The organism is Sorangium sp. So ce204 (assembly GCF_051526795.1).
GTDB lineage: Bacteria > Myxococcota_A > Polyangia > Polyangiales > Polyangiaceae > Sorangium > Sorangium cellulosum_B.
In genome coordinates this window covers 13,047,550-13,104,460 of the sequence record NZ_CP150317.1, presented here as the reverse complement: position 1 = coordinate 13,104,460, position 56,911 = coordinate 13,047,550, and the positions used below count along the sequence as shown (strand labels likewise).

The 56,911-nt window shown below is 72.6% G+C and carries 47 protein-coding genes (1 of these 47 cut by a window edge); 19 read left to right on the top strand and 28 right to left on the bottom strand.

All coding sequences use genetic code 11. From position 1 onward, the window contains the following. The first annotated feature begins 2 nt into the window (after positions 1–2). The 3 genes from WMF22_RS49675 (at position 3) to WMF22_RS49665 (ending at position 2,749) form a co-directional block, all read left to right on the top strand. Positions 3–548: a TlpA family protein disulfide reductase gene (locus WMF22_RS49675; RefSeq protein ID WP_438034296.1), complete on the top strand. Its 546-nt coding sequence runs from the start codon at positions 3–5 to the stop codon at positions 546–548. A gap of 119 nt (positions 549–667) precedes the next feature. Next, the gene (locus WMF22_RS49670; protein WP_438034295.1) at positions 668–1,822 is read left to right on the top strand and encodes an SUMF1/EgtB/PvdO family nonheme iron enzyme; all 1,155 of its coding nucleotides are present in this window, start codon (positions 668–670) and stop codon (positions 1,820–1,822) included. Positions 1,823–1,882: 60 nt separating this feature from the next. Then, the gene (locus WMF22_RS49665; RefSeq protein ID WP_438034294.1) at positions 1,883–2,749 is read left to right on the top strand and encodes a helix-turn-helix domain-containing protein; all 867 of its coding nucleotides are present in this window, start codon (positions 1,883–1,885) and stop codon (positions 2,747–2,749) included. Between the two features lie 208 nt (positions 2,750–2,957). Here the strand turns inward: WMF22_RS49665 and WMF22_RS49660 are convergent, their stop codons facing one another. Beyond that, entirely contained in the window at positions 2,958–3,425 is a 468-nt protein-coding gene (locus WMF22_RS49660) for a hypothetical protein (RefSeq protein WP_438034293.1), read from the bottom strand. 145 nt (positions 3,426–3,570) lie between these two features. After that, on the bottom strand, positions 3,571–5,238 hold the full coding sequence (locus WMF22_RS49655) for a hypothetical protein (protein ID WP_438034292.1): 1,668 nt from the start codon (positions 5,236–5,238) through the stop codon (positions 3,571–3,573). Between the two features lie 682 nt (positions 5,239–5,920). Between WMF22_RS49655 and WMF22_RS49650 the strand changes: the two genes are divergently transcribed. The 6 genes from WMF22_RS49650 (at position 5,921) to WMF22_RS49625 (ending at position 10,410) form a co-directional block, all read left to right on the top strand. Beyond that, positions 5,921–6,436: a hypothetical protein gene (locus WMF22_RS49650; protein WP_438034291.1), complete on the top strand. Its 516-nt coding sequence runs from the start codon at positions 5,921–5,923 to the stop codon at positions 6,434–6,436. A 395-nt stretch (positions 6,437–6,831) separates the two neighbouring features. Further along, a complete protein-coding gene (locus WMF22_RS49645) occupies positions 6,832–7,347 on the top strand; it encodes a hypothetical protein (protein ID WP_437296832.1) in 516 nt (171 codons plus the stop codon). 217 nt (positions 7,348–7,564) lie between these two features. Next, positions 7,565–8,623, top strand: a complete 1,059-nt coding sequence (locus WMF22_RS49640; RefSeq protein WP_438034290.1) for a methyltransferase — start codon at positions 7,565–7,567, stop codon at positions 8,621–8,623. Between the two features lie 272 nt (positions 8,624–8,895). Beyond that, positions 8,896–9,363, top strand: a complete 468-nt coding sequence (locus WMF22_RS49635) for a hypothetical protein (protein ID WP_438034289.1) — start codon at positions 8,896–8,898, stop codon at positions 9,361–9,363. 236 nt (positions 9,364–9,599) lie between these two features. After that, positions 9,600–9,932 carry an ArsR/SmtB family transcription factor gene (locus WMF22_RS49630; protein ID WP_437296829.1) on the top strand — a complete coding sequence of 111 codons (333 nt, stop codon included), beginning with the start codon at positions 9,600–9,602 and terminating at the stop codon, positions 9,930–9,932. Beyond that, entirely contained in the window at positions 9,916–10,410 is a 495-nt protein-coding gene (locus WMF22_RS49625; protein ID WP_437296828.1) for an SRPBCC family protein, read from the top strand. Before WMF22_RS49630 ends, WMF22_RS49625 begins: the two co-directional genes overlap by 17 nt. 48 nt (positions 10,411–10,458) lie before the next feature. On the opposite strand, the gene WMF22_RS49620 is transcribed toward WMF22_RS49625, so the two are convergent. From WMF22_RS49620 to WMF22_RS49570, 11 genes are all read right to left on the bottom strand, one after another. Then, a complete protein-coding gene (locus tag WMF22_RS49620; protein WP_438034288.1) occupies positions 10,459–11,808 on the bottom strand; it encodes an ABC transporter permease in 1,350 nt (449 codons plus the stop codon). Further along, the gene (locus WMF22_RS49615; RefSeq protein WP_438034287.1) at positions 11,805–12,767 is read right to left on the bottom strand and encodes an ABC transporter ATP-binding protein; all 963 of its coding nucleotides are present in this window, start codon (positions 12,765–12,767) and stop codon (positions 11,805–11,807) included. The genes WMF22_RS49620 and WMF22_RS49615 overlap by 4 nt, the downstream gene beginning before the upstream one ends. After that, the gene (locus WMF22_RS49610; RefSeq protein WP_437296825.1) at positions 12,764–14,170 is read right to left on the bottom strand and encodes a TfuA-like protein; all 1,407 of its coding nucleotides are present in this window, start codon (positions 14,168–14,170) and stop codon (positions 12,764–12,766) included. The genes WMF22_RS49615 and WMF22_RS49610 overlap by 4 nt, the downstream gene beginning before the upstream one ends. Further along, positions 14,167–15,456: a YcaO-like family protein gene (locus WMF22_RS49605; RefSeq protein ID WP_438034286.1), complete on the bottom strand. Its 1,290-nt coding sequence runs from the start codon at positions 15,454–15,456 to the stop codon at positions 14,167–14,169. The genes WMF22_RS49610 and WMF22_RS49605 overlap by 4 nt, the downstream gene beginning before the upstream one ends. Positions 15,457–15,511: 55 nt before the next feature. Beyond that, positions 15,512–18,121: a thiopeptide-type bacteriocin biosynthesis protein gene (locus WMF22_RS49600; RefSeq protein WP_438034285.1), complete on the bottom strand. Its 2,610-nt coding sequence runs from the start codon at positions 18,119–18,121 to the stop codon at positions 15,512–15,514. Further along, entirely contained in the window at positions 18,118–20,688 is a 2,571-nt protein-coding gene (locus WMF22_RS49595; protein WP_438034284.1) for a lantibiotic dehydratase, read from the bottom strand. The genes WMF22_RS49600 and WMF22_RS49595 overlap by 4 nt, the downstream gene beginning before the upstream one ends. Continuing rightward, a complete protein-coding gene (locus WMF22_RS49590; protein WP_437296821.1) occupies positions 20,685–21,464 on the bottom strand; it encodes a nitroreductase family protein in 780 nt (259 codons plus the stop codon). The genes WMF22_RS49595 and WMF22_RS49590 overlap by 4 nt, the downstream gene beginning before the upstream one ends. Further along, positions 21,451–23,271, bottom strand: coding sequence for a SagB family peptide dehydrogenase (locus WMF22_RS49585; RefSeq protein ID WP_438034283.1), 1,821 nt, complete (start codon positions 23,269–23,271; stop codon positions 21,451–21,453). Before WMF22_RS49585 ends, WMF22_RS49590 begins: the two co-directional genes overlap by 14 nt. Then, entirely contained in the window at positions 23,268–24,008 is a 741-nt protein-coding gene (locus tag WMF22_RS49580; protein ID WP_438034282.1) for a hypothetical protein, read from the bottom strand. The genes WMF22_RS49585 and WMF22_RS49580 overlap by 4 nt, the downstream gene beginning before the upstream one ends. Beyond that, positions 23,986–25,302, bottom strand: a complete 1,317-nt coding sequence (locus WMF22_RS49575; RefSeq protein WP_438034281.1) for a YcaO-like family protein — start codon at positions 25,300–25,302, stop codon at positions 23,986–23,988. The genes WMF22_RS49580 and WMF22_RS49575 overlap by 23 nt, the downstream gene beginning before the upstream one ends. An 88-nt stretch (positions 25,303–25,390) precedes the next feature. Continuing rightward, positions 25,391–25,747: a hypothetical protein gene (locus WMF22_RS49570; RefSeq protein WP_437296817.1), complete on the bottom strand. Its 357-nt coding sequence runs from the start codon at positions 25,745–25,747 to the stop codon at positions 25,391–25,393. 420 nt (positions 25,748–26,167) lie between these two features. Between WMF22_RS49570 and WMF22_RS49565 the strand changes: the two genes are divergently transcribed. The 3 genes from WMF22_RS49565 to WMF22_RS49555 all read left to right on the top strand — a co-directional run bounded on the left by WMF22_RS49565 (position 26,168) and on the right by WMF22_RS49555 (position 29,900). Further along, positions 26,168–28,234 carry a hypothetical protein gene (locus WMF22_RS49565; RefSeq protein WP_438034280.1) on the top strand — a complete coding sequence of 689 codons (2,067 nt, stop codon included), beginning with the start codon at positions 26,168–26,170 and terminating at the stop codon, positions 28,232–28,234. Between the two features lie 241 nt (positions 28,235–28,475). Next, entirely contained in the window at positions 28,476–28,985 is a 510-nt protein-coding gene (locus WMF22_RS49560; RefSeq protein WP_437296815.1) for a hypothetical protein, read from the top strand. Positions 28,986–29,288: 303 nt separating this feature from the next. After that, complete coding sequence (locus WMF22_RS49555; protein WP_437296814.1) at positions 29,289–29,900, top strand: hypothetical protein; 612 nt, start codon at positions 29,289–29,291, stop codon at positions 29,898–29,900. A gap of 18 nt (positions 29,901–29,918) precedes the next feature. Here WMF22_RS49555 and WMF22_RS49550 read toward each other — a convergent pair whose 3' ends face one another. Genes WMF22_RS49550 through WMF22_RS49535 form a run of 4 tightly spaced genes read right to left on the bottom strand, consistent with a single transcriptional unit; the run spans position 29,919 to position 32,721 of the window. Next, positions 29,919–31,085 carry an NADH-quinone oxidoreductase subunit D gene (locus WMF22_RS49550; protein WP_437296813.1) on the bottom strand — a complete coding sequence of 389 codons (1,167 nt, stop codon included), beginning with the start codon at positions 31,083–31,085 and terminating at the stop codon, positions 29,919–29,921. Next, complete coding sequence (locus WMF22_RS49545; RefSeq protein ID WP_437296812.1) at positions 31,082–31,630, bottom strand: NADH-quinone oxidoreductase subunit C; 549 nt, start codon at positions 31,628–31,630, stop codon at positions 31,082–31,084. Before WMF22_RS49545 ends, WMF22_RS49550 begins: the two co-directional genes overlap by 4 nt. A 33-nt stretch (positions 31,631–31,663) precedes the next feature. Continuing rightward, on the bottom strand, positions 31,664–32,212 hold the full coding sequence (gene nuoB, locus WMF22_RS49540; RefSeq protein WP_012241670.1) for an NADH-quinone oxidoreductase subunit NuoB: 549 nt from the start codon (positions 32,210–32,212) through the stop codon (positions 31,664–31,666). Continuing rightward, on the bottom strand, positions 32,209–32,721 hold the full coding sequence (locus tag WMF22_RS49535) for an NADH-quinone oxidoreductase subunit A (RefSeq protein WP_012241669.1): 513 nt from the start codon (positions 32,719–32,721) through the stop codon (positions 32,209–32,211). Before WMF22_RS49535 ends, nuoB begins: the two co-directional genes overlap by 4 nt. Positions 32,722–32,890: 169 nt before the next feature. On the opposite strand from WMF22_RS49535, the gene WMF22_RS49530 reads away from it, so the two are divergent. Continuing rightward, positions 32,891–33,715 carry an undecaprenyl-diphosphate phosphatase gene (locus WMF22_RS49530; RefSeq protein ID WP_438034279.1) on the top strand — a complete coding sequence of 275 codons (825 nt, stop codon included), beginning with the start codon at positions 32,891–32,893 and terminating at the stop codon, positions 33,713–33,715. A 117-nt stretch (positions 33,716–33,832) separates the two neighbouring features. Continuing rightward, entirely contained in the window at positions 33,833–34,975 is a 1,143-nt protein-coding gene (locus tag WMF22_RS49525; RefSeq protein ID WP_438034278.1) for a mannose-1-phosphate guanylyltransferase, read from the top strand. Positions 34,976–34,980: 5 nt separating this feature from the next. On the opposite strand, the gene rsmI is transcribed toward WMF22_RS49525, so the two are convergent. Continuing rightward, positions 34,981–35,859 carry a 16S rRNA (cytidine(1402)-2'-O)-methyltransferase gene (gene rsmI, locus WMF22_RS49520; protein ID WP_438034277.1) on the bottom strand — a complete coding sequence of 293 codons (879 nt, stop codon included), beginning with the start codon at positions 35,857–35,859 and terminating at the stop codon, positions 34,981–34,983. A 3-nt stretch (positions 35,860–35,862) separates the two neighbouring features. After that, positions 35,863–37,158, bottom strand: coding sequence for an RNA polymerase factor sigma-32 (locus WMF22_RS49515; protein WP_437296807.1), 1,296 nt, complete (start codon positions 37,156–37,158; stop codon positions 35,863–35,865). A gap of 145 nt (positions 37,159–37,303) precedes the next feature. On the opposite strand from WMF22_RS49515, the gene WMF22_RS49510 reads away from it, so the two are divergent. The 3 genes from WMF22_RS49510 to miaA all read left to right on the top strand — a co-directional run bounded on the left by WMF22_RS49510 (position 37,304) and on the right by miaA (position 40,955). Continuing rightward, positions 37,304–37,975: a hypothetical protein gene (locus WMF22_RS49510; RefSeq protein WP_437296806.1), complete on the top strand. Its 672-nt coding sequence runs from the start codon at positions 37,304–37,306 to the stop codon at positions 37,973–37,975. Further along, on the top strand, positions 37,972–40,014 hold the full coding sequence (gene mutL, locus WMF22_RS49505) for a DNA mismatch repair endonuclease MutL (RefSeq protein WP_438034276.1): 2,043 nt from the start codon (positions 37,972–37,974) through the stop codon (positions 40,012–40,014). Before WMF22_RS49510 ends, mutL begins: the two co-directional genes overlap by 4 nt. A 62-nt stretch (positions 40,015–40,076) precedes the next feature. Then, positions 40,077–40,955 (top strand): tRNA (adenosine(37)-N6)-dimethylallyltransferase MiaA, encoded by an 879-nt coding sequence (miaA, locus tag WMF22_RS49500; RefSeq protein ID WP_438037347.1) that lies wholly within the window; start codon positions 40,077–40,079, stop codon positions 40,953–40,955. A gap of 60 nt (positions 40,956–41,015) precedes the next feature. Here the strand turns inward: miaA and WMF22_RS49495 are convergent, their stop codons facing one another. After that, on the bottom strand, positions 41,016–41,747 hold the full coding sequence (locus tag WMF22_RS49495) for a hypothetical protein (protein ID WP_438034275.1): 732 nt from the start codon (positions 41,745–41,747) through the stop codon (positions 41,016–41,018). Positions 41,748–42,372: 625 nt separating this feature from the next. On the opposite strand from WMF22_RS49495, the gene WMF22_RS49490 reads away from it, so the two are divergent. Further along, a complete protein-coding gene (locus WMF22_RS49490) occupies positions 42,373–42,825 on the top strand; it encodes a nuclear transport factor 2 family protein (protein ID WP_438034274.1) in 453 nt (150 codons plus the stop codon). A gap of 12 nt (positions 42,826–42,837) precedes the next feature. Here the strand turns inward: WMF22_RS49490 and WMF22_RS49485 are convergent, their stop codons facing one another. The 5 genes from WMF22_RS49485 to WMF22_RS49465 all read right to left on the bottom strand — a co-directional run bounded on the left by WMF22_RS49485 (position 42,838) and on the right by WMF22_RS49465 (position 51,073). Then, positions 42,838–45,204, bottom strand: coding sequence for a methyltransferase domain-containing protein (locus tag WMF22_RS49485; protein WP_437296802.1), 2,367 nt, complete (start codon positions 45,202–45,204; stop codon positions 42,838–42,840). 137 nt (positions 45,205–45,341) lie between these two features. Further along, on the bottom strand, positions 45,342–46,631 hold the full coding sequence (locus WMF22_RS49480; protein ID WP_437296801.1) for a DUF1552 domain-containing protein: 1,290 nt from the start codon (positions 46,629–46,631) through the stop codon (positions 45,342–45,344). Between the two features lie 100 nt (positions 46,632–46,731). Further along, positions 46,732–48,054 (bottom strand): DUF1552 domain-containing protein, encoded by a 1,323-nt coding sequence (locus WMF22_RS49475; protein ID WP_437296800.1) that lies wholly within the window; start codon positions 48,052–48,054, stop codon positions 46,732–46,734. A gap of 51 nt (positions 48,055–48,105) precedes the next feature. Further along, a complete protein-coding gene (locus tag WMF22_RS49470) occupies positions 48,106–49,848 on the bottom strand; it encodes a DUF1592 domain-containing protein (RefSeq protein WP_438034273.1) in 1,743 nt (580 codons plus the stop codon). A gap of 682 nt (positions 49,849–50,530) precedes the next feature. Further along, on the bottom strand, positions 50,531–51,073 hold the full coding sequence (locus WMF22_RS49465) for an inorganic diphosphatase (RefSeq protein ID WP_012241655.1): 543 nt from the start codon (positions 51,071–51,073) through the stop codon (positions 50,531–50,533). Positions 51,074–51,352: 279 nt separating this feature from the next. Here WMF22_RS49465 and WMF22_RS49460 point away from each other — a divergent pair, with 279 nt between their 5' ends. Continuing rightward, complete coding sequence (locus tag WMF22_RS49460) at positions 51,353–52,849, top strand: hypothetical protein (protein ID WP_437296797.1); 1,497 nt, start codon at positions 51,353–51,355, stop codon at positions 52,847–52,849. 82 nt (positions 52,850–52,931) lie between these two features. On the opposite strand, the gene WMF22_RS49455 is transcribed toward WMF22_RS49460, so the two are convergent. The 3 genes from WMF22_RS49455 to WMF22_RS49445 all read right to left on the bottom strand — a co-directional run. Then, positions 52,932–54,263: a phosphoribosyltransferase family protein gene (locus WMF22_RS49455; protein WP_437296796.1), complete on the bottom strand. Its 1,332-nt coding sequence runs from the start codon at positions 54,261–54,263 to the stop codon at positions 52,932–52,934. A gap of 143 nt (positions 54,264–54,406) precedes the next feature. Beyond that, positions 54,407–55,618, bottom strand: coding sequence for a hypothetical protein (locus WMF22_RS49450; protein WP_438034272.1), 1,212 nt, complete (start codon positions 55,616–55,618; stop codon positions 54,407–54,409). 144 nt (positions 55,619–55,762) lie between these two features. After that, positions 55,763–56,911: the 3' portion of a DsbA family protein gene (locus WMF22_RS49445; protein ID WP_438037346.1), read on the bottom strand. Its footprint extends 672 nt past the window's final position; the window shows 1,149 of its 1,821 coding nt (coding positions 673–1,821); its start codon lies beyond the right edge, outside the window; it ends in the stop codon at positions 55,763–55,765.

The window sequence follows — 56,911 nt, the reverse complement described above, 5'->3', positions numbered from 1 at the left end:
GTATGGCCGAACCCCAGCCCGATTCCGGCAAGATTCTCTATCCTGCAGTCGCGTTGCTCATCGCCCTGAGCGCGCTGATTGGTCTTGTGATCCTGCCGCGCCTTGCGCCGGGGGCCTCGGGCATGGTCGGCGCGGAGGCCCCCGACGTGACGCTGCCGGTCGCCGCCAACGGCGAGCCCGGCGCGCGCATGCAGATCGCCGAGCTGAGGGGCCAGCCGGTGATCCTGGATTTCTGGGCGACGTGGTGCGGTCCCTGCGCGGTCCAGGCGCCGATCCTCGACCGGATCGCGCGCCGCTACGAGAAGAAGGGGCTCGTTGTGCTCGGCGTCAACGTGGACGACCCGCCCCAGGTGGCCAGCCAGTACGCGCTCAAGAAGGGCCTCTCGTATCCCATCCTGATCGACGACGCGAAGGAGGCCTCGGCCCACTACGGGGTGGACAAGCTGCCGAGCCTCGTGGTGATCGACCGGCAGGGGAAGGTCGCGGCCTACCTGACGGGCGTCGTCGACGAGGCGAGCCTCTCCGAGATCGTCGAGGCCGCCCTCTGATCTCGCGCGACGTGCCCCGCGCGCTCCACGTGCCTCTCTAGCTCGACGTGCCCCGCTCGCTCCACGTGCCTCTCTAGCTTGACGTGCCCCGCTCGCTCCACGTGCCTCTCTAGCTCGACGTGCCCCGCTCGCTCCACGTGCCTCCTCCTTCCCGTCCCTTGCACCTCGTGCTGGCGGCGCTCGCGGTCGCCGCGCCCGCCTGCTCCCGCGGCGACGCCGATCGCGGCCGCGACGCCGGCGCGCCGCCTCCGGCCAGCGCCTCCGCGCCGCCTCCGGGCCCGGCGGCCTCCGCCCCGGGGGCGCCGGCCCCTCGGGCCTCTGGCGCGCCCGACGCGGCCGGCGGCGACGCCGGCGCGCCCGGGGCGGTCGGGGATCCGATGGCGACCCACTATGAGGCGCGCGAGGATCTGGTGCGGCTCTTCTCGCTGAAGGAGCTCTCGGAGCGAGAGCGGAAGCTCAAGAACCCCGAGCTCTTCCTGGAGAAGAACTTCGGCGGCGGCTCCCCTGCCCGGCTCAACCAGGGCAACAAGGAGCTCGCGCGGCACACGCGCTCGAAGGAACAGTGCCTGGAGGGCCTCCGGGGCGTCGTCCTCCAGACGGAGGAGCAGCGCGCCCGCTGCGGCGGCCACGAGAACATGGTGCCCGTGTACAGGCGCGGGAAGCCGGCGTCGGCCGCGTTCTGCATCGACGTCTTCGAGTTCCCCAACAAGCCGTGCGAGCTGCCGATGGTCTGGGCGAGCCCGACGCAGGCGGCGGCCGTGTGCAGCCTGCAGGGCAAGCGCCTCTGCACCGAGGACGAGTGGAGCCTCGCGTGCCGCGGCGATCCCGAGGGCGGCAAGCCGAGGACGTACGCCTACGGCGACGCGCTCGATCTCGCCGTCTGCCACACACAGACGCCGCACCGCGACATCGATGGCAAGCCGTGCGACGGCGACACAGCGCGCTCTGCCTACCAGACCTGCGCGACCGATACCGAGCCTGCGGGGTCCTTCCCCGCGTGCCGCTCGCGGTTCGGGGTGTTCGATCAGCACGGCAACGTGGCCGAGATCATGACCCGCCGCGACCGCGACGACGGCAAGCTGTACAGCCAGCTCAAGGGGAGCGCCTGGTTCTACGTCGAGGTCGCCCGCGAGCACGACGCCCCGAGGCCGAAGGGCCGCGAGACCTACCCCGATCACTGCGCCTACAGCCCGCGCTGGCACGTCGAGCCGATGGAGGACGCGTGGCACGCGAACTACCACCTTGGGCTCCGGTGCTGCAAGACGATCCGCTGACGCGCCCCGCCCGGCGCGCGGCTGGCTCGCGCCCGCGTCGACGGGTATCTTTGCCCCGCGATGCAAGCGCTGGCGCCTCGCGCAAGGATCTCCCGCGGCAGCTCCGGTGAGGGCCGCTGGGAGATCGCGACGCGGCCCCCGGCGCCGCGCCTCCGCCCTTACATCCGCGACTACAGCGGCTACACCGAGGAGACGCCCGGGCCGCTGCGGCGGCGCGAGCTCCCTGCGCCGCAGATCGTCGTGATCATCGAGTTCGGACCGCCGCTGCGCGTGTTCGACGCGGGGAGCGATCGCCGTCATTCCTCGCACCCCGGCGGCTTCGTCGCGGGCCTCGACGCCACCTTCACGATCACCGAGCACGACGGGTTCCAGCGCGGGCTCCAGGTGAACCTCACCCCCATCGGGGCGCGGCTCTTCTTCGGCGTGCCCATGGAGGAGCTGACCGGGCGCGTGATCTCGGCGCGCGATCTGCTGCCCAAAAAGCACGCCCGGCTGGCGGAGCGCCTCGAGGAGCTCCCGACCTGGGACGCGCGCTTCGACCTGATCGAGCGGGCGCTCGGCGACCGCGTGGACGAGGCGCGGCTCGAGATCGGCGTGGTCTCGTGGGCGTTCCGCCGGATCGAGGAGCGCGGGGGCGCGGTCGACATGCGCGCCCTCGCGCGCGAGCTCGGCTACAGCCAGAAGCACGTGATCGGCCTGTTCCGCGAGCACGTCGGCGTCCCGCCCAAGCTCCTCGCGCGCCTCGTTCGCTTCGACCGGCTGGTGCGGCACCTCAGGACGGGCGCCACGGGGACGTGGGCGGAGCTCGCCCAGCGGTTCGGCTACTACGACCAGGCGCACCTCGCGCGGGACGTGAAGCAATTCAGCGGGACGACCCCGACCCGGACGCGCGCGGCGCTGATCGACGTCGCCGGCATGAGCCCCTGAGCCCTCGTCGCGGCGGGTGAATTTGCGGTGGCGAACCGTCGCGTTCGTCGGGATTTCGGTGGAGCGTGACGACGGATCGCAGCCCCTCGGAAGGCATGGATCCAACCCGGGCCCAGCCGGCGCGCGGGATCGTGCGCCGGCGTGGAGGGCTCGCCTGAGCGGCCGGGAGCGCACGGCAACGCCGCCCGGCCGCCTCGGCGGAGGCCCTCTACCCGCCTTCCGGAGCGTCGTGTGTAGCTTCGAGCGCGGCGGCGGCCCGGTCCTCCGCCACGCTGATGCGCTTGATGCAGGCGTTGGTCTCGCGCCTGGCCGCTTCGATGACCTTGCTCTCCTCCGGGATCTTCGAGACGGCGCGGCCGCCGGTGCCCCTGAAGGTCGCGCCGGTGCGGTGCAAGCACTCCCGGGTCTCGCACCGGCAGATGTCGTCACGGATGCGCAGCGCCAGGGCGACGCCCCGCTCCACCACGGGCTCCGTGGATGGCGCGGAGGACGTCGCCGCGAGCACCGTCGCTTCGGCCTCGCCGGCCGGGCGAGGCCGGGGCGCCGCCGCCGGTGGACCGAAAGGCACAGTTACCGTCTTCGGTGGCCGAAAATCACCACCCCGCCCGGCGAGGGCCAGGATCAAGGCCACTGCAGCGCCCACGCCCACGCCCGTGATCATCCACCTTCGCGTCATGGTCGTCTCCTAGAGCGACAAACGGGTTGAAACTGCCTGAAGAGCGCAGAATTTCGAACCGCCAAGTCGCCAAGGACGCCAAGAACGGAGAAATATCTTGGTGTCTTGGCGGTTCATTTCTCGCTCGATCAACGTGATCGGTGTCCTAGGGCTTGCAGCTGCTCTTGATATCGAAGTACCCGGCGAGGTAGGCCCGCGCGGGGCTCTTCCAGAACCGATCCAGCGTGACCTCGGCGTTGGGCATCACATGGTTTTTCGCCGGATCGAGGCCCACCGTGCAGACGTCTGCCTCGATGGACCCGATGTTTCCCCACGTCTGGAAATCACCTTTATCGGCGAAGTTGTAGAAGGAGCTGCTCTGGGCGGCGTGGCAACCACGGCAGTACGGCGCGACGACCGCCGAGTAGATCTTCTCGTCCGCCTTGTTCCCTGTCCAACCGGGCGGGATGAAGGCGCTATTCTGGACCGTGCCCACCGTGCTCACGCTGCCGGCGGCGTACCAGCCGTTGATGAGCTCCTGGGTCGCCGCGGTGGGCCCGGCCTGGAGGACGAGCTTGTTCAGCTTGCGGAACTTCTCCTCCTGAGCGGCGCGCGTGAAGCCCGACGCGGTCGAGAACTCGAAGGCGGAGAGGTCGAACGGCAAGAACCGCGCGCCCCCCCCGTCCACGCTGTCGTTCAACGCATCGTATCTGGCGCCGCCGTGGCAAACGATGCAGTTTTGGGGGATACCCTTGTTGTAGCCCTTGGAGTCGAGCTGCGCATCAGGCAGGAGCAGGTAATTCGGGCCCGGGCCATAAACGGCGAACCGCACGCTGTCATCCGCCGTGATCGGCGGGATGTACCACATGGCGACCGTGGCAAACGCGCCGCTGTGGACGCCCGAATATAACCCGCTCACCGTGTTGGCGAGGCTGTCGATCGGGTCTGCTCCGAAGACGTTCACGTTGTCGTTCACATCGTCGTCGTAGTTGCTCACGAAGCAGGCTACGCCGGTATTCGGGTGTGTCGGGTTTGTCGGGTATGGATTATACGATTTGCAGTTCATCTCCCGGCCGACGCCGAGATCGCCCGCGTTGTAGTAGACGGCCGACACCTCATCCGAGCCCGCGGCTCCGAACCCGAACCGGGTCTTGAAGGCGGTGAGGGAGACCGGCGCGTCTATCTCGTCGTAGTATTCCGCCGTGTGTTCCGGGGAGCCGACCCCGTTCTCTTCAATGTGCGAGAGGTACGCCGGCGTGTCCTCGAGGTCGGTCGGCGTCTTCGAAGCGTTGACCAGCACGGCCTGTGTCCAGTTGCTCTTGCACTCTTCCCCTACGGCAATCCAGTTCTCGTCCTCCTCGGTGGTCAGCTGGCGCATACCTACCGTCTGATAGCAATCCAGCCGGTCCTGATCGAAGGTCGCAAAGGCGCTGCCTATATCGTCGACGACGCGGAAGCGCAGGAGGCCGCCTTCGGGCCAGCGGGCGCTCTCCGTAGAGGTCGGCGAGCTCGGCACGGGGGTCGCGTTGACTGACCACTCGTACCACTCACCGAAACCCTGATCCGTGGGGGTCGAAGCGCTGGTGGTGGTTTCGAGCGTCACCCAGTTCTCGTAGTCAGGATCGTTCTCATCGTCAGGATCGGCCAGCACCTGGACACGGATCGTTTCGCTGCCAGCATTGAACTTGCCTGCGAAGTTGATGGTCGTGCCGGCGGGTACACCAAGGAAGACATCACCATTCTCGGGACCGTCCACGCACGCCACGGATGCGGTGCAAAGCACCGCCAGGAGAACGGAACGCGTGAGGAAGGCAGATCTGCATATCAGCTTCATGGACACCTCTTGTTCTGGCTCGTGCACACGTTTGCTTTTCGGCCTGGGTTCCAGGCGCAGACGGCAGGGGGGTTCCGGCGCGCTGCTCATGAGGAAGATGAGGAGAGGCGGGCGCGCCGGCTCACGCCATCGCCGGTCCGGAAGCTCGATACCGCTGGGCCCGCTCGGAGCGGTCAGTGCACGCCTTGTGCCAGGCGCAGAGGTTGCTCGATGTCTCGATTCCGTCGCGTTCCACGCGCCGGGCAAGGATCCATTCGCCGTGAAATGCGGCTCATTTCTTCGTGACGTGTCACGGGCTGCGACCGTGACATGTCACGGTCGCAGCGTGACATGTCACGGGGTTGCAGCGTGACATGTCACGGTCGCAGCGTGACATGAGCCACGGGTGAACCGCGCATCATGCCCGGTATCCCCGGGCGAGCGCGCGCCCATGGCCTCGCAGACACGGCGAGGAAGCCCTGTGCGAGTTCGCTGGCGGGTAGGCGGGCGGCGCTCGCGTGGGAAAGCTGCGCGCGCCGTTCGCGGAGGAAAGGAATCTTCTCATCGAACGTAGACCCGTCTGAGCAGCGCAGTCGCGCGGAAGGCGCCCGCGCCCAGCGCTACCAGGCGCTCTGGCGTCGCTCGGAGGGCCGCGCAGGCGCGCTCAAGGTGAACGTCCTCGTTCGTTCAAGGAGATCTCGACATGACACGGATGAAGCTTCTCGGGTTTCTGATGGCTGGTCTCGCGCTCGTGGCTTGCGGCGATGATGAGGGTGCTGGTAATGGAGGTAGCGAGAGCGACATCGAAGGCAAACAGCTCAGCACGCTGACGGCCGAGGAGGCCGACGGCCTGTGCGACGATCTCCGCGGGCAGGCCAAGACGATCTCGAAGGAGGACGCGTGCGAGGCCGCGGGGGTGCTTGCCTCTTTGTTCGGAACGGAGTGTGAGACCACCAGGCAGGAATGCATCAGCGATCCGGAGGAGCCCGGGGAGACGGACGACCTCGAAGCGTGCGGAGCGTCCCAGTTCACCGGCTGCACCGCCACGGTCGCGGAGGTCAGGGCCTGCGTGGACGCCATGGTAGGCACCCTCAAGGCGCTCACGTGCGAATCGACGATCACTGACCTCGCGGAGAAGCCGGCGGCGTGCGCCGCGATCGAGGAGAAGTGCCCGGGGGCCCTGGACGGAGGGGGAGAGGAAGACGAGAGCGAGGGCTGACACGCCTGAGCGCGGCGCCCGCCCCGCCGCGCGGCTCGGTCTCGCCGGCACGAGCCCGCGGCGGGGTAAGCTTCTCCGTGAACGCCGCGGGGACACCAGGGCTGGACCCGGCCGGAGAGCGCCTCGACCGCGCGCGGCACGGCTCACGGCGAGGCCGCTCTCTAGGACGGGCCGAGCTCTCGCTGGGCGATGTCTCGTTTCTTCTGCTCTTGCCCGCGCCCGACGCAGCGCGCGACGCCGGAGGCTCGCGCCTGCCGCGCGAGCGCAGGAATCTGCACGCTCTCTGCAGGCGCGCCGAGGGCGGGCGCGGGTATCATCGAGGCGAACGGGGTGCCTGCGGGTCCTGAACGGCCACGAACGCACCCTCTCTATCCGGGAGAGCTCGAATGAGACGGATGACGATTGTCGGGGTCCTGGCGGCTGGGCTCGCGCTCATGGCGTGCGGCGACGGTGGGGACGCTGGGGACGATGGGGAGGATGGGGACGAGACCGCGATCGCCCTCGATGAGAACCAGCGGATCGGCGAGCTGACGGCCAGAGAGGCCGGGCAGGTGTGCGACGATCTCGCCGAGCCGATGAAGCTCGCGAAAGTGGACCAGTGCGATCTCGTCGGACTGCTCTTCTCCCCCGAGGAAGGGGAATGCGTGCTCGCCTGGAGAAAGTGCCTCGCCACCGCAGGTGAACCTCTGACGTCGAGCAGGTGCAACACGTCCGAGTTCAAGTGGTGCACCGCCACGGTCGCGGAGGTCAAGGCCTGCATGATCGCCGCGACCGAAGCCATGAAGGCGCTCTCGTGCGGGTCCGACATCGACCTCTTGCAGTCTCCTGTCGACCTCTTGCAGTCCCCTGAGGAGTGCGCGGGCGTCAGCGAGAAGTGCCCGTGGCTCCTCAAAGACGTCGTGGGCTTCTGAGGTCGCCGCTCGCCCCGCTCACCGGTCGATCTCGATCTGGCTGCACGCCCGGCGTCAGCCGCGTCGCTGCGTCGCCGCGTCCCGGGTGCGATAGGTGCCGCTGTCCGGAAGACCGGCCGCCACGATCCACTCGGGGAGCGCGGAGCTGGCAAGGTAAAATCTTTACAATACCTGCGGCGTCGCGCTCCCCAGGGTAGGCCTCGAAGGAGCGAACACCATGTCGAGCTGCTCTCCCACGAATCTGCCCCCTGCGTTCCGCCTGAACCAGATGATCATGAGCCTCTGGGTGCCGCAGGTCATTCACGCGGCCGCGGAGCTCGGCGTCGCGGACGTCCTCGCCGGGGGACCGCTTCCGAGCAGCGCGGTCGCGACGCGGCTCGGCACGCACCCCGACGCGACGGAGCGCCTGCTCCGGGCGCTCGTCACGCTCGATCTGCTCGCCCCGAGCGGGGAGCGGTTCGAGCTCACCGAGATGGGGCGATGCCTGGAGACGAGCTCCCCGAGCTCGCGGCGCGCGTGGTCTCGTCTGATGGGCGGGCCGGGCGTCTGGCGGGCCTGGGGCCGCTTGACCGACTGCATCCGCACCGGCCGGATGGCGTGGGGCGCCGCGGACGCCGCCGCGTCGTCCGGGACCGAGCACTTCGATGAGATGGCGCGCGACCCGGCCGCCGCCGTGATCTTCCACCAGGCCATGGTGGAGCTCACCCGCGGGGTCGCGCCAGGCATCGTCGGGGCGATCGACTTCCGCGGCGTGCGCCGCGTGATCGACGTGGGCGGCGGCTACGGCGCCCTGCTCTGCGCGATCCTGGAGGCTCACGCCGGCGTGGAAGGGGTCGTCTTCGATCTCGATCACGCGCGCGAAGGGGCGCTCCAGCTGTTCGCATCGCGCGGCGTGGGCGCCCGCGCGTCCTTCGTCGCGGGGAGCTGCTTCGACATTGCGCCTCCGGCCGCCGACCTCTACGTGCTCAAGAGCGTGCTCCACGACTGGGATGACGCCCGGAGCTTGAAGCTCCTGGGCAAGTGCCGCGAGGTGATGGACGATTCGGCGCGCCTCCTCGTCGTCGAGGCGCCCGCCCCTGCCGGCCCCTGCGAGCGCGGCAACACGGCCCTTGACTGGGTCCTCACGTTCAGCGACATCAACATGCTCGTGAACACCGGGGGACGCGAGCGCACCGAGGCCGAGTACCGCGCGCTGCTCGATGCCGCGGGCCTCTGCGTGAAAGGCGTGCGAGAGACGCCGAGCTTCTACCGGGTTCTCGAGGCGGCGCGGGCTTGAGCCCCGTCACGGCAGCGACCCATCCACTTTGCCGAGGCTGCCGCGCACGCGGCTGTTCGAGCCGAGCGCGAACACGGCCATCTCCCGCCCCCACGCCGCGACAGCCTCTTCCCTGGCCCAGCCAGGCGCCCTCGACCCGAGGCGCAGACGCGTGGGCGCTCCGGCGCATCGACGAGCGCGGGGCGCGTGTATCGTCGGGGCGACGGGGCGCCTGCGGGTCCTGAACGGCCACCAGCGCACCTTCCTCGTCAAGGAGAGCTCGAATGAGATGGATGACGCTTCTCGAGATCCTGGCGGCTGGGCTCGCGCTCGCGGCGTGCGGCGACGATGGGGGCGAGACCGCGGTCGCCCTCGACGAGAGCCGGCAGCTCGGCGAGCTGACGGCCGAAGAGGCCAGTCAGGTGTGCGACGATCTCAGAGAGCCGATGAAGCTCTCGAAGATAGACCAGTGCGATCTCATCGGACTGCTCAACGCCACCGGGATAGAGGAATGCGTGAACATCTGGCGGCAGTGCCTCCTCTCTGGAAGTGAACCTCTGACGTCGACCAGGTGCTTCACGTACGACTTCGAGGGGTGCACCATCACTGTCGCGGAGGCCAAGACCTGCCTGATCGCCATGGCCGGCACCCTCAAGGAGCTCTCGTGCGGGTCCAGCCTCGACCTCTTGCAGCCTCCTGCGGAGTGCGTGGGCGTCCGCGCGTTCTGCCCGTCGATCCTCGAAAACGGCGAAGGCTTCTGAGGTCGCCCCTCGCCCGCTTATCGACCGCCCGGCCGCCCTCGAACTGGCTGCACAGCCGGCGTCCGCCGCGTCACCGCATCCCCTCGCGCCCATGCCTTCGATCGCCGAGCGCGAGCGTAAAGCTGTCGCCGCCCTCGCATCCCACATCGGAGCACCTGCCACGGCCCGCGCCCGGACCCGCGCAGGCCGAGCATCCTGGACCTTGACAGGTGACCATTTGGTAACATATCAAGGAGGTGACGGACGACGATCGCGTCTTCAAGGCGCTGGCCGATCCCACCCGGCGCTCCCTCCTCGACCGGCTCTTCGCGCGTGACGGCCTCACGCTCACGGAGCTCGAGTCCGAGCTCGAGATGTCGAGGTTCGGCGTGATGAAGCACCTCCGGGTGCTCGAAGCCGCGGGGCTCGTCGTCACGGTTCGATCGGGCCGGAAGAAGCTCCACTACCTGAACCCGGTCCCCATTCGCCAGATCCACGACCGCTGGATCGACAAGTACACCGAGGGGCGCATTTCGGCGCTCGTTGATCTGAAGAAACACCTGGAGAAGAACAATGACGACGAAGAGTGAGAAGCCGGTCCACATCTACCGAGTCCACATCAAGGCGACGCCCGAGGCCGTCTGGGATGCGATCACGAAGCCCGAGTGGATCGAGAGGTACGGTTACTGCGCCCGCGCAGAGTACGATCTGCGCCCCGGCGGCAAATACCAGGCGTTCGCGAGCGCGGAGATGGCCCAGCACGGCGGCCCCAACGTGATCATCGATGGAGAGGTCATCGAGGCCGATCCCCCGCGAAAGCTCGTTCAGACGTGGCGCATCCTCTGGGATCCCGAGATGAAGGAGGAGGGCTTCAGGCGACTTACCTGGGAGATCGAGGTGAGCCCCTACGGCATCACGTCGCTGACCGTGACCCACGAGGTCGGCGACGCGCCCAAGACAGCCGCCATCACCTCGGGCGCGATCAAGGAAGCCGGCGGTGGCTGGAGCTATATCCTGAGCGATCTGAAGACGCTGCTCGAGACAGGCAAGACGCTGTCGGCGGCCTGAACGCGCTGCGCCGCGCGTCCGGACGGCCGATGGCGCCGTCCGAACGCGTCACCTTTCGCGGGCCCAGCGCCAGAGCTCGCGGAGGGTCGGCGTCGCTCCCTGGGAGAGGACGCCTGTCCGGAAGATCCTTGCAGCCACCCAGATGAAGAGCAGCACGGTCGCGCCGGTGCCGCCGATGGCGACGAGGATCTGCCAGAGCGGCGGCTCGGAGACGAGGACCCGGACGAACATCACCATCGGGGCGTAGATCGGGATCATCGAGAGCACGACGGCGAGCGTCGAGCCGGGGTGACCGGCGATGACCACGAGGAAGAACGGCGGCGCGGAGAGCGCCATCGAGATCGGGCTCATCAGCTGCTGCGCGGCCTTCTCGGAGCTCGCGGCCGCGCCGCCGACGGCATAGACAGCCACGTTCACGAGATATCCCAGCAGAAAGAACACGACGAAGTACACGGCGACCATGGGGCGAAGCAGGGTCTCGGCGTCGAGGAGGCGCGGCCCTCCCAGCGCGGCTGTCGCGACGCCCGCGACAGCCGCCATCCCGAGCCACACGAGGATCTGCGTGAGGCCGGCGGCGGCGAGGCCGAGGATCCTCCCGGACAGGAGCTCGAACGGGGTCACCGAGGAGAGGAGGATCTCCATGATCCGGTCCGACTTCTCCTGCACGATGCGGCGCAAGATCTCGCGACCATTCAAGAGGACCGCGACGAAGAGCAGGCCGCCGAAGCCGAAGGCGACGAGCAGGTCGAGGTCGCCGCCGGAGCCCCCGGGGCCGCTCGAGGAGAGGGGCGCCGAGTCGAACGCAGGAGGCGACAGGAGGCCCTCGATCTCGGCGGCGTCGCGGCCGCGCGCCGTCCACTGCGCCACGGCGACGCCGCGCGCCACCACCGCCGCGGCGTGCTCGACGGCATCGAGGTCAGCCCCCTTCGCGTACAGCGCGCCCCGCGCGCCGGGGTCCTCGAGCATCTCGGGCGGGAGCACCACGACGCCGTCCACGCCGCGCCCTCCCGTCGTGGCGCCCGCCCTCGCGCCGTCGAGCAGCGCCGCGACGGCCGCGGTCGTGGCGGCGGCGTCCCCGGGGGCCACGTAGGTGAGCCGCAGCCGGGCGGCCCTCGGGAGTACGGCGCTGCCCATCGCGGCGCCGAGCGATCTCGCGGAGGACCGCGCCGACGCCTCCTCGGCGAGGCCCGCGGAGGCGGCCTCCACGACCCCGCGGAGCCGGCCTGTCCCGTCGACCACGACGACCGAGCGCTCGCCGGCGCCGGCGGCGACGAGGAGCGCGGGGAGCAGGCCCACCGCCGCGAAGAGGACCGGCAGGAGGAGCGTCGTGAGGACGAAGGACGCTGTCTTCACCGAGGCGACGTACTCACGCTTCAGCACGACGAGGATGCGGCTCACGACGCCTCCAGCGCCGCGCCGCGGGCAGCGCGCGGCCTGGGGGCGAGCGGCGGCGGGGCGCCCTCGCCGACGACGCGAGAGAAGATCTCGCCGAGCGACGGCGACGAGACCTCGAACCGCCGCACCCGGACGCGCGAGAGCGCCGCCGAGAGCGCCCGCTGCGCGTCGCCGGCGTCGCGCAGCACGAGCTCCGCCGCGCCCGGCTCGATCCGCGCGCTCACCACGCCGTCGACGCCGAGGAGGAAGGTCCCGTCGCCGTCGAACTCGATCCGCGCCGTGTTGCCGGCGAACGACGCCTTCACCTCGCCGACGGGCCCCGAAAGGACGACGCGCCCCCGATCGACGACGACGACGTGGTCGGCCAGGCTCTCGGCGAGCGGCATGACGTGGGTCGAGAGCAAGAGGGTCTTTCCGGCGGCGCGGAGCTCCCCGAAGAGCCGCTTCACGAGCACGGCGTTGACGGGATCGAGGCCCGACATGGGCTCGTCGAGGACGAGGATCTCCGGGTCGTGGACGAGCGCGCCGCAGAGCTGCACCTTCTGCTGGTTGCCCTTCGACAGCGTCTCGATCCGCGCGCGCGCGACGTGCCCGAGCTCGAGCGACCGGAGGAGCCGCGCGGCGCTCTCGCGCGCGCGGCGCGGGCGGACGCCCTTGAGCTCGCCGAGGAAGGCCAGGTGCTCGGCGACCTCCATCTGCTTGTACAGGCCTCGCTCCTCCGGGAGGTAGCCGACGCGATCGCGGATCGCGACGCTGTCGCTCCTGCCCCCGAGCACCTCGACCGCGCCCTCGTCGGGGCAGAGGATGCCTGTCACGAGGCGCATCGTCGTCGTCTTCCCGGCGCCGTTCCGGCCGAGGAGGGCGGTGGCGCCGCCGCGCCGCACCTCGAACGACACGGCGTCGACGGCCCGGCGCGACGCGAAGACCTTCGTCGCCCCGCGGAGCGAGATCGCGGGCGTCACCGGCGCTCCGGGGCCGAGGCGCTCGCGGCCCGGTCGCCGTGCGCGGCGCGGCGATAACACACCTCGCGCAGCGCAACGCGCTTGAACTCGTCCGCGTCGGCGAAGCCGGCGGAGCGCAGCGCGCCCGCCGGATCGGGCGGCACGGGCGCGCCCAGGCATCGCTCGAAATACCACCGGATCAGGTCGCCTTCGGCCATCCCGGCGTCGGAGAAGGCGGGGTTCGACAGGCCGAGCTCGGCGAGGCGCCGCTGCTTGTCGCGGGCCCGGGAGAGCAGCTCCGCGTACTCGCCGGAGACCGAGAGGTGGTCGCGGACGTGGCCTTGCGCCACCTCGTCGACCGCCTTCTCGACCCAGCCGATGAGCGCCTCGTCGCGGAGCAGCCGCGTCAGCTCGCCCCAGCCGACGCTGAACCGACCCATCCACGCCTTCACGTCGTCCGGCTCGTAGAGCCGCCGCTCGCGGCGGAAGGCGTCGGACGCCCGCTCCAGCGCGGCGTTGTCGACGGTGAGGCCGCGCCGCTCGGCCTCCTGCAGCGCGAGGTACCGGAGCATGGCCCCGCGCTTCGCCCGGCCGTACGCCGCCGCGTCGAGGCGGAGCTCGTCCAGGATGCCGTCGAGGGCCACTGTCTCGTACGGCGACGGGTCGCCGGCGGTCGGGCGCTCCGCGGCGACCATCTCGCCGGCGGCCTGCTCGGCGCGGCACCAGAACTCGGTGACCTCGAACCTGTACGTGACGGTCTTCAGCGAGAAGCCCGCCTCGGCGCGCGCGCGGAGGTGCCGGAGCAGCGCGATCGCGTCGTCGCGCTTCTGGTTGACGCGCCCCTTCGGGAGGAAGTCGCGCAGCGACGCGAGCTCGCTCTGCGGGACGCCGTGGCGGGACGCGGCGTCGAGGATCACGGGATAGACGCGGTCGGGATAGTAAAGAGACTTTGCGACCGCCGTGAGCGCGTCGCGCGTGGCGGAGGTGATCACGCCCGCGGCCGCCGCGGCGTCGAACGTCCCGCGGATGTTGACCATCGCCTCGGAGCCGGCGCGAAAGCCGCTGTCCGCGGGGCCGTGGACGACGGCCACCTCGTCGTCGTCCTCGATGAGGCCGTCGCGGTACGCCTCGAAGATGGCGCCCACGCCTTCCATGCCGAAGGCGGAGAGCTCGGCGGCGCGCAGCGCCCCCATGCTGGAGCTCCCGAAGACGTGGATGCCCTGCGCCATCGCGAAGAGAATTTCCTTGTGCCAGACCGCCGGGACCCGCTCGAAGTAGCCGTCGATGATCGCGATGGCGCTCGGGCGCTTGGCGCATGCCCGGTAGACGTCGCCCTGCGAGACCGGCGGCAGATAGAGGGCGTCGAGCTCCGCCCGCGCGGCCTCGAGCGAGAGGGTCGGACCGACAAAGACGATGAGGCTCATGCGATCTCCTTCGGGCTCGCCGCGCTCCCGCTCCGGCGCTCGAGCGCGCGGCGGAACCGGCGGCCAGGGATGTAGTTGGGGAACGAGTGGATCCCTTCGAGCCCGGGGATCACGATCTTGACGACGGGGATGCCGAACTCCGGCTTCGTGAGATCGAAGGCGACGACGCTGTCGATCCCGACCGCGCGCAGCCGCTCGAGCTGCCAGGCGACGTCGTCCTCGAACGTGTCGCCCGCGAACGTCGGCCCCGCCGAGAACGGGCGCTCTCCGCGCGCCGTCAGCAGCCGGCGGACGTGCCGGACCTGATCGGGGCTCCGGTGGCGGTCGTACTCGGCGCGGAGGAGGTCGTCGCGCGCGCCCGAGATGACCGTGAGCCGGGTCTGCGCGGCCTCGGTGAGGGCGCGGAGCAGCGCGACGGCGCGCGACGGATGGCAGCCTTGCCCGCCGGAGCCGTGGAGCGCACGGACGGCGTCCTCCGTCCGCTCGGCGATCAGGCACTCGTACGAGGGGATACCGACGTCGGAGGTGGTCTCCCACGCGCCGACGGCGACCCCGGCGGCCGCGAATCTCGCGAGCACCTCGCGGCAGCCGGGATCATCGATGCTGTCGAGATCGAGCCGCCTCGCGTCCCGCTCCTCGTCGGTGAGGGCCCCCCACACGGCCGTGGCGTCGCGCTCGACCACCTCGCAGATACCGTAGCTCACCGCCTCGAGGAGCCCGTTCCCCGACGAGAGCCCGTTGGTCGAGCAGCAGAAGATACCCGGGTTGACGCGGCCCGCCGCGGTGGCGTTGACGTGCACGAGCTCGTAGGGGACCCACACCGGGGCGCCGCGCATGAGGTCGTAGCCCTCGGCCCACAGGAGCGGGGTGTCCTCGTCGAACGGCACGCTCGAGGTCCGCGGCAGCGCGGAGACGTCGGCTATCGCGTGGGAGCGCCGGATGTCGCGAGAGGAGCCGAGGAGCAGCGGCCGGACGATGTTCTCGCCGTGATAGGCCTCGATCGATTCCATCAGCCCCGAGACCTTCGCCGCCGCGAGCGTCAGCCCCTTTCCCTGGCTGACCGAGAGAGAGCGCGAGTTGGGGCGGCACACGACGACGACCGGTATCCCGATCGCGTCGAGCCCCGTGACGTTGGCGACCCGCGTGATCCCCATCGCCGGCATGAAGCCCTTGATCCGATCCAGGGTCTCCTCGGGCGAGGCCGCGCGGTGGGTGCCGTTCATGAAGCGCTTCTTCTCGGGGCCCGAGAGCCCCGGCATGGGCGGAAGCTTGGTCTGAGTCTCCACGATGCTTCTCCTTCGCTCGGCGCCCGTGGCGGGCGCGGCTCGAGCTCGTTCTCGTTCAAGTGCTTTGCAAACCGAGGACCACCGGCCTGTCGCGGCGGCAGGCGTCGCGCCGCGCGCGGGCGATGGCCGTGACGAGCCGCCGCTCCTCCGGCGGCACGCCCGGGGCGAGCTCCGCGGCGCGCGCGAGCGCGGCCGCCCTGCCGGCGTCGTCCCCCGCGACGGCGGCGACGTCGGCCTCGAGGTGCGCCGCGGCGAGCGCGAGCAGGGGCGCGCTCCGCGGGGCGGCCCCCCCGAGCGCGGTGAGGCGCGCGCGCAGCCGATCGAGGTGCGCCCCCGCCGCCCCGACCTCCCCCCGCGCGAGGGCCGACTCGGCCCGCGCGTAGAGCACGGCGAGCTCGCCGTAGGGCGAGCGCCACACCCGGGCGCGCGCGGGCCGGGCGCCGTCGAGCCACGCGCGGACCGGGGCCGCGTCGCGGCGCGCGAGGCCGAGCGAGATCGCGTTCTGCGCGGCGAGCGACGCGAGGTCGAAGAGGCCGATCCACGCCGCGTGACAGGCCGCGATCTCGAAGAGCGCCGCCGCCTCGGCGAGCTCGCCAGCGGCCGCGACGCTGCTCGCGAGGCGCACGCGCACCATGAGGGCGCGGCGGAAATCGGCGAGCTCCTCGGCCAAGGCGAGCGCCCGGCGCTGGTGCGCGAGGCCGCGCTCGTGCTCGCCGCTGGCCGCGTGCGCGGCGCCGCGCCACGCGTGCGCGGCGGCGAGGCACTGCGGCGGCGCGTCGCCGCGCGGCGCGGCGAGCAGGGCGTCGAGCCGCGCCTCGTGCTCGGCGCGGCGCTCGCCGGTCGCGCACGCGAGCGCGGCGTCGAGCTCCGCCCAGCAGCGCTCCGCGGCGGACGCGCCGGGCGCGAAGCGCCGCTGAGCGACGTCGTCCCGGAGCGCGTCGAGCGCGGCGGTCTCGCCCAGGTTGTGGAGCGCGGCGAGGAGGACGCGCCGCGCGAGCGCGCGGCGGCGCTCCGGGAGGCCGAGGCGGAGCGCCGCCTCCGCCGCCTGCCGCGCGAGGGCGGGGCGCGACATGCGGAGCATCGTCCTCGCGAGCGCAACGAGCGCGTCGGCCCGCGCCTCGGGAGAGAGGCCGGGCGACGCCAGGGCGTCGCCGAGGATCGCGGCAGCCTCGTGCAGCGCGCCGGCGCGGCAGAACGCTTCACCCCGCGCGACCGTCGCGGGCGCCGGCGTCGCCGCGGGGGCGGCCGCTCCGCCTTCGGGCGCGGTCGCGACGCGGAGGAGCCCCGGCCCCTCTTCGATCTCGGCCACGATCGCGGCCCACCCGGGGCTCGGGCGCCCGCTCGCGGTGACGACGAGGGCGAGCGGCTCCGTCTCCAGGGCGCGCACGAGGAACGCGACGGCGTGCTGCGTGTCGGCGTCGGCGCCATCGACGTCGCGGAGGACGAGCACCGTGGGCTCGAGCGTGTGCTCCGCGAGGAAGGCGCGGAGCGCCCCGGCCACGGAAGCCGGGTCGGGCGGCAGCGGGCACTCCGGCGCGTCGTGCGCGGCCTCGATGCGGCCGAGGGCAGCGAGGAGCGCGCCGCCCGCCGGGTGGGCGTCCGCGAGGGCGCGCAGCAGCGCGAAGGGCGCGGACATCCCGCCTTCGGGCGCGGCGGGCAAGAGGAACCGGAGGTCGTCGCGGCGGGCCGCGTCGCGGAGCGCATCGAGCGCGGCGCCGTCGCAGGGGTCGAGGAGCGCGGTGACGGGCCGGCGCTGCTCGGCCGCGCGGGCGAGGCGCCGCCACGCCTCGCCCGGCGAGACGCCCGGCGGGCGAGCCCGCGGCGGCTCGTGCGGGGCGCCCGCCTCGGCGAGCGCGTCCGCCTCGGCGAGCGCGTCGGCCACCCACACCTCGAAGGCGAGCGTGAGCCCGAGGCGGTTATGGAACGTGTGGGCGAGGTTGGTCAGGACCGTCGCCAGCGGCACACCGAGCGCTCCGCGCCGCGACGCCTCGACGAGCTCGGGCAGATCCGCGTCGAACGCGGTGAGGAGCGCGCGCTCGCCGTCGACGAGCTCGCCGAGCGCGGCGAGCCCCTCTCCCCGCACGAGCGCGCGCACGAGCGCGACCGACTCGGCGTCCGGCGCCGCGCAGACGAGCTCCATGCCCGAGATCGCGCGGGCGAACGTGCGCCAGTGCCGCGCGTACCCCGCGAGGAACGACCGCCGCGCGTCGCCCGCGACGCCCGCGCGCGCGAGCAGCGCGTCGAGCGCGCAGGCCGCGACGAGGGCGCGCGCCCGCGGTCGCCCCGCCGTCTTCCGGATGCAGCCGAGCGCGAACCTGCTCGACGCGAAGAACTGCCGCTCCGCGATCTCCATCCCCGCGGGCCCTCCGTGCTTCTCGAGCTCCGGCTCGTAAACGGCGGCCTCCGCGCGCGACACGGCGGCGCAGCGCGCCGCCGCGGCGTCCACGCGCGCCGCCACGTCGACGGGGTCGCGCCCGGGCGCCACACGCACGCGCAGCCGCAGGTGGTCGCCTCCCTCGGCGTACCGGAGGAAGAAGAAGCGATCGATCGCGCCGCGCTGCTCGAGCTCGGACACGAGCGGATCGATGAGCCCGAGGAGGAGCGCGTCGGTCCCCTCGCCCTCGAGGCCCCGATCGTGGAACAGCTTCCGGTAGATCCAGCTCATCGCGCGCTCCTCTCGCCGTCGATCTCGACGAGCAGCTCCGCCGCGTGCGGCCTCCCGTCGAGGCGCAGCCACGACGCCTCGGGCTCCGGCAGGAGCTCGGTGAAGACGAGGTACCCGCTCGTCCCGCCGCCGGGACCGCCGAGCAGGCGAGCCAGCCCGATCAGCGTGAACAGGCTCTCCCAGTCGACGTACATGTTCGTCTCGGTGAAGCCGTGGCCGGCCACCTCCCGCCCGACGTACCGGGCGAACCCGCGGCTCGGGAGATCGAGCTCGCGCCGCAGGCGCGCGATCGCGCGGAAGTACGACGCGTACGGCTGCTTCGGCTCCTTGCGCGGGATCGCGCTCACCGGGATCGCCCACCGCGCGCGCTCCACGACGACGCGACCGACCGTGAGGCGCGGGCGCCGCGGGGCCAGCGCGACGCCCCGGGCCAGATCGAGGCGATCGAGCACGTTGTAGAGGTCCGCCCGCTCCGCCACCGTGTCGTCGCGGAGCCGCGGCGAGAGCGCGCGGAGCAGGAAGTGCGGATCGGGGAGCGCGGCGTCCCGCAGGAAGCCGAGGTGGATCGGCTCGATCTCGCGGCCGAGGCGCCGCGATCGCAGCCGGAGCTCGACCGCCGCCGCGTCGAAGCGGAGGGAGAGATCGCGGAGCGGCAGGACCTTGTCGCCCGGCGCGCTCGGCTCCCACGGGAGCTCGAGCGCCCACGCCGTGAGGCGCGGGTGCACCTGGAAGTTGAGGCCGAGCGTGGGCGAGAGCTCGACGGGCAGCGGACCGTCCTCCTGCGCCAGGCGGCGGCGGATCGCCTCGAGGGCCTCGGGGGCGCGCCCCTCGGCGTCCGCGAGGTAGCGCGACAGGTACTTCGCGCGCCCGGCCTGCGCGCCGTTGAGCACGACGCGCGGCGCTCCGCCGTCGCGCGGGCAGGGAGGCGCGATCTGGAGGAAGAGCGCCATCGACGACGGCGCGTCCGGGGCGGCGAGCGCCTCGAAGAGGCCTGGATCGAGGCGCACGACGTCGCCCGTCGCCGCGGCGGCGACGCGGCCGAGCTCCGCGTCGATCCAGCGGATCGGCTCGGACGCGCCGCGGATGAGCGCGACGCGCCGCGGGTCCTCGAGGATCTCGGTCACGAAGCCGCCGACGTCGTCGCACACGCCGTCACGACCGAACCGCTCGACGAACGCCGCGCAGAGCCGGCGGTGCGCGGCCCCGCAGGCGCTCGCGCGCACGAAGCGCACGACCGGCTCGAGCGCCTCGACGAGCGCCCCGCGCGGGACAGGGAGCTCCGCGCCGAAGTCGCCGTCCACCATGACATCCTCGAGCACGGCCGAGCGCCCAGGGCCGCGGCCGAGCTCGGCGTCGAGGCGCGCGCGCGCCTCGACGCCGGCGGTCGCGTAGTCCTCGAGGCGCCGCGCGACCGAGCGGAGCTCGTCCGGCGCGCCCGCGCACCCGATCTCGCCCAGGGCGTCCGCCGCGGCGCGCAGCGCCGCAGGGGTCGGCCCCACCGGGACGCTCACCGGCTCGAGCATGCCGGCCTCGATGAGCTGCTCGAGCACGTCGCGGCACGCGCGCTCGTCGGCGTCGTCCGACGCGAGCGCCCGGGCGGCGTCCTCGAGCGTGCGCCCCTCGGCGCCCTCGACGAGGCGGGCGACGGCGGGGGTCCATCCGAGCGACATCAGCTCGCCCGACCGGGCGCGCGAGAAAACGACCGACGGCGCGGCGCCCGCCGCGAAGCGCCGGAGCGGGTTCATCCGGAGCGGCAGGCGCGCGCGGGCGTGGGCGTGAGCCGCCGGGGAAGCCGGGGAAGAAGAAGACATCGCGCGCGCGACGAGCTCCCCGGCGTGCGCGAGCGCGAGCTGCGGGAGGCTGCGCCACCGCGCCTCTTCGGGCGTGCGCGGCGTGCGCGGCGTGCGCGGCGCGCTGCCGACGCCTTCGGGCAACGCGGAGAGGTCGACCAGCGCGACGCCCGCGAACCCCGCGAACGGCGTCGTCCGCGCCGTCGCGCGGAAGACGTAACGCGCGATCGTGGCCTCGCGGATCTGCTGCGCCGAGGTGAGCGGCGCGCCGCTCGGGATCTCCGCGAGCTTCTGCGCCGTGGTATGATGGTCGGCGCTCGAGAGCAGGATCCCCCCGAGCAGGCGCGAGCTCCCGAGCGCCTGCCGGAAGCGCTCCGACGCGGCGATCCACTCCGCGGCGAACGTCGCCTCGTAGCGCTCCTCCAGCGCGGCGCACCGGGCCGCGCGCGCGTCGACGAGCGCGAGCGCGGCGCGCGCCCCCTCCGGCGGCGCGGTCCTCGCGCCCTCGAGCGCGCCGGCCGCCACGGCCTTCCCGTTGAACAGCCGCCGCTTCACCTCGAGCGCCGCGCGGCGCAGCGCCTCGTCCTCGCACCCGCGCACGACGTCGAACATGCGCGCCGCCGCGTCCTCCCGCGCGGCCGCGAGCGCGAGCTCGGCCACGGCGAGCTCGCGCTCGACCGCGGGGCTCTCGCGAAGGCGGAGCCCGGCGAGCGCGTCCGCCGGCATCCCCGCGATGCGCAGCGCGCCCCACGGCGCGATCTGGAGCCCGCGGCTCATCGCGGCTGCCCTCCGCGAGGCGCCTCTCGGGAGGTCGGCTGGCGGTGCCCTCCGACGGCGAACGCGAAGAACGCCGTATGATCGCGGCCGTCGAGCCCGAGGACCTCGTCGACGACCGCGGGGGCGAAGCCGCCGGTCGCCGTGTAGGTGAGCCCGAGCGTCTCCGCGACGAGGTAAAGGCGGTCGGTGAGCCACCCCGCCGCGAACGCCGCGCCCCGGTAGCCGCGATCGCCGAACGCCACGAGCCACCGCCCGATCGGGACCACCAGGAAGAGCACCGCCGCGCCCATGGCGTGCTCGCGCTGCAGGATCGCTGTCTCGGCCATCCGCGCGCGCGACGCCGGGCCGATCGGCGCGAGGCGGTGCTCGCCGCGGTCGTACCGGTGCGCGCCGGGCGGGACACCGTCGACGTCGAAGACCACCGGAAACAGCAGCGGATCGAGCGTCGCGTCCGCGAGCCCTGCCGGCCGCGCCGCGGCGGCCGCGAGCAGCGTCCCGAGCGTCGCCGCGTCGATCGCCCCCGCCGAGAGCCTCCCGCTCCGCCGCGCGACGATGACCGACGCGAGCGAGCGCTGGACCGGCTCGAGCGCGCGCGGCGCGGGCAGCGAGAGGGCGCGCTCCGCGTCCCCGGGCAGCGGCGACGGCGCGGGGAGCGCGGGCTCCGGCGACGGCCGCGCCTCGGGGTAGCGGCTCGCGACGACGAGCTCGGCGACCCCCCGCAGGGGCTGGGTCGCCGCGGCGAGCGTGGACGAGATCCTGTGATCAGCGAGAGACATCGCGGGCCTCCGTGGCTGCGCCCCTGAGCGCGATGAGGAGATGCGGTGCGAGATCGATGCCATCGACGCCGACGACGCGCGCGACGACCTCGTCGTCGAACGTCCAGATCGTCGTCGCCTCGAGGCCGAGCTCCTGGGCGAGGAGCTCCACGCGGTGCGCCATCAACCCGGCGTCGAGCAGCGCGTAGGTGTACCCGCGCGCGTAGTACTTGGAGCACGCCCGCGCGACCGAGCCGACGACGACGATCACGGCGCCCGCGCGCTCCACGGCCGCGGCGTGCTCGGCGCTCCCGCCCGCGAGCACGGCGCGCGCGAGGGCGCCCGCGGCCACGCCGGCGCGGAGCGGCGTGAGCGCGCGCGCGGCGAGCTCGAACCGGTGGACGCCCGCCGCGAGCCCGGGGACCCGCGCCGCGGCGACGTACGCCTCCGCCGAGCCGAGGTTCCCGGCCGACGCGGTGGTGCGACGCACGTGCGCCTCGCCCTCGGCGCGGCGCTCGACGCGCCCGCCGAAGCTCAGCTCGAGCAGCGCGCCGAGCGCGCCCGCGTCGAGCGTCCCCGTCGCGTCGCGCCGGCGCGACAGCGCGGCCCCGACCGGCGCGCCGAACGCTGCGCCGAGCGGCGCGGCGAGCGGCGCGGCGTTCGTCGCGCCGGCGCCCTCCGGAGGCCGCCGCGGCGACGGCGCGGCCGGCGTGCTTTGCAGCTTCCGTACCTCCGGGCTGATGTGCGCCTGCATCCCCGCGTGCTGGCCGATGTGCCACGGCTGGACGACCGTCGTGTTGTGGAACATCCGCGCGAGGCTCTCCGCGTGGCCGGACGGGAGCGTCGCCGTCCGCGGCGGCGCGTCGCCGCCGCAGAGCGGGCAGCTGGGCAGCCTGGTCATGAAGGGGTGGAGCGCCGTCTCGCCGGCGCCGGGCCGCCACACCTCGACGTGCTCCAGCGGGGCCACCGCGAGCAGCCCGCTCGCGTGGAAGATCACGTGCTGCGCGACCCGGCTCACGAGCGCGCGCCCAAAGAGCGCGCGAAGAGCGCCGTCGTCGAGCGCCGGATCCGCCGCGGCGGCGCCGATCTGGAGCCGGACGCACGCCGGGCACGCGGACGCCCCGGGGATCGTGAGCGGCCCGATCGTCCACGCGCCGGGGTTCGCCGCGAGCATCGGGACGCGCGCCGCGATGCACGCGCGCGCCGCCGCCTCGAGCGCCTCCTGGTCGCCGATCACCACGGCCAAGTCGACCTCGCCCTGCGCGAGCTCCCCGGCGCTCGCGGCGAGGCGGACGTCGGCGACGCCCGCCTCGCGGAGCATCGTCACGAGCATCCCCGCGAGCTCCGCGTCGCCGTCCCCCCCCAGCGCGCGCACGCGCGCGCCTTCGAGCGCCCGCTGCGCTTCCCCCCGGCTGCGGTTGCGCCCGGTCCGCCGGAGGTACCTGCTGAAGAACGCGCGCTGCGCCCGGCGCGGCTCCTCGGCCTCGTCGGCCGCGGCGCCCTCGCCCTCCTCGAGCATGCCGTGCATGTGCATCAGGTGGATCGCGTCCCGCAGGTCGGAGGCGACGACGCCCGGAAACGCGGCCTCGACGTCGCCGACGGTGCGCGTCCCGTCGAGCAGCGGCACGAGGTTCTCCATCACCCACGGGAGCGACGCTCCCTGGATGATCTGCGCCTCGCCGCCGAGGACGTGGAGCTCTCCGCCCGGGAGCGTCACGCGGAGGAGATCCTCGACGAAGCGCGGGCGCTCCGGGCAGCGGAGCTCCCAGTAAAGCTCGGCGAAGCGGCTGAGATCGCGGGCCTCGTAGGCATCATCGGACGGGCTCATCGGCCACCTCCCACGCCGGACGATCCGGCGATAGCGAGCGGGTTCTCGGCGAAGTACCCCGCGAGCGACGCCCCGCGCCCCGCCGCGTGCTCGCCGGCGGCGCACCGCCCGCACAGCCCGACCCGGGCGAAGCGCCGCGCGCGGAGCGCGCCCGACGTGACGTCGCACTCCCAGAAGCGCCCCATGCGCGCGGCGCCGGCGCGGGGCGGCTCCGGCGCGCCGCGCTGCTTGAAGAGCGCGAGCGCCTCCGCGGCGAGCAGCGCCGCGGCCTGCTCGGTGACGGCCGCGAGCTCGCCCTGGAACCAGGGGCCAAGGTCGCCCGAGGCCCCGAGCGCCTCGAGGGCGTCGTGCGCCTCGAGGTCCAGCGCGACCGAGCGCACGCGCCGCGAGAAGCAGGCGAAGCACGGCGTGCGGCCGGGGACGATCGACGGCCCGATCCGGAGCTCGTGCGCGAGCAGCGTGCCCGACGTCCAGGCGACCTTTGCCGCGAACGCCGCCGCGTCGAGCGCGAGCGCCGCCGCGGGCCGCGGGCGATCGGTCGCGAGGACGATCACCGCGCCGGGCGGCGCCTCCGGCGCGCCCGCGCCCAGCGCCGACGTCGTGACCCGCGCCCCCGCGCCGGTCAGGAGCTCCGCGCAGCGGGCGCCGAGCTTTCCGTCACGGATGACGTGCACCGCGGGCGCGCCGGCGGCGCGCTCCGAGGCGGGGCTCTCCTCAGGCGAACGGGATCGGATCATCGGTGATCGACTCCTCTGTGCGAGCGCCGTACCCGAGCCTCTCCGGCGCGTCGTACAGGCGAGGGTGCGCGAGGTACCGCGCGTGGTGGGTGAAGCTGATGGGCACGAGCTCGGGCACGATCACCTTCACGACGACGATCCCGAAGTCGCGGACCTCGGGCATCGTCACGTCGACGGCGACCACCTCCATGCCGAGCGCGGCGAGCCGCGCGACGATCGCCGCGAGCGGGTCGTCGCCCTCGATCGGGCGGGGGAAGGCGGCCGCGACCGGCGCCTCGCGCGTGGCGAACGCGAACCGCGCCGGGCCATCGGGCCCCGCGTAGAGGCGCCCGAACGACTCGGGGGTCTGATCGGCCTCGGTGAAGAACGACGCCCGGGTGACCGGCGGAGCGGGCTCGCTCAGCGCCACCCGCAGGCTCCCCACCTCTTCGAGGACGCGCGCCGCCGCGGCCTCGCCGTCGGGGCGGCAGGCCGCCATCGCGATCGCGTGCGGCGCGCTGTGCGCGCACGTCTGCACGGCGCCGATGACGGGGACGCCGACGTCGGTCGTGAGATCGAGCAGCGCCGTCTCCGTGCCCGCGGCCTCGGCGCCGCGGAGGAGCGCCGCGACGAGCGGGCTCCGCGCGCTCCCGGGCGCGATGCGCGGCATCCGGAGCTGGTGCAGCCAGAACAGCGCGAGGCTGTCGCGCTCGATCACCTCGCACAGGCCGGAGAGGATCGCCTGCCGGAAGCTCGCGCCCGCCGCGAACCCCGTCGAGAGCGGGAAGAGCGCGTGCTCGCGGATCGGCAGCGGCAACCCCATGTACGTCGCCGTGAGCGGCACCCAGATCGGGCGCGCGTGGGTGAGCGAGAAGCCGCGCACCCAGAGCTCGTCGCGATCCGGATCGGGCTCGCGCAGGCGGAAGGCCGACGGCGCGCGGGCCCGCTCGCGCGCAGAGCAGCGCGGCAGCCGCGCGGGGTCGAGCGCGCGATCGCCGAGCGAGCGCGGCGTCGCGCGCAGCACCCCCTCGGTCGGGTACATGACGCCGCAGTAACGCTCGAGGGCCTCGCAGACGGCCCGGATCTGGGCCGTTGTCTCGTCGACGGCCGTGCCGGAGCCGGTGAGCGACCCGAGCTTCGAGCCCGTGCGGGACGGGCCCGGGTGGAGCGCCGGGGGCCTGCCGAGGAACGCGGTGAAGCCGTGCATCTGCCCCTCGAAGCCGGGGGGAAAAATGAAACGCCGGACACGGCGGATGATCCCGCAGCGCTCGTCGATGAGCGGCGCGAGGCGATCGATGAGCGAGATCTCCGACATGGCGGCGACTCCTTGAACGGGGCAGGCGGCGCCCCGGGAGCCCGGACGCGCGACGCGCGTCCGGGCCGCCCAGGGTGCGCCTACGGGTTCACTTCTTGTCGGCGCCGAGCTCGACGCCCTTGGCGATCGCGGCCGAGACGAGGGCGTCCTGGCCCATGACGTCGAGCGCCTTGTCGTGCATGCGGATGACGCTCTCGAGCTGCCCCTCGTCGAGGCCGTCGAAGGACGAGTTCGACGAGACGCTGATCGAGCTGACCGAGGAGAAGCAGCCGCTCGTACAGGCGGAGCTCAGCGGGACGGCCTGGAGCGTCTCGTTGCTCTTCTCGCTGATCTTCTTGAGGGTGAGCTCGAGACGCTGCACGCCGGCCTTCGTGTCGACGACGTCGGTCGCGCCGGCGGTCGTCTGCGTCTCGAACATCGACTCGGTATTCTGGATGGTGAGCATGGCAATCTCCTTACAGACGTTGACTACGTATCGACGCGCGCGGTCGCTCGCGAGGATTCGCGAACGACCGCGCGCGCCCTCTCGGATGCGCTCCGAAGAGTCCTTGAGGTCCAAGGCGGCATGTCGCCTGTGACACCCCGTGTTCGTCGAGCCGGACAGCGAGCGTGCCTTCCGGCGCCGCTCCAGCCCCGAGGCTCGCGGTCCTTCAAGCAACGCGCATGCCGCGGAGCCCGAGCTCACGACCGCAGCCCGGGACCGGCGGAGCGCCGGCCAGGGCGCAAGCGGCATCCCCGGGATGCGGCCGTCGATGCGCAACTACGCGCGCAAGTGAGCGAGGTTTCGCTCAACATGCGCACGCAGATCTCCGGGGCCCCTCGGGGACGAGGAGCGCGTATCGTTCCCGCGAGGCACCGAAGCACCATGCGTCGAGACCGGCTCGCCCTCTCTCTCTTGCTCCTGCAGATCACCCTGCTCGCTGCGTGCGTGCAGCGCCTTGACCCGGCCGGCGGCGCAGGGACGGACGCCGGGCCCGCGTTCCCTTGCCCGCCGGGCGCGGTGGAGACCGGCGCGGGCTGCGAGCCGGCGGGGGTCCCGCCCGGGCGGTGCGGGAGCGGCTTCACGCCCGATGGTGCGCAGGGCTGCGTGGCCGTCCTGCCGGCGGAGGCGGGCCCGGAAGGTCAGATGGCCGTCCCCGGCGAGGCGGCGTGGCGGGAGGTCGCTCCGTGCGGGGCGGGGCCGTGGGGCGGCGCGCCGATCGATGGGACGACCGAGTTCGTCGACGCGGCCTACGCCGGGGCGGACAGCGACGGCACGGAGGCCAGACCGTGGACGACGATCCAGGACGCGATCGACCGCGCGGCCGAGGGCGCCGTGATCGCGATCGCGGAGGGCAGCTATGCCGAAGAGCTGCTGATCTCAGGGCAGCCCGTGCGCCTCTGGGGCCGGTGCCCCGCGCGCGTCGAGATCGTCGGGCCGCCCGCGGCGATCGCCGTCCAGGTCGACAGGGGCGCGAGCGCCACGGAGATCCACGACCTCGCTGTCCGCGGGCAGGGCATGGGCCTCGGCGTGGCGAACGCGCGCGATGTCCTGATCGAGCGGGTCTGGATCCACGACACCAGCGATGTCGGCCTCCTCGCCGCAGGCCTGGAGTCCGAAACGAGCCTGACCGTGCGCGGGGCGCTCGTGGAGCACACGACGGGCGCTGGCATGGTCGTGGCCGACGCCGCCGTGACGCTGGAGGGCACGGTCCTGCGCGATATCGATCTCGCCACCGGGGACCGGGGGCACCCGTTCTACGGCCATGCGATGGCGATGCAGGTCGAGTCGTTCGAGCGCCGCGCGAGCGTGACGGCGCGATCCGTCGTTATCGAGCGCGTCGGGGGGCTCGGTATCCGGTTCTCCGGGGCGGACGGCGTCGTCGAGGACAGCGTCGTCCGCGACGTCACCTGGCTCGCGGCGGAGCTGCCGGGCACCGGGCTCGCGGCGACCCAACTCCGGGGCTTCGATCCCGGGACCCTCACGGTCCGGGGAAGCGTCCTGGAGCGGAACCACACCGCCGCCATCGCGATGATCGGCGCGGAGGCGACCATCGAGGCGACGGTCGTGCGCGACACGGGTCTGGCGCCGGCGGAGGGTGATCCGGGCCACGGCGTGGGCCTCTACACCGAGCCGAGCCGCGTCGACGGCCGCCCCGCCCGCGTGGCGCTGCGGCACGTCCTCGTCGAGCGGAGCCGAGAGAGAGGGGTCGTCGTCAACGGCTCCGACGTCGAGATCGATGGCCTCCTCGTGCGGGAGATCATCCCCGGCGCGCCGGACTACGGCGCGGGGCTCGAGATCGCGCACGATCGACGGCGCGCGAGCGCCCAGGTGCGCGGCAGCGCGGTGGAAGGCAGCTACGGGATGGGGATCGCCGTCTTCGGGGCCGACGCGACCCTGGACTCGACCGTTGTGCGCGACACGAGGCCGCTGCCGTCGAACGAGGAAGTCGGCCGGGGCGTCAATGTCCAGTCGCTGCCCGACCTCGGCGAGCGCGCGAGCGCGCACCTGCGCAACGTCCTTATCGAGTCGAGCAGGGACGGCGGCCTCTTCCTCAGCGACTCGGACGCGACCGTCGACGCGACGACGATCACGGACACCCTGGGGCGCACGCTCGACGGCGGGAACGGCTACGGCTACGGCATCATCGCCTACAACAACGAGACGGGCCAGGCGGACGCCCTCGTCAGGGACAGCGTGATCGAGCGGAGCGCCGCGGCCGGCATCTACAACGTCGGCGCGACGGTGCGGCTCGCGTCGACGACCTTCACGTGCGAGCCGCTCGACCTCGTGAGGTACGTCGATGAGCGCTCCCCGGCGGTCTACGAGGATCTGGGCGGGAACGTCTGTGGCTGCGATGGCCGCACCATCGACTGCAAGGCGGAGCCGACGCGCCTCGAGCCCCCCCGCGCGCTGCCGCCGCCTCCGCCGCTGCCCGCGAGCGAGGATTGAGGCTCCGCGAAAGCTCGTTCAGGCGTGGCGCGTCGGCGCCGCAACGCTCGCTGGTCTCGAGCTTGCATGAGTAGCCGTTTGCCCTGCCCCCCTTGCCGCCGCCCGGCGAGGGCGGGCCGGTGCTCGACCCCCGACGCTCACCGTCAGCCACGCGGAGTTGCGCGCCCACCCGGCCTGGGCGGGCTACAATCACACCGCCGCCCAGTTTCTGCTGGCGTTCGGCATCCCCAATGAGGAGCTGGTGAGCCGGGTCGAGGCCTTGGTCGGTGACTCGCTGCACGGGGAGGACCTGTACTGGGGCAACCTGTACGGCCCTGCCGTGGAGATCACCCGCGGCTGCCCGGCGGGCGAAGCCGAGTGCACGACGGCCCACGTCGACCTCGATCTGGCCTACAGCACATGGCTGCCCGACCCCGAGGTGGACGTCGACTTCGATCTGGATTTCGTGTGCGCTGACGGCGCGCTCAGCATCGTCACGAGCAACCTCGAGGTCGATGCGGACTCCGATTGGTACTACGAGGTCCTGGGTCTCGGCCTGCTCGAGATATTGGACTACAAGGTCCGGCGGGGCGTGGAGGCAGCCTGGGAGGAGCTCTCGCAGACGCTCGACGTCGGCGCGGAGTGCCGCGTCAACGTGACCCCCGAGGGCGGCCTCTCGATCGAGGCCGCGCCGAGATCGGCCGGGCCCCGCGTGCGACCCCGGCTCGGGGTCTTCGAGGGCGCCATCAATTCACAGGTCGTGCGCCCCTGATCAAGTTCGCGCGAATGCCAAGCCACAAGTAAGCTAGCCTACTTCATCACCTCGGGCGCGCGGGATGACGGACGCCGAGACGCGCGGCCGGGAGAGCGCCTCGGCGGCGCGCGGCGATGCTCGCGCCGGATGGCGATGTTTTTTCTTCTGACGAGGAAGGAAAAATCGACCGTGGTCGTAGTATCTTCACGCGCCGCGCGCCTCCCGGTCGACGATTCAACCCGCTCGCTTCCTTCGACGGAGCCGCCCTCGGACGCCGCGCGGACTATTATCAGGTGAACATTCTCGATGATGGAGCGCTCGATGACACGGATGAAGCTTCTTGGAACGCTGATGGTCGGGCTCGCGCTCGTTGCGTGCGGCGATGATGGCGAGGAGAGCAATCCTTCCGGCTCCGGCAGCACCAGCGGCACCGGCGGCACGGACGGCAACGGCGGCAACGGCGGCACGGACGGCACCGGCGGCAACGGCGGCACGGACGGCACCGGCGGCACGGACGGCACCGGTGGCGACGTCGGGGGCGACCTCGACGACAAGCAGCTGGGCGACCTGACGGACGAGGAATCGCAGGCGGTGTGCGACGAGATCGCCGCGTCGGCCAGCGACATCTCGAAGGAGGACGCGTGCGAGTTCGCCGGCTTGGTCGCAGCCGCGCTCGGCGGCGCCGATTGCGCGACCGCCAAGGAAGAGTGCATGAACGATCCCGAGGAGCCTTCGGAAGAGGGGATGTGCCCCACGGACCAGTTCGCGGAGTGTACCGCCACGGTCGCCGAGTACAAGGCGTGCACGGGCGCTCAGATCGAGTTCATCAAGTCGCTCACGTGTGAATCGACCCTCGACCTCTCCGCGGAGCCGCCTCCGGAGTGCCAGGCCCTCAGCGAGAAGTGCCCCGAGCTCGGCGGCGGGGAGCCCTGAGGCTTCCCCGTCGCCCGCTCACCGGTCGATCTCGGGCGCCACGACGTCGAAGCTCGCGATGAGCGCCACGAGATCGGCCAGGAACAGCCCGGGGCTCTTGGCCTCGATCATCGCCATCGCGGTGAAGCTCCCTGTCCTGAAGCGCGCCCGGTACGCCTCCTCCGCGCCACGCCCGATGACGTAACAGCCCATGTCGCCGCGGGCGCTCTCGATGCGAGCGTACGCCTCCCCGTCGGGCCGCATCTTCTTCGGCAGCTTGCCCAGGACGTCGTCCTCCGGGTGCTCATCGATCTTGTCGAGCGCCTGGCGGAGGATCTTCGCCGACTCGCGGCACTCCTCGACACGGACGTAGAACCGGTCCCAGCAGTCTCCCACGGTCCCGTAGCGCCCGCGCCCCACGGGGACGTCGAACTCGAGCTCGGGGTAGACCGAATAGGCGTCCTCCTTGCGGAGATCCCATTTCACGCCGGACGCGCGCAGGTTGGGGCCGACGAGCCCCCAGTCCTTCGCCTCCTCGGCCGTGACCACGGCGACGTTGGCGAGGCGCTTGATGAAGATGTCGTTCAGGCTGATGAGCCGGTCGAACTCGACCATGATCGGCTCGAAGCGGTCGAGCCACTGCTTCACCTTGTCGGCCCACCCCTTCGGCATGTCGAACGACACGCCGCCGATGCGGTGGTAATTGAAGGTGAGCCGCGCGCCGCACAGCTCCTCGATGAAGTCGTTGATGTACTCCCGCTCTCGCAGCGCCCACGGGAAGGGCGTGACCGCGCCGACGTCCATCGCCATCGCGCCGAGCGCGATCATGTGGCTCCCGATCCGGTTGAGCTCGCAGGAGATGACGCGGAGGTACTGCGCCCGCTTCGGCACCTCGATGCCCATCAGCTTCTCGCAGGCGCTCGCCCAGGCCTCGTTGGCGAACATCGCCGCGATGTAGTCGACGCGATCGGTGTACGGCATGAAGCCGCTGTACGTGCAGCGCTCGCCGATCTTCTCGATGCTCCGGTGCAGGTAGCCGACGTCCGGCACCGCCTTCCGGATGATCTCGCCGTCCGTCGAGATGACGAAGCGGAGCACGCCGTGGGTCGACGGGTGATGAGGCCCCATGTTGAGGGTCATCTCGTCTTCCATCTCGGCGCCCGGCTCCGCGCCCCCGCGGTCGACGCTGAAGATGACCTGGCTCATGACGCCTCCGCGTCCTTCTTCGGGAGCTTGATCTTGAAGAGCTCGACGGGGTTCGGCCGCTGCGTCGGGATGCCGTGGTACTCCGCCTTCTCCTGCCAGTCCTTGCGCAGGGGGTGCCCCTCCCAGTCGTCGGGCAGGAGCAGGCGGCGGAGATCCGGGTGCCCCTCGAAGCGCACGCCGAGCAGGTCGAAGCACTCCCGCTCCTGCCAGTTCGCCGCCGACCACACGTCGACGAGCGTCGACACCACAGGGCTCTCCCGGTCGAGGAACACCTTCAGGACGACCCGGTGCTTCTTCGCGTAAGAGTAGATGTGATAGACGACGACGATCTTCTCGAGATCGGGATAGTCGACCCCGGTGATGCACTCCAGGTAATCGAAATCGAGCTCCGGCGCCTCGCGCAGGAGCCGGCACACGGGCTCGATCTTCGCGGGCGCGACCTGGAGCCAGGCGTCGCGATCCTTCGGGGACACGGGGTGGAAGTCGAAGACCGCGTCTTCGCCGAGCTTCGCCTGGAGCGCCTGGAAGATAGCTTCGGGTGACATGGGAGATCCCGGGAGGTGTCGAGAGGAGAGGGCTCAGCCGCCCGTCGCGCCGCGGCGGCCGAGGGCCCGCTCGCTCTTGATCTTCTCCTGGATCTTGAGGAGCCCTTCGAGCAGCGCCTCGGGGCGCGGGGGGCAGCCGGGCACGTAGACGTCGACCGGGATGATCTGATCCACGCCCTTGCAAACCGAGTAGGCGTACTGGAAGAGGCCCCCGCAGTTCGAGCAGCTGCCCATCGAGATGACGAAGCGCGGCTCCGACATCTGGTCATAGAGGCGCTTCACGCGGGTCGCCATCTTGTACGTCAGCGTCCCCGCGATGATGAACAGGTCGCTCGACCGGGGGCTCGGCCGCGGCGCGGCCCCGAAGCGCTCGAGATCGCCGCGGGGGCCGCCGGTCTGCATGAGCTCGATGGCGCAGCAGGCCAGGCCGAAGAGCATGTACCAGACGCTGTTCGACCGGCCCCAGTTGAGCAGCCAGTTGACTGTCTGATCGACGCTCGTCGTGATGACGCCGCCGCCGTCGCTCTCGTACTTCGCTTCCCACCCGCGGGGCGGGGCCATCAGGTTCAGGTTCGATGTCATGACTCCGCACCTCCCTCGGCGGCCGCCGCCTGACCCGGGAGGCCCGCCGGCGCGCCTTCGCCCGCGCCCGCGAGCGGCGCGCGCGGTCGAGCCCGGCTGCTCACGTTCTGAGCCCCGCGCGGATCCCCCTTGATGGAGCGGATCCAGTTGAAGTCGCCCTTCACCCAGACATAGGCGAAGCCGAGCATCAGGATGGCAACGAAGAGGAAGATCTCGATCAGCGCGAAGAGCCCGCTGCCCTGGTCCACCCAGCGCTTGAACACGGCCGCGACCGGGTAGATGAACGCTATCTCGACGTCGAAGATGATGTAGACGAGCGCGATGATGTAAAAACGCGGGTTGAAGTTGAACCACGCGGGCCCGACAGGCGCTTCGCCGCACTCGTACGTCTCGACCTTCTCGGCGTACATGTTGTTCGGGCGCAGCAGCCTCCCGAACAGCAGAGAGCCGAGCATGAAGCCGATCGCCACCAGAAAGAACGCGGCAACGCTGGCGTAGGCCATCAACATCGGGCGGAACCTCGCTCGGCTCGCCCCCCTCGTTTCAGGCGAGAGGGGTCGGATCCAGGGGTGGTTATGTAGGTGAAAAGCTGAACCGCGGCAAGCCGGCAGACCCTGGCCCCGCCGGCGCTGCTGCTCGGGATCGACAGGACGCGCCGAGCTGGGATATCGCTCGGATGTGGGGCTCGTTGACGTGACGGTGCTCGCGGCCGTGCAGGGGGCGGCGCAGGCGCTGCCCATCTCGGCGACCGGGCATGGCGCGGCGGCCGGGCTCTGGCTCCGCGCGGCCGACGGCGACGCGTGGGTCCTTGCCGCGCAGGCGCTCGCGGCGGCGGCGGCGCTCGCGCTCGCCGTGCGGCAGCGCCTCCTCCGCGCGCTCGGCGAGGGCGCCCGGGCGCTCGCGAGGCCGTCGCTCTTCAGGGCGTCGCCGCCGGCGCGCGACGCGGCGGGGCTCGCGCTGGGCGCCGCCGTGAGCCTGATCGTCGCGGCGGCGCTCCGTCCGTACGTCGCGCCGTGGCGGGACGCGCCGCTCGCGGTGGGGCTCGGCCTGCTCGCCACCGGCGCGGCGCTCGCGAGCACCGCGCTCGCGCCGCGGCGGGACGGCCGCGACGAGACCGACGCGCCGTCGATCGCCGGGGCGCTCGTGGCCGGCGCGGCGCACGGGATCGCGGCGCTGCCCGGCGCGTCGCGGGTCGGGGCCGCGCTCGTCGTGCTGCTCTGGCTCGGCGTCCGGCCCGCGCGCGCCGTCGAGCTCGCGCTCGCGCTGAGCCTCCCCGCGCTGCTCGTCTCGGGGCTCGCCGAGGCGCGCGCTTTCCACGGCCCGGCGCCAGACGCGGGCGCGGTGGCGCTCGGCCTCCTCGCCGCCTTCGTGAGCGCCGCCGCGGCGGCCTCCGCGCTCCGCGCCCTCGCCGAGCGGCGGCGCGTCGGCGCGCTCTCGTTGTGGGTCGTCCCCCTCGGCCTCGCGATGGTGGCCTACGCGCGCGCGCTGCCCGGCGTCGCCTGAGCGCCCTCGGCGGCCGAACCGCAACCGTGCGACCCTTTTCGACGTTCAGAGCGCACGTTCAAACCGCACGTTCAAACCGCACGTCCAGACCGCACGCCCAACCGCGGAGAAGCGCCGATGACCTCGACCGACCCCTCCATCCATGTCCTGATCCTCGCCGGCGGCGCGGGCACCCGCTTCTGGCCGGCGTCGCGCGCCGCGCGCCCGAAGCAGCTCCTGCCGCTGCTCGGCGGCGAGCCGCTGCTCGCCGCGACGGCGCGCCGCGCGCTCCCGCTGTGCGCCCGCGGCGGGCGCGCGGGCTGGGAGCGCGTCTGGATCGCGACCGGCCAGCACCTGGTCGCGCCCACCCGCGCGGCGCTGCCCGAGGTGTCCGAGCGGCGCCTGCTGGTCGAGCCAGCGCCGCGCAACACGGCGCCGTGCATCGGCTGGGCGGCCGCCACCATCGCGCGCGACGACCCCGAGGCGGTCGTCGTCGTGCTCCCGAGCGACCACCACATCGCCGACGTGCCGCGGTTCCTCGAGGCGCTGGGGGCCGCCGTCGCCTCGGCCCAGGGCGGCGCGATCACGACGATCGGCGTCCGCCCGACGCACCCGGAGACGGGCTTCGGCTACATCGAGGTGGAGGAGGCCGCCGGGGCGGAGGGCGCGGCGCCCGCAGCGCCCCGCCGCGTGCGGCGCTTCGTCGAGAAGCCGAGCCGCGAGCGCGCCGCGGAGTTCGTGGCGAGCGGCCGCTTCCTCTGGAACGCGGGGATGTTCATCTTCCGCGCCGGCGACATGCTGGCCGCGATCCGCGCCCACCTGCCGGCGCTCGCCGCGGGGCTCGACGAGATCGACCGCGCCGCCGCGCTGGGCCCGGGCGCCGAGGCGGAGGCCGTCCTGCGGGTGTTCCCGGGCCTCCCGGCCGTCAGCGTCGATCACGGCGTGATGGAGCATGTCGCCGGGCTCGCCGTGGTGCCCGGCGACTTCGGCTGGAGCGACGTGGGCAGCTGGCAGAGCGCCTGGGAGCTCGCCGACAAGGACGAGCGAGGCAACAGCGCGCCCGCGGGGTCGGTGCTGATCGACGCGCACGATAACCACGTGGTCGATCTGCGCGCGCGCGCCGCGCCCGACGATCGCCGGGTGATCGCGCTCGTCGGCGTGGAGGGCCTCGTGGTCGTCGAGACCGACGACGCGCTGCTCATCGTGCCGCGCGATCGGGCCCAGGACGTGAAGCACGCGGTCGACGCCCTGAAGGCGCGAGGGCAGGACCGCCACACGTGAGCGTGCTACTCGCGCGGCTCTTCCCGCCGCGCCACCGCCCGCGCGTAGATCTCGCGCCGCGGTAGCCCGAGCTCCACCGACAGCTCCTCGGCGATGTGCTTCGCCCGCCTCCCCTGGGCGAGCTCCCGATCGATGCGCGCGTCGAGCGCCTCGTCGCTCAAGCGCGCGCCCTCCGCGGCCGGCGCCGCGGGCGCGAGCACGAGCGTGATCTCCCCGAGCCACTCCCGCTCGATCGCCGCGAGCTCCTCCACGCTGCCGCTCAGGATCTCCTCGTGCACCTTCGTCAGCTCGCGCGCGACGACGGCGCGCCGCCCGGGCATCCGCTCGGTGAGCTCGGCCAGCGTCTCGCGGAAGCGCCGCGGCGACTCGAACAGCACCACCGCCTCCGGCGTCGACGTGACGAGGGCCAGCGCCTCGCGCCGCTCGCGCCCGCCGCGGGGCAGGAACCCGACGAAGCGGAAGCCCCCCGTCACGAGCCCCGACGCGCTCACCGCCACCATCACCGCGCTCGGCCCGGGAATCGCCACGACGCGCGCCCCCGCCTCCGTGGCCGCGCGCACGAGCGCCGTCCCCGGATCGCTCACGACCGGCGTGCCGGCGTCGGTCATGAAGGCGATCGACTCGCCCGCCGCGAGCCGCGCGGCCGCGCGCGCCGCGTCCGCCTCCGAGGCGTGCGCGTCGAACCGGTCGACCGGCTTGCCCGAGACGCCGAGGTGGCCGAGGAGCGCCCGGGCCCGCCGCGTGTCCTCCGCGAGGATCCGGTCCGCCCCGCGCAGCGTCTCGACCGCGCGCAGCGTGATGTCGCCGAGGTTGCCGATCGGCGTCGCCACCACGTAGAGGCACCCGCGGCCGCTCGACCCGCCCTGCTCGCCGCCGCTCGACACGGCCTAGTCCATCTCGACGGCGTCGCCGAGCTCCTCCTGGAGGTACGTCCGCAGCTTGGACTGGAGCCGCGCCTCGAGCTGGCGCACGCGCTCGCGCGAGATGCCGAACTCGTTGCCGAGCTCCTGGAGCGTGAGCGGATCCTCCGCGGCCATGCGCTTGTCGAAGATGATCACGTCCTTGCCCTTCAGCGTCTCGCGGAACTTCGAGAGCCGATCGTGGACGAGCTTGCCCATCTCGCTCGCCTCGTACGCGGTGTCCGGGCTCGCCCCCGACGACACGAGCAGCTCGACGCGCGGGATCGTCCGGCCCTCGAGGTCGCCGACCGGAGCGTCGAGCGAGGCCTCGCCGCTCGCGAGGCGGCGGTCCATGTCGACGACCTCCTTCTCCTCGACCGACAGGCGCTTCGCGATCTCCGCCGCCGTGGGCTCGATGCCCATCGCCGAGAGCTTCGCCTTCTCCTTGTTGAGGTTGAAGAAGAGCTTCCGCTGCGCCTGCGTCGTGCCGAGCTTCACGAGGCGCCAGTTGTTGAGGATGAAGCGGAGGATGTACGCGCGGATCCACCAGGCCGCGTAGGAGGAGAGCTTCACGCCGCGGTAGGGGTCGTAGCGCTTCACGGCCTGCATCAGGCCGATGTTCCCCTCCTGGATGAGGTCCATGATGTTCTTGTAGGCGCGCCGGTACTCGTACGCGAGCTTGACCACGAGCCGCAGGTTCGCCGTCACGAGCCGCGCGGCGGTCGCGACGTCCTGCGTCTTCGTGTACTTGATCGTCAGCTCCTTCTCCTCGTCCGGCGTGAGCAGCGCGTGGCGCTGCACCTCGCGCAGGTAAGCCTGCAGCGGGTCCGTGCGCGACAGCGCGGCGTCGCTGCCGCCGCCGCCGCCGCGGCCCTCGCCGCCGCTGGCCCGCGCGGAGCGCGGCAGCTCGATGTCGTTCAGATCGAGGCTCGCGTCGTCGATCACCTCGCCGACGACCTCCACGACGTCCCCCTCGTCGACGTCGCCCGCCCTCGCGGCGCCGCTCTCGGGCGCGCCGTCCGCCTCGTCGTCGTCCTCGCGCGGGCCCTCGTCGTCGCTCTCCGCGGGCTGCGCTTCGCCGCCGCGCGCGCGCCCGCCGTCCTTCGCGGTGGAGCGCGCGCGGCGCTTCGCCGCAGGCCGGGGGGCCGCGTCCGAGTCGGGCCGGAGCTCCGCGCCTTCATCCTCCGCTCCGGCCTGGAGCCCCGCCTTCGCCACCCCGTCGGGCTGGGGCGCTCCGGTCCCCTTCGTTCGCTTCGTTCGCGGCTCGCTCTTGCTCTTCGCCACCCGGACCTCGTCCTCGAAGTTCTAGTACAGCCCCGCCGCACCGCGCCACCTGTGCCGGCGCGCAGGCGCGCGGGCGCTTCGCGATCCGGAGGCTACCCGCTCCGCGATCCGCAGGTAAGGAAGAGAGCGCGCGAGATCGGAGAACGTGCTACACGCCAGCCTCCTCCACGTGGACTCGCACCGCCCTCCGCGCCCGCGCTCGCTGCGCCCCTGGTACCTGGTGGCCACCATGCTGCTCACCTGGCTCATCGGCGTGCGCGGCTTCATGGCCGGGTGCGGGACGGCCATGTACCTGCGCGCCGGCATGGCCCCCGACGTCATGGCCGTGGCCGAGCAAGCGCGCGACCAGGGGGATCCGTTCCAGTTCACGTTCCTCGTGCTCGAGGCCGCGCAGGCGCGCGCGCTGAGCCTGTACCAGGACGTCTCCTTCCCCCTCAGCATCGGGAAGCTGCTCCTCGGCGGGCTGCTCGTCGTCGCGAGCGGGCTGGCGCTCGGCGGGCGGCCCGGCACGCGCGGCTTCGTCCTCCAGGTCCTCGTCGCCAACCTGGCCTTCGCCGCGGTCGAGTACGCGCTCACGCGGGGCGTCCGCGGCGCCTGGATCGACATGGTGGCGCAGGCGGGGGCGCTCCTTCCGCCGGACATCCCCGAGCGCGCGGGCCTCACGAACACCGGCCTCTGGTGGACCGCCGAGCGGGTGCGCTTCGTGATCTTCGAGCTGGCCGTCTTCGGCTCCGCCGCCGTGGCGCTGACGCGGGAGCGCACCAAGATGTACTTCCAGGCGGTCGCCCGGGCGGTCGACCCCGGCGACGAGCCATGAGCACCGCGGAGAGGATCGCCGGCGCGGATCCTCGATCGACGCTCACGCAGGCCGAGGAGCGGAGGGTCGCCATCCTCCCGGACGACCTCGCCAACCAGATCGCGGCGGGCGAGGTGGTCGAGCGGCCGGCGAGCGTCGTGAAGGAGCTCGTCGAGAACGCGCTCGACGCGGGCGCGCGCCGCATCCGCGTCGACATCGAGGGGGGCGGTGTCGGCCTGGTGCGCGTCGCGGACGACGGGCGCGGGATGAGCCGCGAGGACGCCTCCCTCGCGGTGCTCCGCCACGCCACGAGCAAGATCGCCCGGATCGACGACCTCCGCAGCATCCAGAGCTTCGGCTTCCGCGGCGAGGCGCTCCCGAGCATCGCCTCGGTGAGCCGCTTCTCGCTGCGGACGCGGCGCGACGGCGAGTCCGAGGGGACGGAGATCCGGATCGAGGGCGGCGGCGCGGCGCAGGCCATCCCCTGCGGGTGCGCCGCCGGCACCGTGGTCGAGGTGCGCGATCTCTTCTTCAACGTCCCCGCGCGGCGCAAGTTCCTGCGCGCCGTCGGCACCGAGTCGGCGCACGTGTCCGAGATCGCGCAGGCGGTCGCGCTCGGCGAGCCGGGCGTGACGCTGGTCCTCTCGCGCGACGGGCGCGTCGCGCGGGAGTGGCTGCGCACCTCGAGCCGCGCGGAGCGGGCGCGCGCGATGCTCGCGGGCGAGGAGCTCGCGACGTGCGCGGGCCAGCGCGGGCCGCTCACGGTCGAGGCGTTCGTGTCGCGGCCGGAGCGCGCCCGCTCGGGCGCCAGCTGGCTGTGGATGTTCGTGAACGGCCGGCACGTGCGCGACCGCTCGCTGGCGCGCTCGATCGCGCTCGCCTACGGCAGCGTCCTCGAGCCGGGCCGGTACCCCATCGGCGCGGTGTTCATCGATCTGCCCGCCGAGCTCGTGGACGTGAACGTCCACCCCCAGAAGGCCGAGGTCCGCTTCGCCGACGGCCGCGCCGTCGCCGACGCGCTCTACAAGATCGTCGCCGCGCAGGTGGCCGCGGCGTTCGGCCTGCCCGCGCCGGCCCCCGGCGGCTTCCAGGGCCGCAAGGGCAAGCTCTTCGAGGACCCGGCGTCCCCGCCCGGAGACGCCTGGGTCTGGTCGAGCGGCCCCGCGGCGGAGGCGCCGGGCGCGTCGACGCCGGGCGCGTCGACGCCGGGCGCATCGGGCGAGCCGCAGGCGCCGCCGGGCGATCCGTGGGGCCTCGGCGGCGACCTCGGCGGTGTCCCGCCGGCGCGCCCGCACGCCGCGCCGGCCGGGCCGGCGGCGCCGGCGCAGCTCGGGGCGTGGGCCGACATCGCTGCGCTCGATCTCCCGGCGCGCGGCGGGCCGGGTGAGCCGCCGGCGCCCGCGCCGGGGTCGCCGCCCGTCCCCTACCCGGATCTACCGGCGCGCAGCGGGCCGCTGCTCGCCGCGGCCGAGCGCGTTGTCTCCTGGCGGTCGCTGCGCTTCCTCGCCCAGGTGCGCAACACCTTCTTCGTGTGCGAGGGGCCGGACGGCATCTACTTCCTCGATCAGCACGCGGCGGCGGAGCGCGTGACCTTCCACCGCCTGCGCGCGTCGTTCGACGGGCGCGACGTCGCCACGCAGAAGCTCCTCTTCCCGGTGATCGTCCAGGCGGCCCCCGCGGAGGTGTCGCTCGTCGAGGAGGCGCAGGAGGCGATCGCGCGGCTCGGGCTCGACGTGCGCCCGGCGGGCGCGGCGCAGCTCGCGGTGCACGCGGTGCCGACGCTGCTCCGCCGCGCGGCGCCCGAGCGCCTCGTGCGCGACCTCGTGGACGAGCTCAGCCACTCGGGCGAGCGCGCCTTCTCGGGCGCGGTCGACCTCGCGCTCGCGACGATGGCCTGCCACGGCTCGCTGCGCGCGGGCGACCCGGTGGCGCCGGAGGAGGCGCGGGCGCTGCTCACGGCGCTCGACGAGGTCGACTTCGCCGGCCACTGCCCGCACGGTCGGCCCATCGTGATGCGCGTCGGCTGGCCGGAGCTGGAGCACCGCGTGGGGAGGCGGTGAGCGAGGCGGCGCTCGAGCTCGCCCCGGACGCCGGCGCGGCCGCGCCGCCGTCGTGGGAGACGATCGCGCCGCCGGCGCCGGGTGAGCTGCTCGTCGTGGTCGGCCCGACGGCGAGCGGCAAGACCGAGCTCGCCATCCGGCTCGCGGAGCGGTTCGGCGGCGAGGTGGTGAGCGCCGACAGCGTGCAGATCTACCGGGAGTTCGACCTCGGCTCCGGGAAGCCGACGCCCGCCGAGCGGGCGCGCGCGGCGCACCACCTGGTCGACGCGGTCGATCCGCTCCAGGCGATCGACGCCCAGCGCTTCGCGGAGCTCGCCGAGGCGGCCATCGACGACATCCGCGGCCGCGGCCGGGTCCCCGTCGTCTGCGGCGGCACGTTCCTCTGGGTGAAGGCGCTCGTGCTCGGCCTGTCGCCCGCGCCACCCGCCGATCCCGAGGCGCGCGCGCGCCACCGCGCGATCGCCGACGCCGAGGGGCGCGCCGCGCTCCACGCGCGCCTCGCCGCCGTGGATCCGGAGAGCGCGGCCCGGCTCGCGCCCAACGACCTCGTGCGGGTCAGCCGGGCGCTGGAGATCTACGAGCGTTCGGGCCGGACGCAGAGCGCGTGGCACGCGGAGCACGGCTTCCGGGAGCGCCGGCACGCCGCGCGGCTGCTCGCGGTGCACCGGGACCGCACCGGGCTCGACCATCGCATCGAGGCCCGCGTCGCCGGGTGGCTCGCGCAGGGCTGGGTGGACGAGGTCCGCTCGCTCCTCTCCCGCGGCTACGGCGAAGCGCGGGCGATGGGCTCCGTCGGCTACCGGCAGGTGCGGGAACACCTGGAAGGGCGCCTGCCGGCCGACGAGCTCGCGCCGGCCATCGTGCGCGCCACACGCACCTTCGTGCGCCGGCAACGCACGTGGTTGAGGGACCAGGCGGTCGCGTACGTCGCGCTGCCATGAGCCATAAATAACAATAATTACAATATTTTACACCATGGCATCACGCCGGCGAGGCGCCGCTCATGCGCGCTCTTCGCCGGTCCCGCCGCCGCCGCGGCGCCGGCCCGGTCCGGCCAGGGGGACGCGCCACCGGACCTCGCCGTCGCAGCGCGGGCAGGCCGCGGTGGACGGCCGCGCCTCCTGGGCAAACGCGACGCGCCCGCAGTGCGAGCAGACGGTCATGTGGCGCTGATAGATGTCCGGGCCCGAGAGGATCGCCGCGGCGAACAGGCTGAGCACGACGTCGCTCAGGAAGTCGCTCTCGTGCGGCGCCGGCAGCCAGCCTGATCGGTCGCCCACAACGGTCCAGCGGACGCGCGCGCTGTACAGCGCTGCACGGAGAAACTTCCCCTCGGGGTCCGGTGCCACGAAGTCGAGCAGCGCGCTCCCCACGCGCCGCCGCGCGCGTGTGGTGAGCACCGCGACCGCCTCGGGCCGCTCGTCCAGCTCGCCGAGCGCCACGGTCTCCGCGCCCGGCTCGCGCACCGCGCGCGGGGGCCTCATCCACCCCGGAGCGATCACGTGCTCGTCGAGCCACGCCCTGAGCTCGTGCGGCTCCCAGGGGCGGGTCGTCACCTGCATGAACTGGAGCGCCCCGGCCAGGCTCGCGCTCGCGAGCATGCGCCCGCGCAGGGCGACGAACGATCGGGCCCTCCCGGCATCGGCGCGCGCGCTCCACCCGAGCCTCCTGCTCCGGCTCGCGAGGTCCGTCGGCGCGGCGCCGGGCATCGGGATCTTCAGGGAATTGCTCATGAGTTCCATGGGGTCTTCCGCCCCGCTGTGCGCCGCGGGGAGCGGCCGGCGAACCGGCGATGTGCGACGCGGTAAGCGCCCGGCGTGCCAGCCGCCGCGGAGGCCTGGATCTCCCGCGCGCGCGGGCGGCGCGCGCAGATACGGCCTGTTCGCGCGCCCGCCGGCGGCGCCGCTGCGGCCTCGAAACCGCCGTCCGCCGAGCGCGGTTGCGGGGTCCAAGCATCAGGGGGCCACCAGCGCGTCATCGACACCGCAGCTCGCTGGGCTTCATGGGCTCACCCCGGCGGCGCTCCGGGTCGACAGCCTCCCTCGAACGATGTCGAACCCCGGACGGCGAGGGGGCGGGGCCCTTCTCGCCATTTTACGTCCATGCTAGAGCAGTTTTCAGCTGAGCCTGGGACGAGCGTCGCAGAGCGGCGGTCACCCGCACAGGAGACGGGTCCAGATCGGCGTTTTCGGCGCGCAAGCGCACTCCAGTGCGCTGAGCACCGAAAACGTCGAGATGGGCCCGTCTCCTGTGCGGGTGACCGCCGCTCTAACCGCGTCTCTCCTCCGACAAGGAACGGCTCGAGAGAGCTCGCCACGGAGCACGGCGCCTCCTGCTCCACGCGACGAAAGGACGACCATGACGCGAGAGTTGAGTGACGTGCAGGCGATCCAGAATGTCGTTGTCCGGATCGCCCACCACATCGATAAGCGGCGCTGGACCGAGCTCCGCAGCCTCTATGCCGACGTCGTGGTGGCCGATTTCACGTCGGTCTTCGGGGGCGAGCCGCAGGAGCAGACGGCGGACGATCTGCTCGCGGGATGGAGCAAGTTTCACGACGCGATCGACGCATCACAACATTTCCTCGGCCCCCTCGACATCGAGGTGAAAGGAGAGCACGCCGTCGTGGAGTGCCATGTCCGCGCCCACCATCGGTTCGCGCGCGCGCCGGGCGGCGAGGACTGGCTTGTCGCGGGCCACTACCGCTATGAGCTCGCCAGGCACGCAGGCGGCTGGAAGATCTCCAGGGTCAGGTTCGAGATGTCGTACCAGACAGGCAACACGAACATGTTCGAGGAAGCGCTCAGGTAAGCCCGCCGCGGGTCACCGCGGGTGGGGCGGCGCGATCGCCAGGCCGAGCGCGTGCGCCGCGCGCAGGGCCGCGACGCGGAGGTGGCCGTCCGGCAGGCGCTCTCGCCCCGCGACGAGCTCGATGAGCGGCACCCACGAGAGCCGCCGAGCGGCATCGGACCCCGGCGCGAGCTCGGGCACGGCGGCAGCCGAGGCGGGCGCGCCGGCCGAGGCAGGCGCCGCGGTGACGACGAAGGCGAGCGGCTGGACCAGCTCCGGGGTCAGCCCTGGCGAAGGGCGGTAAGCCCCGCCGAGCTCGACGGCCGCCCCCACCCGAACGCCGTACTCGGCCTGCAGCCGCTCGCGCACGAACGCCTCGGCGGCCGACAGCGCGCTCACGCTCCGCGGCAGCCGCCACGCCGGCGCGACAAGGATGCCGCTGTTGCCCGAGAAGCTCTGGGCGGCCGGCAGATCGTGGTCGTCCACGCCGAGCACGATCTCCCCCGACGGCGCCCGCGCGAGCAGCGCCGCCGAGACCGTGAGCACCCCGAGCGGCCGAGGCACCACGTACTCCAGCTCCCGCGCGGCCACCACGCCGCCGTCCGCGGTCAGCTCCTCGAAGCGCGCGCGCCGCACCTCGAGGAACCCCGCGCTGGCGCTCGGGTCCACCCGCGAGAACCTCCGGCGGCTCGGGCGCCCGAGCAGCGCGGCGAGCGACGTCGGCCGCACGGCGGCCACGCCGCCGTCGTCGGCGACGTCGCCGGCGCCGGCACCGCCCGCGGCGCCCGCGCCGGCCGCCGCGAGCGGGATCTCGTCGCCGATCCACGGCCCGAACGGCAGGCCGAAGCGCGCCAGGAGGTCGTAGACGTTCAGCTCGAGCCGCGCGTCGGGCAGGCCGCCGACCTGCGCGGCGCGGAGGAGCTGGCGCGCCTCGATGGCGCGGATGCGCCCCGAGGTGCCGAACCCCGACACGTTCTCCGAGGGCGCGTTCACGAACGTGGGCTCGACCTCCACCAGCATCGAGCGCACCTCTTCGAGGATGCCGCCGGGCGATGGGTAGTACGTCGTGCCCGGGATCATGCGCTGGATCGCCGCCGCCCGCACCCCGGCCGCCCGCTCCAGCGCATGCTCGACCGTGTGCCCGACCGGGAACTCGGTCTGCACGACCGCGATCGGCTCGGCCAGGTAGTCCGCCGGCCCGCTGCCGTCGAGGGGAGGCGTCTCCTCGCGGCAGGCGCGCGCGATCGGCCGCGGATAGCTGGTCCGCGCCAGCACATACGCCGTCTCACCCGCGAAGAAGAACGGCACGATGTCCAGCGTGGGGTGCGGCCGCGCCGCCAGGTCGAACACCTGCCCTGTCGCCCGATCCTGGTGGTGCTCGATCCGCAAGAACTGCCGGGCGCTCTCCGCGGGCGCGAGCCGGAACGCGACCCCTTGACCGGCCTTCACCTTCTCTCCGACGATCAGGTAGTTGGTGGGCGGATAAGGCAGTCGGGCGCCCGTGGTGTCCCGGAGCTCGAAGCGACCGACGAACCTGTTCCGCACGATCCAGGGGTTGCGCAGCGGCGTCGACGACAGCACCCGCAGCCCGAGCCGGGCGAAGAGCGCCTCGAACTGCGCCTGAGAAAAATAGGTGTACTCCTCCTTGACCTCGGCTTCCCAGTCAGCGCGGTAATCCTTCCGCAGCACGAACTCGACAGCATGCTTGTGGGCGAGCCGGTACCGGCGCCACCCCGGGCGCGGCGCGGGCAGCGCGCCGGAGGGCTCGCTCGCGGCGCGCGCCAGCGGGAACCCCGGCTCCGGCGAGAGCGAGCGAAACTCACCCGCGAACCGCTCGAGCAGCGCCGCCGTCGAGGCGCTGCGGGGATCGCGGCCGTCGTCGCCGTCCTCGGCGGGCACGTCCAGAAACACCGCCTCCGGCCCGGGATCGACGAAGTCCCTCACCACGAGCACCCCGCCCGGCGAGAGCTGCTCCACCTGCGCCGCCAGCGCTTCCGCGGCGTTCGCGTGGCGGTAGCCCCCGTACGAGGTGACGTGGTGGAGCACCGACGAGTCGAAGATCCCGTCGAGGCTCTCCGGCGGGAATACCGTCCTGGCGATGTCGCCCAGCTGAAAGCCCAGGTTCGGTTGCTGATGAGCGCGGCGCGCGAGCTCGACGACCGTCGGATCGATGTCGACGCCGATGACCTCGAGGCGCGGGTAGAGCTGGGCCAGCGCGGCGCTGCCCTGCCCCGAGCCCATGCCCATGTCGGCGACGCGGCCCTCGCACAGGAGGTGCGCCGCCGTGAGCGCGACCTTCTGGCGCATCGAGGCGTCCATCGCGGACAGGTACCGCGCGTACGCGGACAGGTCGTCTCGCCGTTGATCTGCCTCGTACTCCGCCGGCGCGCGCGTCGTCATGGTGACGAGTGTACGCCGGGCGCGGGACGGGGGTCGACGGCGGCGTGCGCCCGAGGGCGCGCAGGCGCCCGGGAGCGACGCGGCGGTCGCGGGGAACCGGAGCGCGCGCGCCGGGAAGAAGCGGCGCTCCGGCCGCCTCAGCTGGCCGAAAGGCCCGGAAGCGGCGACTTGGACCGCAGGTTCGGATCGCCGAAGCCGGCGAAGTCCGTGACGCCCATCGCGTCGCACAGGCTGAGCAGCACGCGCTCGTGCCGCTCGCCGCTCTTGATGTACCGGCCGCCAGGGGCCGTCTTCAGATAGCCGCCTTCGCCGCTCGCCAGGACGAACTTCATCTCGTTCTGGTTGTGGTTCGGCGAGTCGCCCATGTCGCGGCACCACGCGATCAGCGTGTTGTCGAAGAGCGTCCCGGAGCCGTCGGCCTCCGGGATCGCCTTCAGCTTGTTGATGAGGTCGACGAACCGCTGCGACAGCCACTTCTCCAGCTTGATCAGGTCGAGGTGCGCCGGCGCGCCCGTGTGGATCATGGCGCCGTGCTCGTCGCCCTTCAGCCCGATGTCCGGGAGATCGACGTTCATGGCCTGATCCGAGCCCCACTGGATCGCGCCGACCCGGGTGAGGTCGCACGCGAACGCGCCGACGAGGAGATCCATGTGGAGCAGGTTGGCCTGGAGCGGGTTGGCCGGATCGGTGGCGGGCTTCGTCGGCACGCTGCAGCCGCCTGTCTGGCCGGACGACGCGTTGGCCAGCCGCTCCTCGATCTGCCGGATCGAGTCGATGTGCAGCTCCAGCTTGTACTTCTGCTCGGAGCCGAGGTTCCCCTCGAGCGCCTTGATCTCGTTCTTGAGGTGATCGAGGACGCTCTTGCGACGGCGCAAGAGATCGTCTGACGACGTGTTCGACGGGATCGCCGAGCCGAACAGGGTGGAGTAGGCGGACGTCGGAGAGGCGATGCCCGGCAGGTTGTCCTTGCGATAATACGGCGATCGCCCGCCGTTCACCGTGCTCTCGGCGCCCAGCAAGAGCGAGGGGATCTGCGTCTTCGTGCCGGCGGCGATCAGCTTGTCCGCGATGAACTGGTCGACGGAGATCAGCTTGGCGGGGTCGCTGAAGCCGAGCCCCGTCAGGGCGTCGGGCGCGCCGTGGTTGTTCCCCGGATTCCCGCTGGGGAGGCCGTCCACGAGCACGACGTGCTGCTTCACGTCCGCGAGCGGCGACGTCGACTCGCTGAACGTGGGGGTCTCGCCCGAGACGCTCGTGGGCTTCCAGATCGATGGCGCGGTCCCCATCGTGCAGAACAGAAGGAGCCGCTTGGGCTTCCGGCCGGGCGCCGCCTCCGCGACGGAGTCGAGGAATGGGTTGAACAAGAAGCCGGCCCCGACGCTGGCCCCCAGCCCCTTGAGGAAATCTCTACGACGATGGCTGCGCATGAACGACCCTCTCACGCTACCGATCTCGCGCCAACGGAGCTCGCCGCGACAGGTGCGTGGGGGCGCACCTGTCGCGGCGAGCGGCCTCGCGTCCTCGGTGTCAGGTCGCGGCGATGCCGGGGAGCGGCGACTTGCTGCCCAGAGCCGGATCCCCGAAGCCGGAGAAGTCCGTGACGCCCATCGCGTCGCACAGGCTGAGCAGCACGCGCTCGTGCCGCTCGCCGCTCTTGATGAACCGGCCGCCAGGGGCCGTCTTCAGGTAGCCGCCGTTGCCGCTCGCCAGGACGAACTTCATCTCGTTCTGGGTGTGGTTCGGCGCGTCGCCCATGTCACGGCACCAGGCGACGAGCGTGTTGTCGAGGAGCGTCCCGGAGCCGTCGGCCTCGGGCGTCGCCTTCAGCTTCTTGATGACGCCCACGAACTGCTGGTGCAGCCACTTCTCGAGCTTGATCAGGTCGAGGTGCGCAGGAGCGCCGGTGTGGATCATGCCGTTATGCTCCTCACCGCTGAGCCCGATCTCGCTCAGGTTCGCGTTCATCATCTGATCCGAGCCCCACTGGATCGAGGCGACGCGGGTGATATCGCACGCGAACGCGCCGACGATGATATCCAGATGAAGCTGGTTGGCCTTCAAGCCATTGCTCATGTCGCCGCTCGGCGTCCCCGGGACGGAGCAGGCGCCCGTCCCTCCATCTCCGCCCGGGGTCATCGTGTTCGAGAGCCGCTGCTCGAGCTGGCGGATCGAATCGAGGTGCAGATCCAGCTTGTACTGCTGCTCCTTCCCCAGGTTTCCCTTGAGCGACGTGACCTCTTTCATGAGGTTGTCGAGGACGCTCTTGCGCCGCTTCAGCAGGGCCTCGGCGGCGCCGTTGTCGTTGTTGCCTTGGTTGTTGGACGGCGTGAAGCCCGTGAACACGGTCGAGTAGGCGGACGTGGGGGAGCCGATGGGCGACAGGTTGGTCCCCTTGTAGAACCCCGTCTTGCCGCCCTCGACGGCGGCGCCGAGCAGGAGCGACGGGATGGGCGTCGACAGCCCCTTGCCCTTCAGCTTCTCGACGATGTACTGGTCGACCGAGATCAGCCCGTAGGGGCCGTTGCTGTAATAGCCCATCCCGGTGAGGCCGTCGGCGGACCCGTGGTTGTTGCTGGGGCTCCCGCTGGGGAGGCCGTCCAGCATCACGATGTGCTCCTTCACCTCCTCGAGCGGCGAGGTGGACTCGCTGAACGTGGGGGTCTCGCCGGAGACGCTCTTGGGCTTCCAGATCGAGGGGGCCGTCCCCATGGTGAAGAAGATCAGGAGCCGCTTCGGCTTCTTCCCGGGAGCCGCGTTGGCGATGGATTCATAGAAGGGAGAGAACAGAAGACTGGCCCCCAGGCTGGCCCCGACACCCTTGAGAAACTTCCTACGACTGTGGCTGCGCATGACCGATCCTTTCACTCGCTACCGATCTGTTCTTGGGTTGCAGCCGTGGGGTCACGGACCTTGAACTCTGCGGGTGAAGTGCGGCGCGCGCGTCAGCGCGAGCCACACGCTCTTGAGGCGGAAATCTTCGGTGGCCGCCTCCTCCTGGACCTTCTCGTACGTGCAGCCGTCCTGCTCCCAGGTGCCGCCGAACGCGTAGTACGACCAGTAACGGACCATGCACGCCTTGACGTCCTCGCTCGCCGCGAGGTAGTCGGCCAGCTCGGTCACGCCGCTGAAATTGTAGTCTTCCCCGGTCGGCGGCTCGACGACCGTGCCGGTCACGTCGACGGGGATCCCGTTCTCATCGTTCCGCCACCGGCCGAACGTGTCGTAGTGCTCGAAGCCGACGCCGATCTTGTCGGTGTACTTGTGGCAACCCGCGCAGTACTCCGCCTTCGTGTGCTGCTCGACCATCTCGCGCGTGGTCGCCGGGGTCTCCAGGGGCTTGACGTTCGGATCCACGCCGGGCGGCGGGGGCTCGAGCGGCTGGCAGAGGAGCCGCGTGCGGACCATCTTGCCGCGCTGGGTCGGCGAGGAAAGCTTCGCGCTGCCATGCCCCGTCAGGAAGCTGCCGTGGGCCAGGATGCCCCCGTCGCGCTGCCCCGGGGTGAGCGTCACCTTCGTCAGCTCGGTGCCCCCGGCGCCGTTGATGCCGTAGTGCGAACCGAGGCTGGCGTTGATGAACGTGTAGTCCGCCTGCAGGAGGTTGGCGAACGTGCCGTTCTGGTTGAACGCGGTGTCCACGACGAGCGCCTGCGTCTCGGCCATCATGTCCTTGCGCAGGGCGTCCGTGAGATCGAAGACCGTGTTGTCCTTCACCGCGGTGACGAGGCGGTTCAGCTGGAGCCAGCCGCGCATGAACCGCATCATCTCCTTCTCGGCGAGCGGCCTTGTCGCCGAATCCTCCAGCAGGCGCAGCGCGTGCTGGGCGATCTGCTCGCTGGTCAGGTTGGCGCCCTGGGCGGCGGCCGCGTCGGCGGCCTGCAGCAGCGCCTCGTCCGGCATGGTCCCGGTCAGCAAGTACGAGAGGTTGCTCGCGATCTCATGCGGGGTGAGCTCGTAGACGCCCGAGCCGCTCGCCTCGGTCCCGATCTCGTGGCGATAGAGGAAGTACGGCGACTGCAGCATGGCGCCCACGACCACCTTGGCGCCGTCCTCGAACGACGCCTCCGCCCCGAACAGCGCGTCGTAGGACGCGACGCGCTCGTCCGTGAGCTTGTCGCGGAACGCGCGGCGGCCGAAGTCGCGGATGAACTCGGTCCGGCAGCTCGCGTCCAGGGTCCTGCACGTCGTCGTGGTGATGCTGGAGAGCTTGTTCGTCACCGCCCAGTCGGCGGTCGTCTCGGCCCAATCCATGATCTGCTGGGCCGTCAGGTCGCGGATCACCAGCGCGTTCGCGTCGGCCGAGAACCCGAGCACCTGCGGATCGTTGAAGATGCTCGGGAGGGCGACGGACTGGTCCTTGAAGAGATCGCGGACAGTGGCCTCAAATTGATCCACCGTCAGGCGACGCACAACGCGCGGGCCCGGGGTGCTCTTGTCCGCGACCTCGCATTCCGACACCTCCGGGATCTCCGGGGGCACCTCCGGCGGGTCGCCTATCGGCGGGCCGCCAGCGTCGCCGCCGCTGCTGCTGCTTCCGGTGCCGCTGCCGCTGCCGCTGCCGCTGCCGCTGCTGGTCTCGGAGGGCGTCCCGTCGGTATTGCCGAGGTTGCCCAGGCAACCGAGCGGGCCGGCGAGGAGAAGCGCCACTGCGGAGTAGCGGCGACACGCTTTCGCCGAAACTAAGCTATTAAGCGTGCTCATCATTGCTTGAGAAAAGCTGATGTCTCTCATGTTGTCAAGCCCCGATCAAGCGGTGTCGCCTCGATAATCCATGCGCATACCCGCGCGCTTCAATGGCCTGTCACTGGCCTGTCACCGAATCGTCCGCGTCATTCGTGTTGTTTGCGTTGATTGCGTTGGCCGCGTTCGAATCGTTTTCAGCGTCGTTTTCAGCGTCTTTGCCCTGCCCGCTCGCCTGCATGCGTCATGGTGGGCCCTTGGTGGCTCTCCCCGGAGCGACGTCGAGTTCGACGCTCCGCGTTGAGCCGACTCACGGTGTCACCCGCCACGCCAGAGAGCTCGACCTCCCACCGGATCCGAGGTCGAACCGGAGCCGCTGGATCGCCAGGCGCGTTTCGACCTCAGGGCTCTGGGTGAGCCGCTGGGCAAGGTCTTCGTCGTCCATGAGCGTCGAGAAGCGATCCACGGCGGGCGGTAAAGCAACCCTCGTGCCGCGTGTTCTCGCGGGGTTACCCCGCGCCGCCATGCCCGGTTTCTGGATTTTTTCGAAGGTTGCGAGGGGTGGACGCCGAGGGGTCCAGGAAGGGCGATCCACCGCTTCCGCGATCCATCCGTGCGCCGCTGCAACCGGGCCCCAGGGCCAGCCGCGTCAGCCCTTGGACCAGGCGCTGATCGAGCGATAGCTCGCGACGGACTCCTCGATGACCTCCAGGGCGCGGTTCCTGTCGTACATCGTATCTACCTCTGCGAGCTTGTTCTCGAGCGTCTTGTAGTCGATGAAGAACCGCATGAGCTCCTTGGTCACGTGCGGCGGCAGCTCCTCGTGGGTCAGGTAATGGGCCACGGAGGGGTCGTCGACGGCGACCGCGATGATCTTGTCGTCGACCCCCTTGTCGTCGCGCATGAAGAAGCCGCCGATGGCGCGCGCCCTCACGATCGTGAGCGGCACGACCGGCTCCTGCATGAGGACGAGCACGTCGAGCGGGTCGCCGTCGCCCGCGTGCGTCTGAGGGATGAAGCCGTAATTGGCCGGGTAGTGCACTGACGAGTAGAGCACGCGGTCGAGCATCAAGAGCCCGGTCTTCTTGTCGAGCTCATACTTGCACTTCGATCCTTTCGGGATCTCGATCACCACGGGGAAGAAGTCGTGTCGGCTGTCGGGGAGCAAGATGTCGTGGAGCGGATGGGTCATTGAATCGTCCTGGGCTTTCGCCCCCGCCCGGGAGGCGGGCGAGGGGCGAACACGATACCAGGAGTTCGATCCGGTGAGATCGGGGTCCAGACACCCCAGCATTCCCGCTCTGGAGCGAGATGAGCCACGCCGCCGCCGGGGCCTTCCCGGCGCGGGCCGGCGGGGGCGCAGGACCGACGTCGGCGAGCATGGGCAAGGGCGGTCGCTCGTGCGATGAGCTAGCGCGAAGCCGCCGGGGCAGACTCGCCGGCGGATCTCCGGATACCAGGTGCGCTCCCCATGAGACCGTTCCCCACACGCGCCCCAGCCGCGCGACCAAGGCGAGCGCCCGCGCTGCGACGCACCGCGCCCTGGGCGCTCGTGGTGCTCGCCCTGGGCGCGGCCCTCGGCGGCCCTCCAGCGGCAGCGGCGCGCGCGCCGGACGCGCCGTCGGCCAGGCCGCCCTCGCCCGTCGCGAGCGCGCAGGCCGGGGCGCCCTCGGACGACGGCGCCTCGGCGGCCGCCGCCCCGCCGGCCCAGGGCCGACCCGTGGTCTCGCCCGTGCAGCGCCCGGGCGAGCGCGACGTTCGACAACGCGCCTGCTCCTTCACGCTGCCCGTCTGCGTGCACGCGCCCGCGGACGTCCCCGGCGCCGCCCTCCTCGAGAGCCTCACCCACCTGGAGGCCGCGATGCGGGCCTACGACGCGCTCGGTCTGCCGCGCCCGCTCCCCGATGGCGCGCGGGGCGGCGGCCCGGCGTACGATCTCTACCTGGAGCGCGGCCCGCGCCGCGGCCCGACGCGCGTGGGGTACGACCTGCGGGCGCTCGGGGAGCGGTTCGACGCCGCGAGCGCGTTCGCCATCGTCGCAGCGCCGGGGCGCGGCGGGTGCGCGAGCGCGTCCGACGCGGCCTACGCGCTCGGAGCCGCCGTCGCCATGCGCCTCGACGCCGGGGCGGAGGAGGGCGCGATCGCGATGACGGCGAGCTACCTCGCCGCCATCGCGGCGCCCTGCGCGGCCGAGGAGCTCGCCGCGGTCGACGCCTTCCAGCGGGCGCCCGAGCGGGCGCTCACCGGCGCGGCGCTCGGCGCGCTCGACGGCGGCCTGCTCTTTCCGTGGTACCTCGACGACGCGTACGGCACCGGGACGCCGGCGCAGGTCGCGACGTCGCTGCTCGCCATCGCGGCGCAGTCCACGCCCGCGGGCGCGGCGCGCTTCCACGCCGAGCCCGACACCTTCGATGCGCTCCGGGCGTCGCTGCGATCCCGCGGCGAGGACCTCGACGACCTGCTCCTCGAGTTCGCCGTCGCGCGAGCGTTCCTTGGCAGCCGCAGCGACGGCGCGCACCTCTCCGACGCCGCGCGCTTCGGCGATTTCGGCCGGGTTCGCTTCGAGTGGTCGCTGCCCTACGCCACGCTCCCGCGGCGGGTCGCGCCCCTGCGCCCGATCGAGCCGACCGGCGCGACGTACCTCTGGCTCGATCTCTCGGCGGAGAGCGCGGCCGCCCGGCCGGATCTCAAGACGGCCGAGATCACCTTCGTGGCCGACTGGGAGCTGCCCGCGCTGTTCCGCTGGGCGATCGTGAAGGTCGACGCGCAGGGCGCCGAGGCCGGCCGCGTCGACGTGGCCGGGGTCTTCGGCAGCAGCCGCGCGCAGCGCACGGTGGTGGGGCTCGACGGGCTCTCGGGGCTGCTCGTCGTGGGCGTCAACGCGGGGAGCATGATCCGCAGCCTCCCCTTCGATCCCGACGACGCGCCGTTCATGCCGCACGCGTACACGGTCTGGCTCTCCAGGTAGGCGCCGCGCCGGCCAGCGCGCGCGCCGGGCGGCGGCCAGCGGGCGCGCTCGCCTCGGCCCGCGCGGGCCGCCGGCCGGCGCGTCACGCCCTCGCCTCGGCTCCTCGCGCGATCAGGTGCTGCGCGAACCACTCGCCGGCGAGCCGAGCGACCGCCGCGAGCGCGCCCGGCTCCTCGAACAGGTGCGTCGCGGAAGGCACGACGGCGAGGCGGCGCGGGCCCGCGAGGTCGTCGAGGGCGGCCTGGTTCAGCGCCAGCACCTCGGTGTCCGCGCTGCCCACGATGAGCAGCGTCGGCGCGCGCACCATCGCCAGGGCCGCGCCCGCGAGGTCGGGCCTGCCGCCGCGCGACACGACGGCGCCCACGGCGCGCGGCCGCGCCGCCGCGGCGATGAGCGCGGCCGCCGCGCCGGTGCTCGCGCCGAAGTAGCCGACCGCGAGGTGACGGAGCTCGGGGCGCGCGAGCGCCCAGTCCGTCGCCCCGAGCAGCCGCCGCGCGAGCAGATCGACGTCGAAGCGGAGGTGGGCGCTCCGGCGATCTTCCGCCTCCTCCTCGTCGGTGAGCAGGTCGAAGAGCAGCGTGGCCAACCCCCACCGCCAGAGCGCCTCCGCGACCGAGCGGTTGCGAGGGCTCCTGCGGCTGCTTCCGCTGCCGTGCGCGAAGATCACGAGGCCGCCCGCCCTCTCCGGGATCGCGAGGTCCCCGGGCAGCGCCGCCGTCCCTGCCTCGACGAAGAGCGGCCGCTCCGCCCCTTCCGGCCGCGGGACCTCGCGCCGCGCCTCGGCGAGCAGCGTGGCGACGACGTCGTCCGACGTCTGCGAGAAATCCTCGTAGTAGGCGCCGATCGCCTGGAGGGCCGGGTCCTCCTCGATGCAAGCGACGCCGTCGACCTCGCGGCTGAGCGACGACAGGCTCGACGGCGCGGCGACCGGCGCGGCGAGCACGAGCCGCCTCGGCGCGCGCTTGCGCAGGTCGCGCAGCGCGGCCCGCACGGTCCCGCCGGTCGCGATGCCGTCGTCGACGACGATCACCGTCCGCCCCTCGACGCGGGGCATCGGCCTGTCGCCCCGGTACCGGCGCACCCCGCGCTCCACCTCGGCGGCCTGCTGCTCCGCGATCTCGGCGAGCTCCGCCTCGGAGATCCCCAGCAGCCCGACGAGGCCCCGATCGATGTACACCTCGCCCCCCTCGGCGATCGCGCCCACGCCGAGCTCCGGCTGCCCGGGTGCGCCGAGCTTGCGCACGATCCACACATCGAGCGGCGCGCCCAGCGCGCGCGCCACCTCGTAGCCCACCTCGACGCCGCCGCGCGGCAGGGCGAGCACGAGCGGCGCCTCGCTCCTGTACCCCGAGAGCAGCTGCGCGAGCCTGCGCCCGGCGTCCCTCCGATCCTCGAACAGCTTCGCTCGCCCCATCGCCCCCTCCCCTCACGTCCGCTCCTGCGACCCCTTCAAGAGCGGTGCCGCGGGGCGCGCGCGGCGCGGGCTCGGCCGCGCGCGACGCGACGAGGGCGCGGGTCGACCGCGGTACGGGCAAGGCCGCGCCCGTCAGCGCCCCATCAACCGAACAGGCTCCACTCGTCCTCGATGAGCGAGAGCGCGTTGATCAGCTCGAGCGCGAGCTCGCGCTCGAGCCACTCGTCGATGCGCTGGCCCGCGGCGATCGCGCTGAAGCCCGCGCGCGGGATGCGCTTCGCGAGGTGCGAGAGGCACGAGCCGGTCCGGTCGAGGCGCGCGACCCAATCGGTGTCGCGATAGGCATATCTGGCCTGGTGGAACAGCGAGTCGCTGAGCGCCGAGATCCTGTCGCGCACGACGTCGGCGGGCTCGGCGCGGGACGCGATCGCCTCGCGCACCTCGCCGATGGCGCGCAGCACGAGGCAGACCGGCGCGCCCGGATGGAACGACGTGCGCTTCGGTGAGAACGTCAGCCCGTCGAGCGCAAGGAAGTACCAGGCCTGCGGCGAGGACACGCGATAGAGGTAGGCGGCGTCGCAGGCGTCGGCCGCCCTCATCGCGATCTGCCAGGCGCCTTGCTCGTCGATGCCGTCCTGCTCCGCGGGCATCCCGTCGATGCGCCCGATCCCGGCGCCGCTGGCGAGCGGGTCGGCCCACGCCATGACGAGGACCGAGGTCGCGCACGACCAGCTGCACAGGAGGCGCGCGCTCGCCTCGGCGGACACGCGCCCGCTCGGCGCGATCCAGACGAAGCGCCCCTCCTTGAGATCGGCGCGGTACTCGTGGAGCGCGGCGCCGTGACCTTCGAGCTGCTGGAAGAGCTCCTCCCCTCGCGCCGCCCAGCGCTGGGCGAGGGCCTCCTCGGCGCTCTCGGACGGCGTGTCGTCCCAGTCGAGCTCAGGCGGCCGGGGCGGCGAGAACTCCGCGTCGTCCGCTCCGCTCTTCGCCTTCGCCTTCGCGTTCCGGGGTCGGCGCTTCGGCGGCGCGGCGCCGGCCTGCTCGCCGGCGCGCGCCCTCGCGGGGCGCATCCTCGGCGCCGCCGGTGGCTCGGCCGCCGCGCGCTTGCCCGGCGCTGCCGGTCGCTTCGCGACGGCGGCCTCCACGAGCGAGGTCGCGCCCTTCGCCTTCCTGGGCCTGGCGCGCGAGCTCGCGGGCGCCCGCTCCTGCCCGTCGCGCAGCGCGGCCGGCGGGCCCGCCTTCGCGCCCGCGCGCTCACCCGCCTTGCCATGACGCCGCGCGCGCGCGGATCCGCTCGATGCCTTGACGGTGCGCCTGGGTTCGGCCGATGTCCCTCGACCGCGCGGTTTGGGCATTGCGACAGGCTATCACGAGCTCGAAGCGCGATATCGATGGAGGCGCCCCGGGAAACGCCCAGGGTGAGCCGCGCGCCAGATCGCTCGGAGCGCAGGTCCTGGATCCCGGAGCCGGAGCGCGTGTCGCGCGCGTTCAGGTCGTGTTCAGTTCGCTTCGCTGAGCGCGCGCCGAACTACCTTCTTGAATTTCGCGAGCGGCTGGGCTCCGCTGACCAGGTAACCGTTGATCACGAACCCGGGAGTCCCGGTGATGCCGGCGCTCCGCGCGGCCTGCGCGTCGGCCTCGACGGCGGCGCGATGGGTGTGCTCGTCGAGCGCCTTGGCGAAGCGCGCCGCGTCGAGCCCGAGGCTCGCGGCGTGCTGCTCCAGGGCCGCGCGGTCGAGGTTCGAGGCGTCGCTCCCCTTGAAGAGCAGGTCGTGCATCTTCCAGAAGCCGGCCGGCCCTTTCTGCGCGAGCGCTTCCATGGCCGCCTCGGCGGCCAGCTGCGCCTCCGGGTGGAAGGGGAGCGGCAGGTGGCGGTAGACGACGCGGACCTTGCCCGGGAACGCCTTGATGAGCTCGTCCATCGTGGCGGCGGCGCGCGCGCAGAAAGGGCACTGGAAGTCGGAGAACGCCTGGATGACCACCTTGCCCGCGGCCGCGCCCTTGCTGGGGTGGCCCTTGGGCGCCGGCGGCACGGACACCTTCGGCGGCGGCGCCGGCGGGACCGCCTGCTTCTGGATGGCCTCGTACACCTTGGCGCGCGGCGTCCCGGCCACGACCATCGCCTCCGCCTTGGCGATCTCCTCGTCGATGATCGCCTGGAACTTCTCGATCGGCTGCGCGCCGACGAGGCTGCGGCCATTGATGAAGAAGTGCGGGGTCCCCTGGGCGCCGAGATCGTCGGCGAGATCCACGTCGGCCTCGATCTTGGCGGCGTGCTTGTGCGAGGCGACGGCGCGCTTCGCCGCGGTGACGTTCAGCCGGAGCTCCGCGGCGACGGCCTCGAGGGCGGCGTCGTCGAGGGCGGCCTCGCCGGCGAGGAGGCGATCGTTGGCCTGCCAGAAGGCGTCGTTTCCCTTCTGGGCGCGGGCCTCGCGCGCGAGCTCTGCAGCGGGCTCGGCCCGGGGGTGGAACGGGAGCGGGTGGTCCTTCCACACGACGCGCAGCTTGTCGCCGTACTGCGCCCTGAGCTTGTCGACCGTCGGCGTGACGCGCCTGCAGAACGGACACTGATAGTCGCTGAACAGCACCATCGTGACGAGCGCCGTCTCCGCGCCGCGCACGGGCGAGTCCCCGACGGGCACGAGGTG

What these genes read in the sequence shown, in the direction of transcription:
- WMF22_RS49655 (WP_438034292.1), bottom strand. Translation starts at nt 5,238, where the DNA reads ATGAAGCTGATATGCAGATCTGCCTTCCTCACGCGTTCCGTTCTCCTG.
- nuoB (WP_012241670.1), bottom strand. Translation starts at nt 32,212, where the DNA reads ATGACATCGAACCTGAACCTGATGGCCCCGCCCCGCGGGTGGGAAGCG.
- WMF22_RS49590 (WP_437296821.1), bottom strand. Translation starts at nt 21,464, where the DNA reads ATGTCTCTCGCTGATCACAGGATCTCGTCCACGCTCGCCGCGGCGACC.
- WMF22_RS49595 (WP_438034284.1), bottom strand. Translation starts at nt 20,688, where the DNA reads ATGAGCCGCGGGCTCCAGATCGCGCCGTGGGGCGCGCTGCGCATCGCG.
- WMF22_RS49495 (WP_438034275.1), bottom strand. Translation starts at nt 41,747, where the DNA reads ATGAGCAATTCCCTGAAGATCCCGATGCCCGGCGCCGCGCCGACGGAC.
- WMF22_RS49550 (WP_437296813.1), bottom strand. Translation starts at nt 31,085, where the DNA reads ATGAGCCAGGTCATCTTCAGCGTCGACCGCGGGGGCGCGGAGCCGGGC.
- WMF22_RS49635 (WP_438034289.1), top strand. Translation starts at nt 8,896, where the DNA reads ATGACGCTTCTCGAGATCCTGGCGGCTGGGCTCGCGCTCGCGGCGTGC.
- WMF22_RS49575 (WP_438034281.1), bottom strand. Translation starts at nt 25,302, where the DNA reads ATGTCGGAGATCTCGCTCATCGATCGCCTCGCGCCGCTCATCGACGAG.
- WMF22_RS49610 (WP_437296825.1), bottom strand. Translation starts at nt 14,170, where the DNA reads ATGAGCCTCATCGTCTTTGTCGGTCCGACCCTCTCGCTCGAGGCCGCG.
- WMF22_RS49580 (WP_438034282.1), bottom strand. Translation starts at nt 24,008, where the DNA reads ATGATCCGATCCCGTTCGCCTGAGGAGAGCCCCGCCTCGGAGCGCGCC.
- WMF22_RS49490 (WP_438034274.1), top strand. Translation starts at nt 42,373, where the DNA reads ATGACGCGAGAGTTGAGTGACGTGCAGGCGATCCAGAATGTCGTTGTC.
- WMF22_RS49640 (WP_438034290.1), top strand. Translation starts at nt 7,565, where the DNA reads ATGTCGAGCTGCTCTCCCACGAATCTGCCCCCTGCGTTCCGCCTGAAC.
- WMF22_RS49485 (WP_437296802.1), bottom strand. Translation starts at nt 45,204, where the DNA reads ATGACGACGCGCGCGCCGGCGGAGTACGAGGCAGATCAACGGCGAGAC.
- WMF22_RS49450 (WP_438034272.1), bottom strand. Translation starts at nt 55,618, where the DNA reads ATGCCCAAACCGCGCGGTCGAGGGACATCGGCCGAACCCAGGCGCACC.
- WMF22_RS49645 (WP_437296832.1), top strand. Translation starts at nt 6,832, where the DNA reads ATGACGATTGTCGGGGTCCTGGCGGCTGGGCTCGCGCTCATGGCGTGC.
- WMF22_RS49565 (WP_438034280.1), top strand. Translation starts at nt 26,168, where the DNA reads ATGCGTCGAGACCGGCTCGCCCTCTCTCTCTTGCTCCTGCAGATCACC.
- WMF22_RS49625 (WP_437296828.1), top strand. Translation starts at nt 9,916, where the DNA reads ATGACGACGAAGAGTGAGAAGCCGGTCCACATCTACCGAGTCCACATC.
- WMF22_RS49675 (WP_438034296.1), top strand. Translation starts at nt 3, where the DNA reads ATGGCCGAACCCCAGCCCGATTCCGGCAAGATTCTCTATCCTGCAGTC.
- WMF22_RS49600 (WP_438034285.1), bottom strand. Translation starts at nt 18,121, where the DNA reads ATGAGCTGGATCTACCGGAAGCTGTTCCACGATCGGGGCCTCGAGGGC.
- WMF22_RS49460 (WP_437296797.1), top strand. Translation starts at nt 51,353, where the DNA reads ATGAGACCGTTCCCCACACGCGCCCCAGCCGCGCGACCAAGGCGAGCG.
- WMF22_RS49555 (WP_437296814.1), top strand. Translation starts at nt 29,289, where the DNA reads ATGACACGGATGAAGCTTCTTGGAACGCTGATGGTCGGGCTCGCGCTC.
- mutL (WP_438034276.1), top strand. Translation starts at nt 37,972, where the DNA reads ATGAGCACCGCGGAGAGGATCGCCGGCGCGGATCCTCGATCGACGCTC.
- WMF22_RS49480 (WP_437296801.1), bottom strand. Translation starts at nt 46,631, where the DNA reads ATGCGCAGCCATCGTCGTAGAGATTTCCTCAAGGGGCTGGGGGCCAGC.
- WMF22_RS49465 (WP_012241655.1), bottom strand. Translation starts at nt 51,073, where the DNA reads ATGACCCATCCGCTCCACGACATCTTGCTCCCCGACAGCCGACACGAC.
- WMF22_RS49665 (WP_438034294.1), top strand. Translation starts at nt 1,883, where the DNA reads ATGCAAGCGCTGGCGCCTCGCGCAAGGATCTCCCGCGGCAGCTCCGGT.
- WMF22_RS49660 (WP_438034293.1), bottom strand. Translation starts at nt 3,425, where the DNA reads ATGACGCGAAGGTGGATGATCACGGGCGTGGGCGTGGGCGCTGCAGTG.
- WMF22_RS49535 (WP_012241669.1), bottom strand. Translation starts at nt 32,721, where the DNA reads ATGTTGATGGCCTACGCCAGCGTTGCCGCGTTCTTTCTGGTGGCGATC.
- WMF22_RS49455 (WP_437296796.1), bottom strand. Translation starts at nt 54,263, where the DNA reads ATGGGGCGAGCGAAGCTGTTCGAGGATCGGAGGGACGCCGGGCGCAGG.
- WMF22_RS49650 (WP_438034291.1), top strand. Translation starts at nt 5,921, where the DNA reads ATGACACGGATGAAGCTTCTCGGGTTTCTGATGGCTGGTCTCGCGCTC.
- WMF22_RS49545 (WP_437296812.1), bottom strand. Translation starts at nt 31,630, where the DNA reads ATGTCACCCGAAGCTATCTTCCAGGCGCTCCAGGCGAAGCTCGGCGAA.
- WMF22_RS49570 (WP_437296817.1), bottom strand. Translation starts at nt 25,747, where the DNA reads ATGCTCACCATCCAGAATACCGAGTCGATGTTCGAGACGCAGACGACC.
- WMF22_RS49585 (WP_438034283.1), bottom strand. Translation starts at nt 23,271, where the DNA reads ATGAGCCCGTCCGATGATGCCTACGAGGCCCGCGATCTCAGCCGCTTC.
- WMF22_RS49525 (WP_438034278.1), top strand. Translation starts at nt 33,833, where the DNA reads ATGACCTCGACCGACCCCTCCATCCATGTCCTGATCCTCGCCGGCGGC.
- WMF22_RS49475 (WP_437296800.1), bottom strand. Translation starts at nt 48,054, where the DNA reads ATGCGCAGCCACAGTCGTAGGAAGTTTCTCAAGGGTGTCGGGGCCAGC.